Source organism: Pseudoxanthomonas sp., from assembly GCF_036845285.1.
GTDB lineage: Bacteria > Pseudomonadota > Gammaproteobacteria > Xanthomonadales > Xanthomonadaceae > Pseudoxanthomonas_A.
Window position 1 is genome coordinate 457,156 of the sequence record NZ_DAIUEE010000001.1, and the last position, 42,793, is coordinate 499,948.

The window sequence follows — 42,793 nt, forward strand, 5'->3', positions numbered from 1 at the left end:
CCGGCATCGGGCCATTCCGCCTTCGAGGCCGAGAACGTCGACGCGCTGGTGCGTGCGACCGACAGTTTCGCCTGACGAGACGCCTTCAGTACCAGCGATGGGGAACACGATGGACTCACACCGTGAGCAGGCTTCCGCGTTCGATCAGCGCGTGCTCGACCTGTATGACGACTACGTGCACGGCCGCGTCGACAGGCGGGGCTTCCTCGCAGGTGCGGCGCAGTTCGCGGTAGGCGGCACCACGGCGGCGGCGATGCTCGCGGCGCTGGTGCCGCAGTACGCGTTCGCTGCGCAGGTGGCGGCGGATGATCCGCGCATCAGCACGGTCTACCGCACGTTTCCTGCACCGGACGGCCATTGCGAAGGGCGTGGTCTGCTGGCGATGCCGCGCGGAGAAGGGCGTTATCCCGTCGTGCTGGTGGTGCACGAAAACCGCGGCCTGAATCTGTATATCGAGGATGTCGCGCGCCGGTTGGCGGTCGCGGGCTTCATCGCCTTTGCTCCCGACGCGCTGTATCCGCTCGGTGGCTACCCGGGCAATGACGATGCCGGGCGCGAGCTGCAGGCCACGCTGGATCGCGCCAAGGTTATCGCGGATATCGAAGCCGCCGCGCGCTTCGCCCATGCGTTGCCGTGCAGCACCGGAAAGCTGGGCGTGGTCGGCTTCTGCTTCGGTGGTCTGGTGACGAACCTGCTCGCCTCACGATTGCCCGACCTGGTCGACGCGGGCGTGCCTTATTACGGCGGCCAGCCGTCGGCGGACGAGGCGGCGCGCATCAAGGCGCCGCTACTGTTGCATTTCGCCGAGCTTGATGCGCGCGTCAATGCGGGCTGGCCAGCCCACGAGCAGCAGCTGAAGGCCGCCGGCGTCGCGTATACCGCGCAGGTCTATCCCGGCGTGAACCATGGTTTCCACAACGACACCACCCCGCGTTACGACGCGGCGGCTGCGGCGCTGTCGTGGCAGCGGACGCTGGCGTTCTTCCGCGACCATCTCGTCAGGATCCGGTAGCACGTCACAACACCGCGCGCGAGCGTGCGCCCCGCTGTCCGGTCGCCGCACGCGGGTACGAACGAGTCGGGTGGATACCACGCCATGGGTTGCGTGGCGGTGGTCGGACGATTCGGGTGCACGTGGCAATGACGGTGGAAGCAGGGCGGACGGGTGCGGACAGGATCGGACTGGAAGATGTCGACCTCCCGCGATTGGGCATGGCGGCCATGCGCTTCATCAAGGCCATCGAGCGGGGGCAGCACGGCGTGCTGTGGGATGCGGCATCGGATGCGATCCGGACGTCGACGCCACGGGACCTCTTCATCAGCTCGCTGGCGCATCGCCACCACGTATTGGGGCGCGGCCTCGGCCGACGCTGGACAGCGGTCCGTGTCGATCAGCCGGTGAGGGCCGACAGGTTGCCCGGTACCTACGCGCTGCTGGAATTCTCGGTGTCGTTCGGCGAGGGTGCGCGGCATCGCGAGATGGTCACCCTGCGGCGCGAGGAACAGGGCATCTGGCGCCTGGCCGGATACGGCATCCGGGCCGCGTAACGGTTCAGTCGCGCGGCGTGCCATCAAGGGCGTGGTCGATCATCCACAGCCCGGCCCACAGCTTCGCATCCAGTTCGTAGCCTTCGCCGATCTTCTGCGCCAGCCACGCGGCGGCGCGCGTGCGGGGAATCGCATGCACCGTGATGTCCTCGTCGCCGTCCCCGCCACCCTCGCCCACCTTGCGCAGGCCAGTGGCGCGCACGAAGGCGATCTTTTCGCTGCTGCTGCCGGAGGACGTCGGGCCGATCATCAACACTTCCGCGTGGTCGGCGGTCCACCCGGTCTCTTCCTCGAGCTCACGGATCGCGGATGTCTCGATCGACTCGCTGGCATCGATGTCACCCACCAGTCCCGCCGGCATCTCGATCGTTCGCGCCTGCAGCGGCACGCGGAACTGTTCGACGAACAGCACGTCGTCGTCAGGCGTCACCGCGATGATGATCGCCGCCAGGCCGCCCGCATGCGCGCGCTCCACGTATTCCCACGTGCCACGCACCATCATGCGTTGATATTTGCCTTGCCACACCGTTTCGGCGGGCACCCTGCGCTTGTCGTCGTCGCGTTCATCCATGCGCTGATGCTATCCGGTGCAAGTGACGTTTGACAGCCGGTCAATAGCCGGGTCACTCCAGCCCCGCCGCCACGCGCAACCGCCGCCGCGTCATCGGGCCGAAGCGGAGCGCATCCGACAGCGCACCCAGCATGTCGCCGTCGGCCTGGCCACGCTCGTGGCCGGTGGCGATGTCGCCCAGCGGCGCGTCGAGTGCAATGGTCGTGAGTTGACGCCACAGCAGCGCGTGTTCGCGCTGCTCGCGCAGGCGGATGGCCATGGTGGCGGCGCCACGCAGGCGCAGGAAGGTGACTTCGTCCATGCGCCCGAGCAGGGTGTCCAGGTCGCCGAAATGCGCCAGCAGGACCGCGGCGGATTTCGCGCCGATGCCGCTTACGCCGGGAATGTTGTCCACGGCGTCGCCGGTGAGTGCCAGGTAGTCGGCGATCTGGCGTGCTTCCACGCCGTAACGTGACTTCACGCCGGCCATGCCCCAGCGCTGGCCGCGTGCGAAGTCCCACTGCTCGTCATGTTCGTGCAGCAACTGCGACAAATCCTTGTCGGCCGAGACGATGACGCCATGGAAGCCCTGGGGGCGCGCCACATGCAGCGCGCTGCCGATCAGGTCGTCGGCCTCGTACTCGCCATGCGCCAGCACGCTCAGGCCGAGCGCGGCGCACAGCGCCTTGCAGTGGGTGAACTGGCGCCGGAGTTCTTCCGGCGCGGGATCGCGGTTGGCCTTGTAGGCCGGATACAGCCGGTTGCGGAAGCAGCTGTCCAGCGCCTCGTCGAACGCGATGGCGATGTGCGCGGGACGCTCCTTCTCCAGCAACTCGAGCAGGAAGCGCGCGAAGCCGTGCACCGCGTTGGTGGGCCAGCCGTCGGCGTCCTGGAATTCGTCGGGCATCGAATGCCAGGCGCGGAAGACGTACAGGCTGGCATCGACCAGATACAGCGGACGCGGGTGCAGCATCTCAGGCATCGGGCATCCATTCGGTGAGCAGCGTGGCCGGATCCGGGCGCTCCCGTTCGGGGGCTTCCAGCCGGGGCGTGCCGATGTGGATGAAGCCGACGATCTTCTCGCCCGGCGCGAGGCCCAGCGATTGCGCGACCTGTGCGTCGTACGCCATCCAGCCGGTCAGCCACTGCGCACCGAAGCCGAAGGCCTGTGCCGCCTGCAGCAGGGCGAAGCAGACGCTGCCGGCCGTGAGCAGTTGTTCCTGCTCGGGCACCTTGTGGCCCGGTGTCAGGCGAGCGACCACCGTGATGATGTCCGGTGCGCTGGAGAAGCGGCCGCGGTCCTTCTCGACTGCTGCGTCGGGCGCATCCGGGTCGAGTGCGCGGGTACGGGCGGCCAGCTGGTCGCCCAGTGCATGGCGTGCATCGCCGTGGATATGGATGAAGCGGAACGGCACCAGCTTGCCGTGGTCGGGCACGCGCACGGCGGACGCCAGCATGCGGTGCAGCGTGACATGATCGGGGCCGGGTTCGGCCAGTTGCTTCGAAGGCACGGAACGCCGCGCATCCAGCACCTGCAACATACTTTCGGTGTCCATCGAGTCCCCTTATAGTGGGATGCACTGCACAGTATCGGTGCATGAGTTTAATCGCAGCGGATGCGTCATGGTCCGCGCCACGCGAGGACCCGCGTCTGCGGGTGTCGCGGACAACCTGGCCAACCGAAGACGCAATGCCCACGCCTCCACCCCTCCCGACCACCGGCAACCAGCTCGTCGCGCTGTTGCGGGAGGCGATGCAGCCGCCGTTGGACGCGGCGTTCGCCGACGTGGTGGATGGTCTGCGCCAGCCCATGCTGGACCGGTTGGAACGGATGGAGCTGGACCGCGGCCCCTATCTCGACGGGCTGCTGGCATTGAAGGACCGGCGCGAGGCGATCCTGCGCGGGTTCCGCGAGGACATGGCATCGGCGTGGCAGATCGCCGCCGAGGGCGAAGCTTCCGCCGTCCGCTTCGGCGAAGAGCACACGGGCGATGCGGTCGGCCTGGGACTGGTGGAAGAAGACGAACTTGATGTGCGTCTGGCGACCGAACAGTTGGCGGATGCCATCTCGCGCGAGTGGCAGTCCGAGCTGCTGCGCCTCAACGGTTACCTGACGTGGCTCGACATGGGCGTCCGGTTGCAGCCGGACAGTGCGCCCTATTCCCCGGCACGTATCGCGATGGCCGTGTATCGCGGCCTGGCGGGCGCGTCGCTGCCGGGCAACGTGCGTGCCCTGGCCGTGCAGTGCTGCGGACGCGAGTTCGTGGAACTGGTCGGTCCGATCTACGAGTCCATGCACGCGCGGCTGGTGCGTCGGCTGGGCGCGCAGGACAGCACCACTGCGCGGATGCGCCGCGCACAGTCCATCCCCAGCGCGGGCGACGAGGCGACCAGTGAACCCGACTGGATGACGCGCTTCTTCGTGTCCTGGGATCAGGGCGATGCGGATTCGACGACGGCATCGCCGGACGGCACGACCCTGCCGCCGGCGCTGCATCACCTGCTGGAAGAGTCCAGGCAGAAGCGTGCCCGCGACCAGGGCTCGGTGCGCAGCGCCGTGCCGCGCACGTCGTTGTCGCAACGGGAGCTGGTGGTGGCGCTGACCCTCCTGCAGATCGCGGCGCCCGAGGTGCACGCGGAGGTGCTCGCGCGGCCCGACAGGCTGCAGGCGGCGTTCAAGCAGCAGATCTTCCGGCAGGCGGCGCAGCTGGGCGTCGCGCCGGAGGCCGTGGCGATCGCGGATGCGGACGAGAACGTGGTCGACCTCGTCGGCATGCTGTTCGAAGTGATCTTCCGGGAAAGCCACCTCGCGACCGAGCAGGTGCACGTGCTTGGCCGCCTGATGGCGCCCATGGCCAAGGTCGCCCTGCAGGACCGCAAGTTGTTCCTGCAGGCCACGCATTCGGCCCGGCGGCTGCTCAACGTGCTGGTGGAGGCCTGCGACGGCAATCCGGGCGAGAATGACGCCCAGCGCCTGTTGCTGGAGAAGGTCAAGGACACCGTGCAGCGGCTGGTCGCCGATTTCGACGAAAGCCAGTCGGTCTTCCGGGCGGCGCGGACGGACTTCAACGATTTCTACGCGCGCTACCGTGGCGAAGCGGAAAAGGCCGAGCAGGCGCTGGCGGCGGAGCAGCACGCCCGGGATGCGGAAGCGGCGGTCGTGGCCACGTTCGCCGGCGTGCTCGATGCGAAGCTGCAGGCGCATGACGTGCCCGCGCCGATGCGACGGGTGCTGCAGGACGGCTGGCCGGCGTATGCAGCCCGCATGCAATCGCTCAACAAGCCGCAGGCCGCGCCGATGATGCTGGATGGGCTGCTGCAGGCGGTCGATGTCGCGAACGTGCGCGGCGACGTGCGCAACTGGCACGCCGCGATGGACTGGCTGCAGCCCATGTGGATGGCGTCGGGGCAGGGGAAGGATGCCATTGCGCGCCAGCGCGAACAGCTCTTCGCGGCGCTCGTCACGCCACAGGCGGTGACGCCGCCGGCCGCGGAGGTGGCGCCATCCAGTGCGCCACCATTGCTGCCGGGCCTGCTGGATTCGCATGAGTTGCAGGAAGGGTTGCAGCGGCACGATCCGGTGATGACCGACTACTTCCAGCAACTGCGGGAAGGCAGCTGGCTCGACTTCGTCGACAAGGACAACCGCGTGCAGGTCGGCCGCCTGAGCTGGATCAGTCCGGTGTCGCGACGCCTGATGTTCGTCAACCGGGCGGGTGGCCGCATCTGCGTGGCGTCGGTGCAGGAACTGGTGGTGATGGCGCAGTTGGGCCGCGTGCGGATGCACCGCGACGAGGACGCCTTCTACAGCGCCATGCAGGGCGTGGTGGACCGCCTGGTGGTGCCTGCGCGGCCCTGATCCGGACGGGCGGACCGACATGCAAGCGGCGTGCCGCACTGCGGTTGCGTGATGTAACGTGTTGCGCGGCATCAAACTGCCGAGGCCATCACGGTTGCCCGCCAGCCGGATTTCCTACGATGTCGTCGCGGATCTCCGTCCGCATCCCCCACCTTTCTTTCGCCCCCCCGGGCGGGGAACCTTGCGCATGTCGAACGTCCCCAACCTCGCCGACCGCCCCGGGCGCGACACGCGCCTGCTGGAGCAGGCGCGCGACGCCGCGATCCCGCCGCTGGTCGATGCCTTCGCGGTCGCGCTGGGACGTTTCGACGATGCGTTGTTCGACCGTGCCGAGCGTGCCGGTCCTTCCCAGATGGCCTTCCTGGATGCGATGCGCGAACTGCGCCGCCGACGCGAAGACATCATCGGGCGCTTCCGCGCCCAGCTGCAGCGCTCCTGGAAAGCACTGGAAGCCGGCCAGCCCGTGCCGATCGAGCAGGTCTTCCTCGAGTCCGCGGAGGACACCCTCAGCCTGGTGTCCGAGCAGGAACTGGAATCGCGGCTGGCCGTGCGCAACTTCGCCAGCGTCATCCAGCGCGAATGCAAGCCCGTGCTGGCACGGCTGGATCGTCGGCTGGGCTGGATCGCCGGGGACATCGCGCTCGACGCCGACCTCAATCCGATCGGTCCCGAGCACATCGGCGTGGCCGTGCACCTCGCGTTTTCGGGCTGCGACCTGGCGCCCGACGTGCGCCTGGTGGTGATCAAGCTGTGCGAACGCGACTTCGTGCCGGCCATCGCGCGCATCTACGCGGCGCTGGACCAGCGCCTGGTGCAGGTCGGCGTGATGCCCGAGTTGCCGGCGCGCCGTGCGCCCACGCAGGCCGCGGAGCCTGCGTCGGATGGCGCGCAGGAGCTGGATGGCACCGGTGAGGGGGAAGACCCCGGAGCGCCTGCCTGGGCAGCGCGCTTCCTCAATCGCATGGCCGGTGTCAGCCGCGGGTTGCAGGCGAGCCAGCCCGCACCGGTTGCGGGCGGGTTCGGCGATGTGCCGCCCGGCTATGGATCGGCGCCGGGCGCGCAGGGCGTGTTGCTCGAAGCCCTGCATCATCTGCTGCAGGAGTCGCGCCGCGGGCGCGACGCCGCCGGCGCGCCGGACGCGCGTCCGGCCGATCCGCGCCAGCGGGACCTGTCGCAGCGCGAGATGCTCTCCGTGTTGTCGCTGCTGCAGGCGGCGCCCAGCGCCACGCTGCGCGCGGCGATCGGCGACACCGGCGAATCCCTCTCCCAGCGGCTGAAGAACGAGGTGCTCAGCAGCGCCACGCAGTTGGGTGTCGACCCGTCGCAGGCGCGGCTGGCGCCGGTCGACGAGGATGCGATCGACCTCGTCGGCATGCTGTTCGACGTGATGCTGGACGAGCGCGACCTGGAAGGTCGTCCGCGCGAACTGATCGGCCGGCTGGTGGTGCCCTTCGTCAAGGTGGCGCTGCTGGACCGCCGCATGTTCGTGCAGAAGACGCATCCGGCGCGCCGGTTGCTCAACGTGCTCGCCGAGGCCTGCGAAGGTAACAACGGCGAGAGCGCGGCCGAGCGCACCCTGCTGACCAAGGTCGAGGAAGTCGTCGATCGCCTGGTCGCCGAGTTCAACGAGAACCTGGCGATCTTCCTGACCCTGGAGGAAGAGTTCCGCGCATTCCTCGAACAACACCGTCGCCGCATCGAGATCGCCGAGCGCCGCGCCGCCGAGATCCAGCGCGGCCAGGAACGCCTCGAGGCCGCGCGTGCGCGCATGACCTCGGAGCTGGACGAGCGCCTGGCCGGTCGGCGCGTGCCGCAGGCCATCGAGGATTTCCTGCGCCAGCCCTGGGCGCACCACGTCACCATGACGGTGTTGCGCGAGGGCGATGACGGGGCGGGTTTGCGCGAATCGCTCGCGCTCGCCGACGGCGTACTCGAAGAACTCACCGAGGCGCAGCGCCATGTGGTCGGCAAGCCATGGCTGCAGGCCTGGCGCACTGACATGCTGAAGGTGTTCGCCAGCGTCGGCATGAACCAGGACGCCGCGGCCGGCGCCGTCGATGCCTTGCACGACACGCTGCAGGCGGTCGCCGCTGCGCGCCCGGACCTGGAAAAGGCGCTGCCGGAGTTGCCGCAGGTCGTGCTGCCGAAACCCGTCGTCGACGAGGAGACGGCGCCGATCCAGTTGGTGGGCGGCGCCGATACGCTCGATTTCGACCACAGCGACGCGGATCATTTCCGGGGCCTGCCGATCGGCACCTGGCTGGACTTCATCGACAAGGACAACAAGGTGCAGGCGGGCAAGTTGTCGTGGGTCAGCCCGATCTCCTCCCGCCTGCTGTTCGTCAACCGCCGTGGCGTGCGTTTCTGCGTGGCGTCGCCGGAGGAACTCGCCGCGATGGTGCGGCTGGGCCGCCTGCGCACGCACCAGAGCGAAGATGCGTTCGACAGTGCGATGCAGGGCGTGATCGAACGCCTCGAGCCCGTGCCCGCCGCCACGCCTGCCTGACCGGGGCGCCCCGCGCGGCCGCGCCGCGCTCTGTTAGCATCGCCGCTCGGGTGACCTAACGACGAGGGGCGCAATGGCGGTCGAAGTTCGGGTACTGAAGGAAACCGCCGCAGGCGAACGCCGCGTGGCCGCGACACCGGAAACCATCCGCAAGATGCTCGCGGCGGGCGCACGGGTCACCGTCGAACGGGGGGCGGGCGAAGGCGCCGGCTTCATCGACCAGGCCTATGCCGACGCCGGTGCCGAACTGGTCGACGACCGTGGCCGCGACCGTGCCGACCTGCTGCTCTGCGTGCAGCCGCCGTCGCCCGACGCCATCGCGGGGTTCAAGACCGGCGCCACGCTGGTCGGCGTGCTGCAGCCGGCGGGCGACGCGGCACGCGCAGAGGCGCTGCAGGCGAAGGGCATCCAGGCGTTCCCGCTCGAGCGCTTGCCGCGCACCACGCGCGCGCAGGCGATGGACGTGCTGAGTTCGCAGGCGGGCATGGCCGGCTACAAGGCCGTGCTGATCGCCGCGCAGCTGGCACCGCGCTTCTTCCCGATGCTGACCACGGCGGCCGGCACGATCCGTCCGTCGAAAGTGCTGATCGTCGGCGCGGGCGTCGCCGGTCTGCAGGGCGTGGCCACCGCCAAGCGTCTTGGCGCGCAGGTCGAAGGCTTCGACGTGCGCCCGGAAACGCGCGAACAGATCGAATCGCTGGGCGGCAAGTTCCTCGACCTGGGCGTCAGCGCGGCAGGCGAGGGCGGCTACGCACGCCAGCTGACCGACGAGGAACGCGCGCTGCAACAGCAACGACTGGCCGACCACCTGAAAGGCATCGACGTGGTGGTGTGTACCGCTGCGGTGCCCGGTCGCCCGGCGCCGAAGATCGTGTCGGCCGCGATGGTCGAGGGCATGAAGCCAGGCAGCGTGATCGTCGACCTGGCGGCGGAAACCGGCGGCAACTGCGAACTGACGCGTCCCGGCGACACTTACCTGCACGGCGGCGTGACCATCGCCGGCCCGCTGAACCTCGCGAGCCTCGGTGCGGTCCACGCCAGCGAGATGTACGCCCGCAACGTGCTGAATTTCGTCGCGTTGTTCGTCAAGGACGGCGCACTGCAGTTCGACTGGGACGACGAACTGCTGGCGAAGACGGTGTGGCCCGAACGAGCTGCCGCGTGACGCGATGGGCATGGCTTTGGGTGGCGATGCTCGTGATCGGGCAGGCCGTCGCGCAGGAGTCGCCTTACCTCGATCAGGATCCTGCGGCGTCGTATCTCGGCTATCCGCCCGGCGGACGCGTGAAGTTCCGGGCGATGATTCAGGCCGCGCTGCAAAAGAATCCACGCAATGTCTCCGCGCTGGTCCATCGGGCTCACCTCTATGGCGAGATGGGCGATCGTGAGCGGGAACTCCGCGATTACGATGCCGCGCTCAGCGCAAGCGAGCCGGCAAGCCCTCAGCGCCGACATGTCCATTGGTCGCGCGGCTGGTCGCGCTATGACCAGGGCGATATCGAAGGCGCTTTGGCCGACTGGGCCGAGGCAGAGCGCCTGCATGGTGGTCGGCCTGCATGGGTGACGTATACGCGTGCACTTGCGTATTGGACGGCTGGAGACCACGCCACTGCATTGCACTGGTACGCCTTGGCCGCGAGTGCCTACCCGGAGTGGGGCACGGATGCAGGCATGGAGCAGCGGATCAGGTACTGGAGTAGACCTCAGCAAACCCAGATGCGCGCGGTGTACGCGCGCTGGAAGGCCGGCTAAGCGACGCCGGCGCTGCCGGCCTCAGCGTTCCGGCCGTCGATCGCGGTCACGATCGCGATCACGCGGCGGCGGTGCGTTGTCGCGCATCCATGCCTCGCGTTGCCCGGGCGTCATCTTCTTCCATTGTTCGCGCAACGCGTCGCGCTGTTCCGGGCTGAGCGCCTTCATGTAGCCGTACAGCGCACGCGCCTGGCGGCGCTGGTCGGGACTCATGTCTTCGAACCGCTTCATGCCGTGGCGCGCCTGTGCGCGCTGTTCCGGCGTGAGCGACTGCCAGCGCTGTGCGCGCTCCAGCATGCGGGGGCGCTCGTCGGGTTCGCGGTTCCAGCGGTCGCGCACCGGCGCGATCAACGCGTCGCGCTGCTGCGGCGTCAGCGTGTCCCAGTCGGGCAGCGGGGTCGGTGCGGCCTGCGCCAGGACCGGGCCGCTGGCGAGCAGCAGACCGAAGGCAAGGACGCGAAGGGCATGGACCTTCATCGGGTCGACTCCATGGCAAGGGGCTGGGCATCGGCGGACGCCAGCCAGAGGTAGAGATCGGGATCTTCGTCGAACGCGCTGGACACCCCCAGTTCGTCCGCCGACAGATCGCTGTCGGTCGAGGCGACGGCCATCGTCGTCGACGGCGTGCCAGCGTCCGGCGCGCGGGGCAGCCATTGCAGGCCGACACCGACGGCGAGCACCGCCGAGAACGCGGTGGCCGTCAGCCAGCGCCAGGTGTGCCGGCCGCCCGTGGACGGTGCCTGCCGCTGCGCGTCGTGGCGCGCGCTGCGCAGCCGCATCAGCGTCTGCGGCGACATCTGGGCCAGCGCGGCCTGGTGCAGGCGACGGGCCTGCTGGTCCATGCCATGGCCGTCGTCGTGGGCGGGGTTCATCGGAATTCCTCCAGTTGCCGTTGCAGGGCGTCGCGCGCGCGGGACAGGTGGGTCTTCACCGATCCTTCCGAGCAGCCCATCGCGCGTGCCGTATCGGCCACGTCCAGTTCTTCGAGTACGCGCAAGGTAAAGGCCTCGCGTTGCCGGTTGGGCAGGGTGCGCAGGGCCTGTACCAGCCGCGCATAGGCTTCACGCTGGTCATGCGTCTGCGCAGGACCGGCGCCGTGGTCGGGCGCCCAGTCCACCGGGCTTTCTTCACCGCGGTCACCGGTCGGCAGCAGCCAGCGCAGCCGGAACCCGGCGCGGCGCTGCATGTCGATGATGCGCCTGCGCAGGATGCTCCAGAACAGCGGCGACCACTCGGCGGCTGGATGGTCGCGGTAGACGAGCATCTTCATCATCGCGTCCTGCACGGCGTCCAGCGCATCCTCGCGGTGGCGCAGGCCGCTTTCGGCGAAGCGGAACGCGCGCGGCCCGATGTCGGCCAGGAACAGGTCGAGCGTCGCCGCCAGCGGACTGGGCGACGACGCGTCGGATAGCGGACTCGCTGCGGTGCTCACCAACATAGCTTAGCGGCCGGTGCCGTGAATCAGCTGCGACGGTCGATGCGGTCGCCCAGGTCGCCCAGGTCGCCGGCGAAGGCGCCCCCGGTGGCGGAGAGCAGCAGGACGGACAAACCCGGCAGAGACAGGCGCTTCATGATCGGGTCCTCGGGGTGGGGTGCATGCAGGGAAACGTCCCGCACGCACATCGGTTGACGCCATCCCACCGGACCACGGGCGGGTTCAGGTAGGGTTATGATGCGGGGCCGCCGCGGCAGCGCCGCTCGGTAACCAACACAACGTGGATGGGATGGGGGAGCGGATGAGCGACGGGTTCGTGGCGCTGTACATCTTCATGCTGGCGGGCATCGCCGGGCACGTGATCATTTCGCGGGTGCCGGTGATCCTGCATACGCCGCTGATGTCCGGCTCCAACTTCATCCACGGCATCGTGCTGATCGGCGCGATGGTCGTGCTGGGCCACGCCGATACCACGCTGGAAAAGGCCATCGGCTTCATCGCCGTGCTGCTGGGTGCGGGCAACGCTGCCGGCGGCTACGTGGTCACCGAGCGGATGCTGGACATGTTCAAGAGCAGCAAGGCACCGGGAGGCGGCAAGTGAGCGCGCTCACCCTGGTGAAGCTGAGCTATTTCGTCGCAGCCACGCTGTTCCTGCTCGGCCTGCAGCGCATGGCCAGCCCGAAAACCGCGCGCAGCGGCATCCAGTGGGCCGGCGTCGGCATGCTGATCGCCACCGTGGCCACGTTCTTCCTGCCCGGCCTGCACAACATCGGCCTGATGATCGCGGCCATCGTGATCGGCGTCGGACTGAACTGGATCTGGGGCAAGAAGGTGGCGATCACCGACATGCCGCAGATGGTCGCGCTGTTCAACGGCATGGGCGGCGGTTCGGCCGCGGCGATCGGCGCGGTGGAACTGGTGCGCTATTCCGGCGGCGAGGCGTCGGTGCCGTCGACGTTCACGCTGTCGCTGGCGGTGATCGGCGCGCTGATCGGCGCGGTGTCGCTGACCGGTTCGGTGATCGCCTGGGCCAAGCTCGATGGGCGCATGGACAAGCGCTACACGTTCCCGGGCCAGCAATGGTTCAACGCGCTGGTCGCGCTGGCCGCCATCGCAAGCGGTGTGATGGCGCTCACCACGCTGGCGATGCCATGGATCGTCGCGTTCTTCGTGCTGTCGCTGGCGCTGGGCGTGCTGATGACCCTGCCCATCGGCGGTGCGGACATGCCGGTGGTGATCTCGTTGTACAACGCGTTCACCGGCCTGGCGGTCGCCTTTGAAGGCTATGTGCTGGGCAACGAGGCGCTGATCATCGCCGGCACCATGGTCGGTGCGGCCGGCATGCTGCTGACGCGGCTGATGGCCAAGGCGATGAACCGCAGGATCAGCAACGTGTTGTTCTCCAACTTCGGCGGCAGCAGCGCGGCGATGCAGGAGATCGGCGGTTCGATGAAGCCCATCGAGGCGGCCGACGTGGCCGCGATGATGGCCTACGCCGAGCGCGTGGTGATCGTGCCGGGCTACGGCCTGGCGGTCGCGCAGGCGCAGCACAAAATCTGGGAGCTGTCGCAGAAGCTGATGGATCGCGGGGTGAAGGTGAAGTTCGCCATCCACCCGGTCGCGGGCCGCATGCCGGGCCACATGAACGTGCTGCTGGCCGAAGCCGGCGTGCCGTACGACCTGATCGCCGACATGGACGACATCAACCCCGAGTTCGCCAACACCGACGTGTCGCTGGTGATCGGCGCCAACGACGTGGTGAACCCGGTGGCGAAGACCGACCCGGCATCGCCGATCTACGGCATGCCGATCCTCGACGTGGTGAACTCGAAGAACACCATCGTCATCAAACGCGGCAAGGGCACCGGCTTCGCCGGCATCGAGAATGCGCTGTTCTACGCCGACAACACCCGCATGCTGTACGGCGACGGCTCCGAGATGGCGAATGCGCTGGTCAGCGAACTGAAGGCGCTCGACGGCGGGCACTGACGCCGCCGCTCCGCGTCAGCGCGTCCACCAGGCAGCGAGCAGCGGTGCGATCACCAGCGCCGCCGCATCGAGCGGCGTGGTGGTGAGCGAGATCAGCGTCCACGCGTGATGCGCGCCCAGGCGCAGCACCGAATCCCATGGATTGAGCCCGAACGAGAAGCCCATCTGGGTGGCGGCGATCGTCCACAACGCCAGCGCCGAGATCGCGCCCGTGGCCAGCGCGCCGAGCGCGGCGCGTCGCGGCCCCGCGGGCACGCCGCCCAGGCGCAGCACCAGCACCACGTCGAGTGCCGCCAGCAGCGCCATCCAGCCGGCCTGGCGTTGGAGGTAGAGCGCCAGCGCCACCCAGATCACCAGCACGCAGCCACCGGCCAGCACGAGCATCACGGGAACGAGCCAACGGGGGAAACGACGCGGGGCGGGGGGCATGGAGACTCCGGCGGGGCCGCCAAGGATACGGCCTGAACGCGGTCGCCGGGGCGCGGGCGCTACAATAGGCCGCCTTGCAGCGCCCCACGCGCGCCCCCATCTGGTCCGGCATGTACTCCCGCAGCAGCGAACCCGTCCAATTCTCCCGCGACTGCGCCGCCGTGCTGGTGCCGCAGGGCGAACTCGTCACCCTGCCGGCCGGCAGCTACGGCTACATCACCCAGGCCCTCGGCGGCAGCTACACCGTCTTCGTCGAAGGCAACCTGATGCGCATCGCCGGCAAGGATGCGGATGCCATCGGCAAGGAGCCGTCCGAGCCGCTGTCGCTGCCGGAGGACGCCAGCGACGAGGAGGTCGAGGCGCTGGTCTGGAACCAGCTGCGGACCTGCTTCGATCCCGAGATTCCGTTCAACATCGTCGACCTGGGCCTGGTGTACGAAGCCAACCTCAGCACGCGCGACGACGGCCAGCGCGACGTCGAGGTCAAGATGACGCTGACCGCGCCCGGCTGCGGCATGGGCGAGATCCTGGTCGACGACGTGCGCAGCAAGCTCGAGATGATTCCGACCGTCGCCGAAGCCGACGTCGAACTGGTGTTCGACCCGCCGTGGGGCCGCCACATGATGTCCGAAGCCGCCAAGCTAGAAACCGGCATGCTCTGAGCCGTCCGGCTCGTCCCTTGCAGAACCCGTCAGGAAGGAAGAGATGAACGTGATGAACGCCGCCCCGTTGACCTACCGCGTGAACCGCTCCGACAAGGCCCGCACGCCGGCCGAGCGCGACGCCATCCTCGCCAATCCCGGGTTCGGCCTGCACTTCACCGACCACATGGTCGCCATCGCCTGGGACAAGGCGAAAGGCTGGCACGACGCCGAAGTGCGCGCCTACGGTCCGCTCTCGCTCGACCCGGCCGCTTCGGTGCTGCATTACGGCCAGGAGATTTTCGAAGGCATCAAGGCCTACCGCCATGCCGACGGTTCCATCTGGACCTTCCGCCCCGACGCCAACGGCGCGCGCCTGCAGCGCTCGGCCGCGCGCCTGGCGCTGCCGCAGCTGCCGGTCAACGAGTTCGTCGAGTCGCTGCGCCAGCTGGTCGCCGTCGATGGCGACTGGGTGCCGTCGGCCGTGGAGACCAGCCTGTATTTCCGTCCCTTCATGATCGCCACCGAGGCCTTCCTCGGCGTGCGCGCCGCGCACCAGGCCGGTTACTACGTCATCGCCAGCCCGGCAGGCGCGTACTTCGCCAAGGGCGTGGCGCCGGTGGCGATCTGGCTGTCCGAAGACTACGCACGTGCGGCCAAGGGCGGCACCGGCGCGGCCAAGTGCGGCGGCAACTACGCCGCCTCGCTGCTGCCGCAGCAGGAAGCGCAGGCACAGGGCTGCTCGCAGGTGCTGTTCCTCGACCCGGTCGAAGGCAAGTACCTGGAAGAACTGGGCGGCATGAACGTGTTCCTGGTCTACAAGGACGGCCGCATCGTCACCCCGGCACTGTCGGGCAGCATCCTGGAAGGCATCACCCGCTCCAGCATCCTGCAGATCGCGCGCGACCGCGGCCACGCCGTCGAAGAGCGCAAGGTGTCGATCGACGAGTGGAAGCAGGGCGTCGCCTCGGGCGATATCGTCGAAGTCTTCGCCTGCGGCACCGCCGCGGTGATCACGCCGATCGGCCAGCTGAAGGGCAAGGGCTTCGAAGTCGGCGATATCAACGCGCCGGCCGGCGAGGCGACGATGGGCATCCGCAAGGAACTCACCGACATCCAGTACGGCCGCCTGCCGGATCGCCATGGCTGGCTGGTGAAGTTACGCGACTGATCGTCGCCGCATCGCTGTAGAAAAAGCCCGCGGAAACGCGGGTTTTTTTATGCGCCGATCTTGTGTGCATGCGATAAAAAATTATTTCTCATCACATACGAAACACGTAAATGAATCTACGCGACGATGTCTACCGGTGACCATCGCTTCATGCGTGTAGTCCGATGATTACGTTTGCAACGTGTTGCGATGAAGTGTGTCTCTCATCGCTGATTCACCTGCGCACATTCCGATAGCGTCGTCCCTGCGTCGCGCATTGCGCGGCGTGCATCCGGTCGAACGCAACCGCCCGTCCACCCCCTCCCGTATCTGCCCTGCGCCCTCGACCGGGCCATTGCCGCATTGGCGGCTTTTCATTCCATCTTGAGGGAGAGTCTGATGTCTGGATTTGCAAAGCGTGGTTCGCGTATGCGCCTGCTGTGCCTGTCGTCCGCCGTGCTCGTGTCGCTGTATGCGTTGCCGGCGATGGCCGGACGCGTCGACATGGGCGGCTTGCAGGTGGAAGAACCCGGTGGCTACGACCGCTTCATCGTGAAGTACCGCGACGGCAGTACCGAGAGCACAAACGCGACGCAGTTGCAGCGCTCGCTCAGCACCGCCGCGAGCACCGGTGTCGCCAAGCGCGGTGGCCGCGTGCTGGGCCTGGAGAAGCTGCGCCGGCTGGCCGCGGGCGGCGCCGACGTCGTGCGTGCCGACCGCAAGCTGGACCGGGTGGAAGCCGAGTCGCTGATGCGGCAGCTCGCCGCCGATCCCAACGTGGAGTATGTGGAAGTCGACCAGCGCATGTATCCGACGCTGACGCCCAACGATCCGCGCCTGTCCGAGCAATGGGGTTTCGGCACCACCACCTCCGGCATCAACGTGCGTTCGGCCTGGGACAAGTCCACCGGTGCGGGCGTGGTAGTGGCCGTCATCGATACCGGCATCACCAACCATGCCGACCTCAACGCCAACATCCTGCCGGGCTACGACTTCATCAGCGACACGTTCGTCTCGCGCGACGGCAACGGCCGCGATTCCAACCCCAACGACGAAGGCGACTGGAACCCGGTGGCGAACGAGTGCTACAGCGGCTCGCCGGTCAGCAACTCCAGCTGGCATGGCACGCACGTGGCGGGCACGGTCGCGGCGGTGACCAACAACAGCACCGGCGTGGCCGGTACCGCGTTCGGCGCCAAGGTGGTGCCGGTGCGCGTGCTGGGCCGCTGCGGCGGCCTGACCTCGGACATCGCCGACGCGATCACCTGGGCCTCGGGCGGCACGGTCAGCGGCGTGCCGGCGAACGCCAATCCGGCCGAAGTGATCAACATGTCGCTGGGCGGCGGCGGCAGCTGTTCCACCACGTACCAGAATGCGATCAACGGCGCGGTCGGTCGCGGCACCACCGTGGTGGTCGCTGCCGGCAACAGCAATACGAATGTGTCCAGTGCGGTACCGGCGAACTGCCCCAACGTCATCGCCGTGGCGGCGACGACGTCGGCGGGTTCGCGCGCCAGCTTCTCCAACTACGGCACGGGCATCGACATCTCCGCGCCGGGACAGGGCATCCTGTCCACGCTCAACACCGGCACCACCACGCCGGGCAGCGCCAGCTATGCGTCGTACAACGGCACGTCGATGGCGGCGCCACACGTGGCGGGCGTGGTCGCGCTGATGCAGTCGGTGGCACCGTCGCCGCTGACGCCGGCGCAGGTCGAGACCATCATCAAGAACACGGCGCGTCCGTTGCCGGGCACGTGTTCGGGTGGGTGCGGTGCGGGCATCGTCGACGCCAATGCGGCGGTGGTCGCGGCGCAAGGCGGCACGCCGCCGGTCGGTGGCGTACAGACCTACACGAACGGCACCGACGTCAGCATTCCCGACAACAATGCGACGGGCGTGACCAGCACCATCGCGGTGTCGGGGCGGACGGGCAATGCGCCGAGCAATGCGCAGGTAGGGGTGAACATCGTGCACACCTACATCGGCGACCTGATCGTGGACCTGATCGCGCCGGATGGCTCGGTGTACGTGCTGCACAACCGCACCGGCGGCAGCGCCGACAACATCAACCAGACCTACACGGTCAACCTGTCCAGCGAAGCCCTCAACGGCAGCTGGCGTTTGCGCGTGCGTGACCGGGCCAGCCAGGACACCGGCTACATCAACAGCTGGAGTATCACGTTCTGACTAAGGGTCATTTCCCGAGAAAGTGCGCAGGGATGTGCATGAAGAACCCCGGCCTTGGCCGGGGTTCTTCTTTGGGGCCGGCATGAGTAGGGCGTGATACTCACATTCACTGGGGGCAGTTTCTTGCGCAAAACCTGGTCCCTTGGGGCTTGTAAATGCGTTTCCCTTCAATGCGGTGTAGACAGAAGCGGAGACGATCGTGTGACGATCGCTCCTGAAGCAAAGGATGGCGAGACTCGACAGGAGGTTGTGCAATGTCTTGCAAATATTTTCCGCCCGCTTTTTTTATATGTGCGAGCGCACGAATCGCCCTAGTCCTTTGTGGCTATGGACTCATCAAGTGCTCCAAGAGAGCGATTCGGCCGCGGTGGCACCGGTACGAGTGCCTCTTGCTTGTTGGCGTGTTGGCCATTGCGATGCTGTCAGGTTGCCAAGGTGTCGCGAATGCACGTTCCGGTGCCGTCAGAGAGGCTGAGCTTGAGCCGATATACGCCGAGGACCTGCCTGACGCCACTGGGTACATGGAAATGCACCTTGGTGATGCGACGATAGTCCTGAGATCGGATGGCTGTTCCAACCGGATGATGAGCAAGCTGATCTGCAGAAATGTCCGGCTCACGATATCGACCTCGACGTTGCAATCGCAGACTTTGATGCTTCCCGAAGTCTGGATCCCAAAGAAGCTCCCGCCTGGCCCTGTTGCAAGGACAGGCTTCCGTGGATCGTCGAGCTTGGCGTTCGCAGACGGTTGGTACGGCGTCATGCTATCCGACATCAATGTGGACGGTTACGAAGATCTGGTGGTCTGGAGTGGTTCCGATGGTACTTATGGCGATCCTTCTTACACTTATTTTCTGTACGACAAGAATGCCCGGCGTTTGAGCGAGAACGCCATGTTGGCGAAGCTGATGGAGTGGCATTCGCTGTCACGCATCATTGATGGTCGATTGTTTGCCTGGTACCGCAGTGGTCCATGTGATCGTGGCGAGAAGCTGATTGGAATTCGGGGTAACGGAGCTGAGATTCTGGCCAGCAGGGACTACACCACCTGCGGAGAACATGCGCTTGATGGTGAAGGCATATCTGATGATTCATGGATGAAACTGAAGGAGGAGCCAAAGCAATGAGCGATGGATATGGACGAAGCGCTGCCTCCACCATCACGCGCGACCAGGCAGTCCGCTTAATCGTGCGGACCTGTCTTGATTAAGGAGTTACGAACGATCGCCAGATCGCCTACGTGCTGGCGACGGCGGAGCACGAAAGCCAAAATTTCACCAGCCCTGAAGAGAATAGCGGTCGAAAACAAGCGGCAGAGATCGGCTACAAAGGAGGTGAGCGAGCTGGCTACGGAAGTGGCGAAGAGTATTTTGGTCGAGGTTACGCGCATCTTACCCACTGGGAAAATTACGACGACCTGGGCCGAGCACTGGGCATAGGCGACGATCTGCTACGCGATCCTGCGCTTGCATCGGATCCAGACATAGCTTCCCGCGTTCTCGTTGTCGGCATGCGCGACGGTATGTTCACGGGGCGCGCATTGGGCAACTACATTGCCGGTGAACATGTCGACTATCTAAACGCTCGCAGGATCGTGAACGGTACCGACCGAGCAGCTGATGTTGCGGCGCTTGCTCGAGACTGGGAGCCCATGGTTGGCGATCTGGTTACCTCGGTCCGGCGCGATGGCGTCGATCTGGCGCCGGTACAGGAAGCACGCCGGGACGGCATGCCGATTCAGCGCGGCGACGCCAACGCCCGCACCTTCGAATTGCAGCAATACCTTGTCGCCTTGAACATCACCGATGCAGCGGGGCAGCGACTGTCACCTGATGGCGACTTCGGGCGATCTACCCAGCAGGCGGTAAGTACCTACCAGCGCATGGCAGGCATCGAACCCCCAACCGGATCGGTAGACCAGACGCTGTTCGATCGGATCCGCGGCGAACTCCTGCAAGCCGACCCGAGCTTTCGGCTCAAGACCATGATGGATCTGCATGGGCCGTTGAAGGATGGGGTTCTAGGTCCCGCCGACCGTGGTGACTCGGTTGCTGAACTGCAGGAGCAGTTGCACGGACTCGGCTTTCGCGGAAGCAGCGGACGGCCACTAACCATCAGTCGCAACTACGACAAAGCCACACTGGAGGCCGTTCGCCGATTCCAAGACGGCGCGGACATCGCCCCCGCTAATGGGTTGGCCGATGAGCGTACCCGTGATGCGATCAATGCCCGTGCGGTTGAGCAAGGGTTGCAGGAAGCGACCGAGGCGGCGCGCCGCAGGGAGATCCGGGAAGCCCACCGGGAGCAGCCGGAACGGGGGCTGGGCCGGGAAGGGGATCAGCGACAAGGCATATCCCACGACCTGCCGGACCCATCCGGCGAATCGATGGTGAACCGTTACCTAGCGTCCATCCTGTCGGGTGACAGCAAGATGGCTGACCGCATCGCAAGCGAATTCGCACTGTCGAAGGATGGCCATGACCTGGCGCAGATGGGAGAGCGCTTGCTGGCGCAGCAGCACGCCTCGGAGCGGCAACAATCGCAGGATTGGCAGATGGCACGGTAGCCGAGCAGCTGAAGATGCGCTCATTAAGGATGTGAAGGACAAAGCGGTGTCATGGAAGACGTCAAAGCAATGCCGGTGGATATGCCAATGGACGAAATCAAGACCCTGATGATGCTGCGCGCCGAGATGGTCCAGCGCGAGGCGCGCATGACCGCGGCCATTGACGCTCAGGTGCAGTCGCTGCGACAGGAGGTCGTGCAGTTCCGTCGTGAAATTTCCGCGGTCGTGGACGGGGCGGGCAACCGCATCGCGCTGGATGCCAGGGAGGCGGTTTCGCCGCTGGTCGCGCAATACGGTAGTGCGGTATCCGGAGCATCAGCACAACTGAGGAACGCTGGCAGGACGGTATGGATGTGGCTCGCCGCCGCTGGGGCGAGCCTGCTGATGGTACTCATCGTCGGCTGGGCGTTGCTGGGCTACTACCGGCGCGAACTGGCGGCCACGAAAGAAGAGCTTCAGCGCTATGAAGACGCGGTTCCGGTCGTCGAGGCCTTCTACGCTTCAGACGCGGTGGTCTGCGGGGGCGTCATCTGCACCAACGTCGATCCCGGCGGATCGCGTGCCGGTGGCGAAGGACAGTACCGTGCGGCCAGGCAAAGGCCTCAGCGCTGAGAGATAGGTTGAGGTGAGCTTGCGACCGGCACACCGGAACAGTCAGAGGTGATGGAGCATCGGCGTATCCGCCAAGAAGGCGATATCTCCTTCTTCGTCACGAATCTCGCGGAGGGTTCCGCACTGACGGCTTGCACGGGATGGGTTGAAGGTCGCGCGGAACCCGTTGAATTGAGCGGATGCCTCGTTGGTGCGGATCGCCTTGTGCTCACCTTCCATCGCATTCAGAAACACGAATCCGTGAACGCCGCCGCATCTTGAGCCCTGTTCATCCGAACGGAAACGGATATTCGTGTCCGATTTTCACAGTGCCTGCACGTACGCCAACCTCAGCTGACACGTGGATGAAGCGGTCTGCGAAAACGCCGTTATATTCCGGTTCCCCCAGACGAAGGAGGTTCCGAATGTCCCTGACCAAGCACACCCCCGCCATGGCCCGCATGTTCGCCGTGGCGCTCATAGCCACCGCCGGTCTCAGCGGTTGCGCCACCTACGATGACGAGTTCGCCGGCATCAACTCGCGCCTCGACACGCTCGACTCCCGCGTCCAGGGCGCCGCCCAGAGCGCCGAGTCGGCCAACCAGTCGGCACAGCAGGCCAACCAGCGCCTGGATCAGATCGAAGGTCGCGTCCAGCGACTCGAGACGGCGCCGCGCCGCGTTCCGCGCGGCTGATCGCACCGGCGAGCACAGGTCGCCACGCGCGACCTGAGCCGGGACCAGGTGGCCTTCGCAGGCCACCGGTTTCCCTGTCTTCACCCACGTAGGAACCGCCCATCCGTATGCGCGCGCACCCCATGATCCTGGCCGTCCATGGCGTACTGGCATTGACGCTGGCGTTTTCGAGCATCGACCTGGCCAGCGCCAAGGAAACCGTCGCGCAACGTACAGCGGCCGTCGACGAACTGCCGAAAGACCAGGACGTCTCCAGCACGGTGGTCGAGCTGGCCGGCTGGGTGGTCGCGGCCAAGGACAGCCAGGGCTATCCGTTCGCCGTGATCGACAAGGCGTCCGCACAGATTCTCGTGTTCGGCGGCGACGGCCGCCTGCGTGGTGCCGCGCCCGGCCTGTTCGGCTCGGCGGTCGGCGACCACACCTCCCCCGGCATCGCCGGCCTTGCGCTGCGCGAGATTCCGGGCCGTGATCGCACCACCCCTGCCGGCCGCTTCATCGGTGGCTATGGTCCGTCCATCGACGCCGGGCGCGTGCTGTGGGTGGACTACGAGTCCGCCGTCTCCATCCATCCCACTGCGACCGGCGTGCCGGCCGAGAAACGCGTCGAACGTCTCGCCTCCGCCACGCCCGACGACAATCGCATCACACACGGCTGCATCAACGTGTCGCCCACGTTCTACGAGCAGGTCATCCGACCGACGTTCGAGCGGGGCGGCGTGTTCTACATCCTGCCCGACAAGGACTCGATCGCGGAGACCTTCCCGGAGTTCGCGCAGAGCCGCGCGACGACGAAAAGCAACGACGGAAAGCGTGGCAGGTCCGCCCGCAAGTAAGAAGCCGGGATCATCCCGATGCGTCCGGAGTGCCGCAAAGAACAGGCCCGCATCAGCGGGCCTTGTTCGTTGTCGGATCCGGCGGTTGCGAGTTTCTGAATCTACGCGGCGTTCTGCCGCATCTCCGTGCGACTGCACGAGTACACCACCTGCGCCTGGCGCGGCTGGATCCAGTTCTGCACGAAGGCCTTGCCGCGTTGCACGGTGGGTACGGCTACCGGCCGGCCGGGGGTGTCGATGCCGCACGGCAGGAAACGGGCGATGAGTCCACGACCCGAGGGCTCGATGCAGGCGAGCGGGACATCGTCGAAGTAGAGCGTGTGTACCTTGCGGTGCGTATTGATGCCGAAGGGATCCGCCTCGTGCGGACGTTCGCGCCAGCTGAAGGCGGGGGGAGAGGGTGGACATGGTACGACTCCTGACAAGGGCGACAGTGACGCACTTCGCGCGTCGATCCCGCGTCAAAAAAAGCCGCTGACGACCAACCATCCGCGTGGCGTATGCGATCCGTTCAGCGCGTGGCGGAACATCGCCTTGGTCATCCTCGTGGGTTGCCAAGCGCCATCCACGAAAACGGAAACAGGGGGCAGCGTGGGTTTTCATAGAAGCCGGAGTGGGAGTACGGTGTTTCAGAATGCGTCTGTTCCGGAAAAGTACGCTGCCCCCTGTTGTCGCAGTTGAGATGATCCCGTCCGAGCTTGTTGGCGGCAGTCCGTGGGCTTGAAGCCTGAGCATTCGTTCAGGCCGAGCGTCGCGATCGCGGAAATGGCACTAAAATGAGCGATTGCCGCGGCCGCACCTCGGCCAGGTTCAACTCAGGCGTCAGGCCTTTGTCGCCCCATGGGACAGCATTGAAAGCAAAACAACTCCAATTGAAAACGGACTGGCGCTTCGAAGAGAGCGAGCAGCGGCGGCACTATGTCATCGAGCCGTGGCTCGATGGCCGCCGGGTAGGTCGTGCCCATGGCTGGTTCGAACCCGGCGAACGCTTTGTGCTGGAGAAGATCGAGATTGATTCGAGGCAGCGCTCACGCGGTTATGGCAGTACCGTGATTGAGCAATTGCGGCAGAAGGCGCGTGAGAAAGGGTGCCGGGAGCTTGTGATCAACAATGTGCGCGCCAGCAATCACAGGGCCATCGCACTCTACGAGGGCATCGGTGCGAAGGCCGTCCCGATGTCGGCAAGCCTCTACGCGTTTGTCATTTCGCCGCCGTAGGCCTATGAAGCCGGGGTCAGAGCAGGTTTCACGACTGAAGAATTCAGGACGGGAACACTTCCTTCTTCCGTGAACACAAGGCCCGCATCGGCGGGCCTCGTCTTTACGGAGTTTCGTGGCAACTCCTGGGCATCACACCGCCTCGAACCGGTTCGCCGCCACGTTCTTCCTGACCTTCGCCGGATCCCAGATCCGCCCGTTCATGGCGATGTACACGCCGATCGGCAGCGACTGCACCGCGCCGATGGCGCAGCCGATGTTGAACTCCGCGTCCGAGCCGCGGAAGCGGGCCGGGCTGAGGGCGCCGGTCATCACGATGGTCTTGTCCGGGATGGACGCCAGCACGTGGCCGGTCTGCACCATGCTGTCGGTGCCGTGCGTCACCAGCACGTGCTTCGTCGGCTGCGCCGCGATGGTCGCGCGGACCAGCTCACGGTCCTCGTCGGTGATGTGCAGCGAATCCTTGCGCAGGATCGGAATGACGGTGAAGCGGAACGTCACCCCCAGCTCGCGCAGGATCATGCCGATCTGCGGATCGCCGATCTGGTAGTCGGACTTGTCGTCGAAGTAGATCTTGTCGATCGTGCCACCGGTGGTGACGATCAGCAGCTCGTCCATCTCAAAGCTCCTGCCGGCGCTCACGGCGCGCCTGGCGTTGTGTCGGGGGAAGTCAGTTCGTAGGACTCGCCGTAGTGCTCGCAGATCCGTTCCAGCGCGTGCGAGGGCGGGGCCACCACCCGCGGATTATCGCCGCTTTGCCGCGTGAACGTGCAGCGCACGTCGGTGACGTTGCCGGCGTCGTCTCCGCCCGCATCCACCTGCACCATCAGGTCCATGTTGTCGTACTCCAGCGGCAGGTCGTGCGGTGCATCCAGCTCCCACAGGTGGAACTCCCAGCTGCAGCAACTGCTGCGGCCCGATTCCACCAGCCAGCCGTCGATGACCTGCAGTTCGTAATAGCCACCGCTGAAGAAATGCTGGAACGTCCGCTTGGCGGGGTCGACCCGGTAGACATTGCCCTCGCAGTTCGGTCCGGCGCCGCACATGCCGCGGATTTCGATCTCGTGCATGCCGTCGTCGTCCAGATCGATCAGGCCCGCGCCGCCCATGCTGTTGTAGGCCACCTCCTGTGTGACCTCCAGCCGGTCGCACACGCGTTCCGCCTCGCAGGTGAGCGTGGCGACATAGCGGCGCAGATCGGGCGATGCGCACTCCGTCAGCGCGGTCAGCACGGTTCCGTCGCGGTTCTCCGCGCGGACGGGATCCGCAGGTTCGCAGACCGCATCCTGCGCCCATGCACACGGAGCCAGCAGCCCCAGCAGCAGCGCGAACGCGAAGCGCCTCATCCCTTCCTGCCGAACCGCTTGGCGAGCGCCGGCCAACTGGTCGCCACCACGATGCCGATCGACAGCACGATGCCGGCCCACGCGAACGTCGCCTTCGCAGGGTCGGCCCACGCCACCATCACCGCGTGCGAGAACCAGAACAGCGCGAAGACACCGGCCCAGAACGCGGCCGTGCGCCGGCGTGCCATCACGCCGATCATCAGCAGGATGGGCGGCAGCGCGAACACCAGCAGCGCCAACGTATACTGGCGGTCGCCGTAGAACCACAGGGCGTACAGGATGGCCAGCAGTTGCAGCAGGCCGGCAAGGATCAGCCGCGAGCGCTCCATCAGTGCGCCCCCAGCCGGCGGGCGATGTCGGCCACGCGACGGCCGAGTGCGCGCGCGAGCGTGGCTTCCTCCTCGCTGGGTTGCGGATCGTCCTCGCCACCGGCGACATGGCTCGCGCCGTAGGGCGTGCCGCCGGTACGCGTGCTGCTGAGCTGCGGCTCGGTGAAGGGAATACCGACGATCACGCACCCGTGGTGCAGCAGCGGAATCTGCATCGACAGCAGCGTGGATTCCTGGCCGCCGTGCTGGGTGGCGGTGGAGGTGAACACGGCGGCCGGCTTGCCGACCAGCGTACCGCTGGCCCATTCCGCGCCCAGGCCATCGATGAAGTGCTTGACCGGCGCGGCCATGTTGCCGAAGCGGGTAGGGCTGCCGAGGATCAGGCCGGTGCATTCGGCCAGGTCCTGACGGTCCACGTACGGCGCGCCGTCCTCGGGCACCGGCGGCGCGGCCTGCTGGGTCACCGCGGCGACCGGTGGCACCGAGCGCAGGCGCGCGGACATGCCGTCGACTTCGCCCACGCCGCGCGCGATCTGCCGCGCCAGCCGCGCCACGGACCCGCCGCGGCTGTAGTAGAGCACCAGGATCTCGGGCATCGGGACGTCTTCATCGCCAGGGAGAGGCCTAGTATCGGCGATGTCGCGTCCGTGACGCATCGGTTACCCTTCCGCCCATGGAGCCACTGGACTCGTTGAACCGCTGGACAGAGCGTATGCGCGACCGCGCACGCATGGGGACGTTCTTCCGCTTCCTGGCCAAGCGCTTCCTCGACGACCGGCTGTTCCAGGCCGCAGGCTCGCTGGCCTACACCACCCTGTTCGCGCTGGTGCCGCTGGCGATGGTGGTGTTCGGCGTGCTGTCGGCGTTCCCGGTGTTCCAGGAATGGAGCGCGTCGTTGCGCGACTACATCTTCGCCAACTTCCTGCCGGGCGCGGCGGTCAGCCTGAAGGAAAAGCTCGACGGCTTCCTCGCCAACACCGGCAAGCTGACCGCAGTGGGCGTGATCGCCCTGATGGTGTCGCTGCTGATCACGCTCAACAGCATCGAGGCCACGTTCAACCGCATCTGGCGCGTGCGCAGTGCCCGGCCGAAGCTGTCGCGCTTCCTGGTGTACTGGACCGTGCTGACACTGGGTGCGCTGATGGCGGCGGCGTCGCTGGCGCTGTCGGCACGCTTCTACGCCCTGCCGGTGTTCGCGACCAGCGGCGGCAAGTGGCTGCAGACGCTGTCCCTGAGCGTGGCGCCGGTGCTGATCGAACTGGCGGCCATCGTGGTGATCTACCGCGTGGTGCCGCACCGGACCATCAAGTGGCGCTATGCGGTGGCGGGCGCGCTGCTGGCCACCGTGCTGCTGGAACTGGCGAAGTGGGGACTGGGCCTGTACCTGGGCAGCTTCAACACCTACCAGAAGATCTACGGCGCCGTGGCGGCGGCGCCCATCCTGCTGCTGTGGATCTTCCTGTGCTGGGTCGCGGTGCTGCTGGGCGCGTCGCTGGCGTCGGGCATGGCGGCGTTCCGTTACCAGCCTGTTGCGCTGCGGTTGCCGCTGGGCTACGAGATCTACGGCCTGCTGCGCATGCTCGGTCGCTTCGCGCAGGCGCGGGAGAAGGGATGCGGCCTGCACAGCGACCAGATCCTGGCGATGGAGCCGATGCTGACCGATTCGCTGATCCAGCAGATGCTGGGCCAACTGTCCGAGATCAACCTGCTGCGCCGCGACGAGGAAGGCGAATGGCTGCTCGCGCGCGACCTCGACGACCTGACGCTGTGCGACCTGTACGAAGCCTGCCAGCTGCGCGTGCCGGTCGCCGAGGCCCACTTGCCGTTCCACGACGATGCGCTGGGCCGTGACGCGCGCGCCGCGCTGGACGACCTGCGCATGCCCTTGCGCGAACTGCTGAAGCGGCGCGTCAGCGACGTGTTCGCCGAATCAACCAACCAGGAGCCTGCATGAAATCCGTTTCCTCCCTGTCGCTGGCGATGGTGATGTCGTTGGCGGCGTGCAACGCCGGCTCGGCGCCCTCGGAAGCGGCCTCGCCGGCGATCGAGGCGCATGTGCAGGCCGTCGACCCCGCAATCGGAAAGTCCACAGACCGCACCGTCGACCTGCCGGCACTGCAGGTGAAGACGCTGGACGGCGTCGATTACACGCTGGCCGCGCATCGCGGCAAATGGGTGGTGGTGAATTTCTGGGCCACCTGGTGCGCGCCCTGCCTGAAGGAAATGCCCGACCTGTCCGCGCTCGACAAGGACAACGAGCACATCGAGGTGATCGGGCTGGCCTACGAGGAAATCGAAGCGGACGAACTGAAGGCGTTCCTCGCCGAGCGACCGGTCGTGTATCCGATCGCCATCCTCGACGTCTACAACCCGCCCGCCGATTTCGCCACGCCGCGCGGCCTGCCGCTGACCTACCTGATCGCGCCGGATGGCAAGGTCGCCAAGCAGTTCCTCGGCCCGGTCACCGGCAAGGAGATCGAAGCGGCCATCGCCGCGGCCGGTGGCCCGCACGCGAAGGCGTGATGGCGACCGCGCGCTTCCTGGTCAGCGGCAAGGTGCAGGGCGTGTTCTACCGTGCGTCCACCCGCGAACGTGCGCTCGATCTCGGCCTGTCGGGGGCGCGCGACCAACCTGCCGGACGGCCACGTGGAAGTGATCGCCGAGGGCGATGCCGATGCGCTCGATGCGCTGGAAACCTGGCTGAGGCAAGGGCCGCCGTCGGCGCGCGTCGAATCGGTCGCGCGTGAGGCATGGTCCGAGCCGGTGAACCAAGGCTTCGTCACCGGCTGACGCGCCCGTCCACGTAGCGTGCGCCACGCGCACGATCCGACGCGCCGAATTCCGTGCGCACGGCGCACGCTACGCACACGCGAGGGAGCACGGGCGTCACCGTGATGGCTCGCCGGCGTCGTAGAGGCGCAGGGCGCGTGCAGACTGTGCGTCGTCCAGCGGTGGCGGGCGCGCGAAGGCGGGTTGTTCCGGCTCTTTCCAGCCCGGGATTTTGCGCGCGCCCTTCTGCACCTGCTGCGCCGCCAGGCCCGCGAGCACCGGCACGATGCCACCGTTCTTGCCGAGTTGCTCGAGGCTGGTGGGTTCTTTCCAACTGCGGCCGAAGCCGCCGGAGTCGACCTCGATGGGATTCCTGAAGCGGTAGAGGTCGACCACTTCTTCCGGATCGGGCCGGACCGTCAGCGTTTCCAGCGTGGTCGCGGCCGGATCTTCGGCTGGCGGCGCGTCCTGCGCCATCGCGTGCGACGTGGCCAGCCACAGGCTGGCCATCCAGATCCGCCTCATCGATCAGTCGCCGCGCGACGGCTTGATCGGCTTCAGGACGCCGTAGCGTTCCTTGTGCAGTTTTCCCTTCAGCGGCGGCAGGCCGAGAGGCTCCAGCGGCACCCGCGTGTCGGGCAGGCGGTCCAGCAGGTCGCGGATCAGCGTCAGCCTTCCGGTGCGCTGGTCGTTGAAATCGACCAGCGTCCACGGCGCATGCCTGGTGTGCGTGGCCTTGAGCATGGTCTCGCGCGCAGCGGTGTACTCGGCGTACTTCTCGCGTGCCTTCAGGTCGATCGGCGAGAGCTTCCAGCTCTTGAGCGGTTCTTCGGCACGCTCGGCGAAGCGCTCCTCCTGCTGCGCCTGGTCCACGCACAGCCAGTACTTGAACAGCAGGATGCCGTCGTCGGTGATGCCGCGTTCGAACACCGGCGCCTGTTGCAGGAAGCGCGCGTGCTGCGTGTCGGTGCAGTAGCCCATGACCTTCTCGACACCGGCGCGGTTGTACCAGCTGCGGTCGAACAGGACCATTTCGCCCGCGGCCGGCAGGTGCGAGATGTAGCGCTGGAAGTACCACTGCGTCGCTTCGCGCTCGCTCGGCTTCGGCAACGCCACCACGCGGCACTGGCGTGGATTGAGATGCTCGGTGATCGCACCGATCGCGCCGCCCTTGCCGGCGGTGTCGCGGCCCTCCATCACGACGACGATGCGTGCGCCGCAATGCGACGCCCAGCGTGCCATCGCCGCCAGTTCCAGTTGCAGCGGCTTGAGGCGGGCTTCGTAATCCTTGCGCTTGAGGGCTTTCATCGCGTGTCCTGTGCGGCGGGGAAGGGAATCAACGCTTGCGGCGCGGTTGCCCGGCCATGCTGCGGGCGACTTCCAGCAATGCGCCCTGCTGGCGGGTGTTGAGCGCGCGGTACGCAGCCAGCAGGTCGTGCTCGCCCTGGGTGCGGGCCGGGTCCAGGGTCGACGCGAGTTCCGAGAGCAGTGCGCCGGCGGGCACGCCGAACGCGCGGGCCAGTGCGGCGAGCTGGTCGCCGCCGGGCATCTTCTCGCCGGCGAGCCAGGATTTCACCGTCGCCACGCCGGCGCGCGGGATGGCGGCGGCGAGATCGGCGGCGGTCAGGCCGCTGGCCTTGGTCAGCAGGCGCAGGGTGGCATCGAGCGACATCGCGGGCTCTCCTTGCTCATTCCTTCAAACGGGGACGCAGCGTGGCCAGGTTGCAGGGGCGCGTGCGGGCATCGAGCTGGGCGCGGATGATCTTCTCCCAGGCGGTGCGGCAGGCCGAAGTCGAACCCGGCAGGCAGAAGATGAAGGTCTGGTTGGCCAGGCCGGCGAACGCGCGCGACTGCAGCGACGAGGTGCCGATCTCTTCCACGCTGACGTGGCGGAACAGTTCGCCGAAGCCAGGCATTTCCTTGTCGAGCAGCGGGATCAGCGCCTCGGGCGTGGAGTCGCGGCCGGTGAAGCCGGTGCCGCCGGTCACCAGGATGCCATCCACCGCGGGATCGGCGATCCACTGCGAGACCTGCGCGCGCAGGCGGTAGCGGTCGTCAGGCAGCAGGGCGCGGGCGTGCAGGTGGTGGCCTTCCTGCGCGAGCGCATCGGCGAGATAGTCGCCGGAGCGGTCCTCGGCGAGCGTGCGGCTGTCGGACACGGTCAGCACGCAGAGGTGCAACGGGATCAAGGCATCGGCATGGCTCATGCCCGCAGGGTAGCGCAATCGCGGGTCAGTCGAGCGGGGCCGGCGACAGGCCCTTGCGATGCCGGTCAGCCATCCTCCGCGCCATGTCGGCGAAGCCTTCCGCGAACCGCGGCATGTCGAACAGCGGCGCCTGCGTGATCGCCGCCTGCAGGCGCGCCCGCAAGGCCGTGCGGGCGCCGGCATCGCGGCCCAGCCGGATGGCGACGGTGATGAAGGCATCGTCATCGGCCACGTTCATCTCATCCAGGCCGAGATGATGGTTGAGGCTGCCGGCGACGCGCGCGGCGAACGTTTTGCCCGGGCAGGTCAGCACCGGACAGCCCGCCCACAACGCATCGGATGCGGTGGTATGCGCGTTGTAGGGATGCGTATCGAGGAACAGGTCGGCATGCCGGTAGCGCGCCAGGTATTCCGCGTGCGGCAGCTTGCGCATGAACACCAGGCGGGTCGGATCCACGCCGCGCGCCTGCGCTGCCGTGCGCAACCGGTCGTCGGCGCGACCGGGGCCGGACAGCAGCCACAGCACGCTGCCGTCGACCTGCACGAGCACCTCGAACATCCGCGCCATGCTGCGCGGATTCAATTTGTAGCTGTTGTTGAAGCAGGCGTAGACCATCCCGTTATCGGGAAGGCCGCATTCGGTGCGCGAGGGCGGCATGTCGACCGCACGACGCGTGTCCGAAGGCTGGAAGGCACCGGGCAGCCAGGCGACGGCTTCGCTGTAGGACGGCACCAGTGCGTCCGGCAGGGCGAAGCGATCCGCCAGCACGTAGTCGATCCAGGGCGCGCCGGAGGTGCCGGGATAGGCCAGCCAGTTGACCTGCACCGGTGCGGGCCGCATCGCCAGTACCTCCGGCGTGCCGCCGCCGCCCCAGCCACGCAGGTCGTACAGTACGTCGATGCGCTGGTCGCGGATGGCCTGCGCGATGCGCGCATGCGGCTGTCCTGCGAGATCGTGCAGTCGTGTGGCCGCCGTCAGCCGCTGGCGGATGGGGCTGCCGTCGTCGGGCGTGAGCGCGAACAGGTGCGCGGACACCGCTCCTTGTGCCTGCAGCGCTTCGAAGAACGCCACGGTCAGCAGGCCGGTCGGATGCGCGCCGAAGCCGTTGGACAGGAAGCCGAGGCGCGGTGGTGCGTCGTCCTTCGCAGGCGGAGACGGCGGCAGCGGACGGATCGCCGACGCCAGTGCCTGCGCGCGCTGGCGGGCGCAGGCGAGTTGCTCCTCCGCGGTGGCGTCTTCGCTCAGGAACGCGAACGGCTCGACGACGCCGGTCCCGTCGCGTACGGCGCGGCGCACCTGCGTCGACAGCATGTCGAGGTCGCGCCAGTCGCAGAGCTTGCGGCGCCAGTTCAACAGATGGGCGGCGAACATCGGCTCGCCGGGCACCAGTCGGTAGGCATGTTCGTAGGCCTGCGCGGCAGCTTCCGCTTCACCGGCGTCTTCCAGGGCGTGACCCAGCCACAGCGCGATACCGGGATGCTGCGGTACCTGCGCCGCAGCGTCGCTCAATGCCTGGGCGGCTTGCACGTGCCGCCCCGACAGCCAGTGGCTGCGGCCGAGCCGCGCGAGCGCTTCCGGATGGCGCGGACGGAGATTCAGCGCGCGCTCGGCGGCGCGCTGCCCGGCGTCGGCATCGCCGTGGTCGAGTTCCGCGTCCGACAGCATCACCCAGGCGATGAAGTCCTGCGGCTGCTGCCGTACGTGCAGCCGCAACCGCGCGAGTTCGTTCCGTGGATCGTCAGCGATCACCGCGACCGCCCGGTTCAAAGGTGCGCGTGGTGGCGAAGGCGGCGGTGATGATCATGGGCGCAGCCTAGCGACTGCCGGCCATGCGAGACAAGCTTGATGCTGCACGAAGTGGCGTGGCAGCGATGTCAGTCACGAACAAGGCATCGCGATCGCGACTGACGTCGCTCCCACCACCCGCACATGACGATCCGGTCTGGAGCGACTAGAGCGGCAGGCGGAAGCGCAGCGTGCCCTCGTACGGCGTCCAGCCCATCGCGCGGTACAGCGCCTGCGCGGCGGGGTTGTCGTGGTCGGTTTCCAGTTCCAGTCGCAGCGCGCCGTCTTCGCGGGCGAACTCGGCGGCCGCTGCCAGCAGCGCACGGGCGATGCCGTTGCGCCGCGCCTCAGGCAGCACCAGCAGGTCGTTGAGGATCCACACGCGCGATGCGCTGACGGACGAGAACGCGGGATACAGCTGGGTGAAGCCGACGGCCGCATCGTCGACCCAGGCCAGCAGGATGACGGACTCGTCACGCTCCATGCGGGCGCGGATGAAGTCGCGCGCCAGTCCGGGATCGGACGGCTTGCCATAGAACACGCGATACAGGTCGAACAGGTGAGCGACGGTGTCGAGGTGCGTCAGCCCCGTACGACGGACGAAGGTCGTCATGCGGCCTCTGTCAACCGTGCCAGTTCATCGGCCAGATGCTCGCGGCCGAGGCGGTCGATCAGTTCGTCCAGGTCGCCCTGGATGATGTTGGGCAGGTCGTACAGCGTGAGGCCTTCGACGCGATGGTCGGTGATGCGACCCTGCGGAAAGTTGTAGGTGCGGATGCGCTGGCTGCGGTCGCCGCTGCCGACCTGCAGCTTGCGCGTTTCCGCCTGCGCAGCCTGTTGCCTGCTGCGTTCGGCGTCGAGCAACTGCGCCTTCAGGCGCTTCATCGCCTTGTCGCGGTTGGCGTGCTGGCTGCGTTCGGTCTGGCATTCGACCACCACGCCGCTGGGTACATGGGTGATGCGGATCGCCGACTCGGTCTTGTTGACGTGCTGGCCGCCCGCACCGGAAGAACGGAACGTGTCCACCCTCAGGTCCGCGGGATTGATGACGATCTCGTCCACCTCGTCCACGTCCGGAATGATCGCGACCGTCGCCGCCGAGGTGTGGATGCGCCCCTGCGATTCGGTCTCCGGCACGCGCTGCACGCGATGCGTGCCGGATTCGAACTTGAGCTTCGAGTACGCGCCGCGACCGACCACGCGCGCCACCACCTCCTTGTAGCCGCCATGCTCGCCGGGGCTGTCGGATTCGATTTCCACTTTCCAGCCCTGCCGTTCCGCGAATCGCGCGTACATGCGGAACAGGTCGCCGGCGAAGATCGCCGCCTCGTCGCCGCCGGTGCCGGCGCGGACTTCGAGGAACAGGTTGCCTTCGTCGCGGTTGTCCTTGGGCAGCAGCAACAACATCAGTTCATCGTCGAGCTGCGCCAGGCGCTGCTGGGCGGCGGTGATCTCCTCGTCCGCCAGTTCGGCCAGCTCCGGATCGGAGCGCATGGCCTGCGCGGCGGCCAGGTCGGCCTGCGCGCGCTTTTCCTCCGCCATCGCGGTGGCGACCGGCTCCAGTTGGGAGAACTCGCGCGAGAAATTGCGGAAGCGATCGCTGTCGCCGATCACGCCGGGATCGGCGAGCAGGCGTTCGAGTTCTTCCCGGCGTTCGGCCAGCGCTTCGAGCTTACGGCGCAGCGTCGGCGTCATCGTCTTTCTTCAGGTGCGAATAGGGCGGTTGCGCGGGGAACAGCCGATCGGCCGCACGCGCCAGGTCGGCATCGCCGCTCATCGCCGCTTCGCGCAGCGCCGCGGTCGGTGGGTGCAGCAGGCGGTTGGTCAGCGTGTGGGCGAGGAATTCGAGTACCTGCTCCGGTTCGCGACCGTTGGCGAGTTGCTGGCGCGCTTTCGCCAGCACGTCCTCGCGGGTGGACTCGCCGAGCGCGCGCAGGCGCTTGAGCGGCTCCTGCCGCGAGCCGGCCTGCAGGTTCTCCATGAAGCGGCCGACCTGCACGTCGATGATCGCCTGGGCGGCATCGGCGGCTTCGCGGCGGCTGCGGCGGTTGTCCTCGACCGCGCGTTCCAGGTCGTCGACGGTGTAGAGGTAGGCATCGCGCAGGTCGGCCACCGAGGCCTCGATGTCGCGCGGCACCGCCAGGTCGAACAGCAGCATGGGCTTGTGCTTGCGCTTGGCCAGCGCGGCGGCGACCTGCGCATGCAGCACGACGGGTTCGCGCGCGGCAGTGGCGGAGAACACCACGTCGGCTTCGGCCAGGTGGCGTTCCAGTTCGGCCAGCGGCAGCGCATAGCCGCCGTGGCGGCTGGCCAGGTCCTGCGCGTGCGCCAGCGTGCGGTTGGCGATCAGCAGCCGGCGCACCTTGCCTTCGCTCAGGTGCTTGGCCGCCAGTTCGATGGTCTCGCCGGCGCCGACCAGCAGCACGGTGGATTCGCTGAGGCGGGCGAAGGAGTTCTGCGCCAGGCGCACGGCGGTGGAGGCGACCGAAACCGGATTCGCGCCGACGCGGGTATCGGTGCGCGCGCGCTTGGCCACGGCGAAGGTCTGCTGGAACAGGCGGTCCAGGCGGTTGCCGAGCGCGCCGTGTTCGCGCGCGGTGGCCCAGGCGTCCTTCACCTGGCCGAGGATCTGCGGCTCGCCGAGCACCATCGAGTCCAGCCCGGTCGCGACGCGGAACAGGTGGCGCACGGCGTCCGCATCACGATGGCGGTAGAGGTAGCCTTCCAGGCCGTCCGCGTGGGTGGCCAGCCAACTCGCCAGCACGTCGCCATCCTTGGCCACCGCGTAGAGCTCGGTGCGGTTGCAGGTCGACAGCAGGGCGGCCTCGACCACATCGGGCAGCGCCCGCAGCGACGACAGCGCATGCGGCACCGTGCCGACGTCGAACGCCACGCGTTCGCGCAGGTCGACCGGTGCGGTCTGGTGGTTCAATCCGAGGACCCACAACGTCATCGTTCAGGCGCTTGCAGTAAGCTGCTGGCTCATATCAGGGCCGCCATTTTACGGCCGACGTGACGTTCATGCCCGAAATGATTCGCAGCTGGGTTGCCGCGCTGGCCCTTGCGGCCGCATTGCCTTCCGCGAACGCCGCGCCCGCGGCATCAGCGGCCGCCCCACGGGACGACGCGCTGACCACGGTCATGGCAGGCGAATTCGCCCTGCAGGCGGGCCAGTTGCCGGATGCGGCGCGCTGGTACCTCGATGCGGCCAAGCGCGACGATGATGCCGGCCTGGCCGAGCGCGCCACCCGCATCGCCCTGCTGGCCAAGGACGACGCCCGCGCTGCGGAGGCGCTGAAGCTGTGGCGCGCTCGCTCTGCCCGGACCCTGGCCCTGCGCGGCGCCGAGGCCACGCTGGCGATGCGCCAGGGGCAGGCGCGTATCGCACGCCGTGAACTGGCGGCGTTGATGAAGGAATCCGACGACCTGGGGTGGCGTTATGCGCTGACGGCGCTGGGCAGTGGCGGCAAGGACCCGGCGCTGGCGCCGCGGTTGCTGCGCGAGTTGGTGGACGACGGCGCCATCCCCGGCAGGCTGCAGCCCTGGCTGGCCTTCACCGGTCTTGCCCAGCAACTGGATGAACCCGTGTTGGCGGAGCGCATGGTCGGGGACGTGGTGAAGCGTTTCTCCGGCGAGCCGCTGGTGGCGTTGTTGCAGGCCAGTCAACTGATGCACGCGGATCGCAAGCCGGAGGCGCGCGCGGTGCTGGATGGCCTGCTGCCGAAGGCGGCCACCGACGCCGCGCTGCGGCTCAAGCTGGCCGAGGAATACGACCGGCTGGGCGATCCGGCCGCCGCCTCGCATGCGATGGGGCAGGGGCCGCAGGACACGCTGACCTATGGCCTGCGGGCGCAACTGCTGGCCAAGGCCGACGACAAGACCGCGTTGAATGCCCTGTACGAGGAGTTCAAGCAGGCGGGAACGGACCAGCCGACCCAGTACAGCCCGGACCGTCGCCTGCTGCTCGGCCAGATGGCCGAGTTCCTGGAACGGCGTGATGAGGCGCTCACCTGGTATCGCAGCGTGCCTGCCGGCGACCTGCGCGCCGAAGCCCGCTTGCGTGCGCTGAAGACGCTGTTCGACCTGAAGCGCAAGGAAGAGGCCTTCGCCGAAGCCCGCGTGCTGCAGGGCGATGCCAGCGTGGAGGACGGCACGCGTCGCGACGCCTATCTGATGGAAGCCGAACTGCGGCAGCAGGACGAGCAGGACGAAGGGGAACTGGAGGTCTTCGCGCGCGGACTGGCCGCCTATCCCGACGATCTCGCGCTGCTGTATTCGCGTGGACTGGCCTGGGAGCGGCGCGACCGCATCGACCATGCGGAGGCCGATTTCCGCCGCATCCTGGTGATCGAGCCGGACAACGTGGCGGCGCTCAATGCGCTGGGTTACACGCTTGCCGACCGCACCTCGCGCTACCAGGAAGCGCTGGAGCTGATCGATCGCGCCCGTACGGCCGCGCCGGAAGACGCGGCCATCATCGACAGCTACGGATGGGTCCTTTACCGACTGGGCCGGAACGCGGAAGCACTGGTCGAACTGCGCCGCGCATTCGCCCTGCAGAAGGATCCCGAGATCGCCGCCCACGTGGCCGAAGTGCTGTGGGTGATGGGGCAGAAGGACGAGGCGCGCCGCTATTTCGACGAAGCGCGCAAGCTCGACCCCGACAACCGTTCGCTGCTGCGGGCGCTGGAGAAGACAGGCGCATGAAGGTTCCAGGATTCCTGCTGGCAGGGCTTGCGGCCCTGTCGATGGCGGGCTGCGCCACGCGCGGTCCGGCCACGGATTCGCCGGTCCTGAGCGACCCCGAGGCGCTGGCGGCAGCGCAGGCCGGACAGGCCACCCGCGCGGCGTGGCTGGCCTCGCGGCCGGACTGGTCGTTCGCCGGCCGGGTGGCGGTCAATGCGAACGGGAAGGGTGGCAGCGGTCGCATCGACTGGCAGCAGGCCGGGGCGGACTATCTCGTCGCCCTGAGTGCTCCGGTCACGCGCCAGAGCTGGCGTTTGAGCGGAGACCTGCAGACCGGTGCCGGACGGCTCGACGGCCTGGAGGGCGGGCCGCGCGAAGGGCGTGATGCCGACGTCCTGCTGCGGGAAGCCACGGGCTGGGATATTCCAGTCGCCTCCATGGCGTATTGGGCGCGCGGTCTGGCGGACCCGGCGACCGGCACGGATGGCATGGACTACGACGCCACGGGGCGTTTGCGGACGCTGGCCCAGCATGGGTGGCGGGTGGATTACCTGGACTGGTTCCCGGCCGAGGGCGCGCAGCCACCGATGCCGCGTCGCATGGAGGCACGCCGGGAAGGTGCGACGGTGAAGGTCGCCGTCGACCAGTGGCAGCTCGCGCCGCAATGATCCGGTTTCCGGAGACGGAAGGCTGGTCGGCCTGGCCGGCGCCGGCCAAGCTCAATCTGAACCTCCAGATCGTCGGCCGTCGGGCCGATGGCTATCACCTGCTACAGACCGTGTTCCGGCTGCTGGAATGGGGCGACACGGTCCATCTGCGGCCCCGCCCGGACGGCGACGTCGTGCGGGTGGGGGAATCCGTGCCCGGCGTTGTCGCGTCGGACGACCTGGTTGTTCGAGCAGCCAGGTTGCTGAAAAAAGAGGCCAATGTCATCGAAGGTGTCGACATTGGCGTCGAAAAGCACATTCCTGTCGGCGGTGGCTTCGGTGGTGGATCGTCCGACGCCGCCACGGTGCTGGTCGCGCTGGATGGACTGTGGGGGTGCGGTTTCGGCCCGGACCGGCTGGCGTCGCTGGGCTTGCAGCTGGGCGCCGATGTCCCGGTCTTCGTGCGTGGTGAGAATGCCTGGGCCGAAGGAGTGGGCGAGATCCTGACGCCGGTCGTGCTGCCGCCGGCCTGGTATTTGCTGGTCGACCCCGGTGTCCATGTGCCGACTGCGGCCCTTTTCGCATCACCCGATTTGACGCGTGATGCTGCACCCGCGAAAATATCGGACTTCGTTTCGGGATCACTGCTCGGCAACGTGTTCGAGCCGGTCGTGCGTCGCCGGGAGCTTGCCATCGAGGCGGTCTTCCAGGCCCTTTCGCGCATCGGTACGCCACGTTTGACGGGTTCGGGTGGCGGCTGCTTCGTGGAGTTCGCTGATCGGACCTCTGCCGAGGCCGCGCTGGCTTCCCTGCCGTCCGGGCTGCACGCCTGGGTGGTGGAGGGCGCCGCGCGATCGCCACTGTTGCGCGCGCTGGAGTCGTGTCGCGAGACGGAGAAAAACGCCTAGGGGCGTCGCCAAGTGGTTAAGGCACCGGGTTTTGATCCCGGCATTCGTAGGTTCGAATCCTTCCGCCCCTGCCAATTCACGCAGTTCCCAGCCGCGCCTGCCGAGACGACCCATGCAAGACGAACGCAACCTGCTTGTCTTCTCCGGCAACGCCAACAAGCCGCTGGCGAACAGCATCTGCCGCGAGCTGGGGGTGCGTCCGGGCAAGGCCCTGGTGTCGCGCTTCTCCGATGGCGAAGTGCAGGTGGAGATCCAGGAAAACGTCCGCCGGCAGGAAGTCTTCGTCGTGCAGCCGACCTGCGCGCCGAGCGCCGAGAACCTGGTGGAGCTGCTGGTCCTGATCGACGCGCTGAAGCGCGCATCGGCCAGCAGCGTCACCGCCGTGGTGCCTTACTTCGGTTACGCCCGCCAGGATCGCCGCATGCGTTCGTCGCGCGTCCCGATCACGGCGAAGGTGGCGGCGAAGATGTTCGGTGCCGTCAGTGCGGACCGCGTGCTGACCGTCGACCTGCATGCCGACCAGATCCAGGGGTTCTTCGATATCCCGGTCGACAACGTGTATGCCTCCCCGCTGCTGCTGGCCGACATCTGGCGCGCCTACGGCACGGAGAACCTGCTGGTGGTGTCGCCCGACGTCGGTGGCGTGGTGCGTGCCCGTGCGGTGGCCAAGCGCCTGGATGATGCCGACCTGGCGATCATCGACAAGCGTCGCCCGCGTGCCAACGTCGCCACGGTGATGAACATCATCGGCGACGTGGAAGGCAAGGACTGCGTGCTGGTGGACGACATCGTCGACACCGCCGGCACGCTCTGTGCCGCCGCCGCGGCGCTGAAGCAGCACGGCGCCAACAAGGTGGCGGCGTACTGCACCCATCCCGTGCTCTCGGGCCCGGCGGTGGACAATCTGAACAACTCGGTGCTCGACGAGCTCGTCGTCACCGACACCATCCCGCTCTCGCCGCAGGCGCAGGGCTGCAGCAAGATCCGCCAGCTGTCGGTGGCGGAACTGCTGGCGGAAACGATCCGCCGCATCGCCTTCGGCGAGTCGGTCAGTTCGCTGTACGTGGATTGAGTCTTCGCCGCGCGCCGGTCCATCGGGGCGTGGCTTTCCGGGTTCATCTGGTCGCGGATGAACCTTCATCAGATCGCCGAAGGGCGGTCCAACAACCTAGGTAGTGAAGCAAATGGCTAAGACACATGAAATCAAGGTCGAGCGCCGCGCAGACGAGGGTAAGGGTGCGAGCCGCCGCCTCCGTCACGCGGGCACCGTGCCTGCCATCGTCTACGGTGGCGAACTGAAGCCGGTCAGCATCCAGCTGAACCACAACGAAGTCTGGCTGGCCTCCCAGCACGACTGGTTCTACGCATCGATCCTGGACCTCAGCCTCAATGGCGACATCCAGAAGGTGCTGCTGCGTGACATGCAGCGTCATCCGTTCAAGCAGCAGATCATGCACCTGGACTTCCAGCGCGTGAACGAGAACGAGTCCCTGCGCACCGCCGTGCCGCTGCACTTCCTCAACGAAGACAAGTCGCCGGCCGGCAAGTCCGCCGAAGCCGTGGTCACCCACGAGCTGAACGAAGTCGTCGTCGAGTGCCTGCCGAAGGACCTGCCGGAATTCATCGAGATCGACCTGGCCGACCTGGCCATCGGTGCGGTGATCCACCTGTCCGACGTCAAGCTGCCGGCCGGCGTCGTCATCCCCGAGCTGAAGCTGGGCAAGGAACACGACGTCGCCGTCGTGATCGCCAAGCACGGCAAGGAAGAGGCCGAGGAAGCCCCGGCCGAGTCGGCTGAAGTGCCGGCCGCCAAGGTCGCCAAGAAGGACGACAAGTAATCGCGTGAGCCTTCGCCCGCTCCGGCGGGCGAGGGTGCGCGGTGCGTCCCCATGGCAGGCTTGCGCCTCATCGTCGGACTGGGCAATCCCGGTGCCGAACATGCCCGAACCCGGCACAACGCCGGGTTCCATTTTGTCGATGCCCTGGCGGAACGGCAGGGCGAGCGGTTCGGGCTGGACAGCAAGCTGTTCGGCGAGACCGCGAAGGTGGTCGTGGCCGGACAGCCGGTCTGGCTGCTGAAGCCGGCCACGTACATGAACCTCAGCGGCAAGTCGGTGGCGGCCGCGCTGCGCTTCTGGAAGATTGCGCCGGAAGAGGCGTTGCTGGCGCACGACGAACTCGATCTCGCGCCTGGCGCTGCACGCCTGAAGTTCGATGGCGGACACGGGGGGCAGAACGGCCTGCGCGACACCATCCAGCATCTCGGGCATGGCAAGTTCCACCGCCTGCGCATCGGCATCGGCCATCCCGGCCACAAGGATCGCGTGACGGGCTGGGTACTGGGTAAGCCCGGCAAGGACGACGAAATCCTGATCGCGCGTGCGATCGATGATGCGATGGATGTGCTGCCGCTGGCGGTGACGGGCAATTTCATGGACGCGATGACGCGGTTGCATACGCAGAAGCCGTGATTGGTGATTGGTGATTTGCAGGGACGGACCGAGCCCCGAATCACCAATCACGAATCACGAATCACGGATGTAGACATGGGCATCAAATGCGGCATCGTGGGCCTGCCGAACGTCGGCAAGTCCACCCTGTTCAACGCGCTGACCAAGGCGGGCATCGCTGCGGCCAACTTCCCGTTCTGCACCATCGAGCCGAACGTGGGCGTGGTGCCGGTGCCGGACCTGCGCCTCAACCAGCTGGCCGAGATCGTCAAGCCGCAGAAGGTGATCCCGACGGCGGTCGAGTTCGTCGACATCGCCGGCCTGGTGGCGGGCGCCGCCAGCGGTGAAGGCCTCGGCAACAAGTTCCTGGCGCACATCCGCGAAGTGGATGCGATCACCCACGTGGTGCGCTGCTTCGAAAACGACGACGTCATCCACGTCAACAGCCGGATCGATCCGCTGTCGGACATCGACACCATCGACACCGAACTGGCGCTGGCCGACCTGGAGAGCGTCGAGAAGGCGCTGAACCGCGCCGAGCGTTCCGCCAAGGCGGGCGAGAAGGACGCCATCGCCCGCAAACCGGTGCTGCAGAAGCTGCAGGCCGGCCTCAACGACGGCAAGCCCGGTCGCGCGCTGGGCCTGGACGACGAGGAGAAGGTGCTGGTCCGCGACCTGTTCCTGCTGACGCTGAAGCCGGTGATGTACGTGGCCAACGTGCTGGAGGATGGGTTCGAGAACAACCCGCACCTGGATGCCGTGCGCGCCAGGGCCGCGACCGAGGGTGCTCAGGTGGTGCCGGTATCGGCCGCCATCGAGGAGGAGCTGTCGCAGCTGGACGACGCCGACCGCGACGCGTTCCTGGCCGACCTTGGCCTGGACGAGCCGGGCTTGAACCGGGTGATCCGGGCGGCCTACACGTTGCTGGGCCTGCAGACCTACTTCACCGCCGGCGTGAAGGAAGTCCGCGCCTGGACCGTCCGGGCGGGTTCCACCGCCCCCCAGGCGGCGGCCGTGATCCATACGGATTTCGAGAAGGGCTTCATCCGCGCCGAGACCATCGCCTTCGACGACTTCCTCAAGTACAAGGGCGAGTCGGGTGCCCGCGATGCCGGCCGCCTGCGGCTGGAAGGCAAGGAATATCGCGTGCAGGAAGGCGATGTCCTGCATTTCCGCTTCAACGTCTGAGAAAAAAGTGCGCCGGGCGCGTTGACAGACGCGCCGGCACCCGCCAAAATCTCGGGCTGTTTCACCCTGGTTTGATTTGGCCCTCCAGCCCAGTCACTCCGGTGATCCCGGAGGGATACCCAAGCGGCCAACGGGGGCAGACTGTAAATCTGCTGGCTTACGCCTTCGGTGGTTCGAATCCACCTCCCTCCACCAGTTTTCGTTGTTGTTTCGAGTTGCAAGTGGTCTCCCGGTGCGGGAGTAGTTCAATGGTAGAACTGTAGCCTTCCAAGCTACTAGCGCGGGTTCGATTCCCGTCTCCCGCTCCACTGAACGCCAGCGCAGGATCTGCAGCAACCCGGGCAACACAGCCGGTTTCACGCTCACGTAGCTCAGTCGGTAGAGCACCTCCTTGGTAAGGAGGAGGTCGAAGGTTCGATTCCTTTCGTGAGCACCACTTCCATCCATTGATCCACTCGAGAACCAGCAGCCATGGCAAAGGGTAAGTTCGAACGCACCAAGCCCCACGTGAACGTGGGCACGATTG

Annotated in this window: 48 protein-coding genes, 4 tRNA genes and 1 pseudogene (1 of these 53 cut by a window edge); 32 read left to right on the forward strand and 21 right to left on the reverse strand. The window is 67.2% G+C overall.

Annotated elements, in window-relative coordinates:
* From pip to V7060_RS02120, 3 genes are all read left to right on the forward strand, one after another.
* Positions 1-75, forward strand: partial view of a prolyl aminopeptidase gene (pip, locus tag V7060_RS02110; protein WP_334177599.1) — the end only. Its footprint begins 867 nt before the window's first position; only the last 75 of its 942 coding nucleotides appear in the window; its start codon lies beyond the left edge, outside the window; the stop codon is at positions 73-75.
* A gap of 34 nt (positions 76-109) precedes the next feature.
* Entirely contained in the window at positions 110-1,012 is a 903-nt protein-coding gene (locus V7060_RS02115; RefSeq protein ID WP_334177600.1) for a dienelactone hydrolase family protein, read from the forward strand.
* A 200-nt stretch (positions 1,013-1,212) separates the two neighbouring features.
* Complete coding sequence (locus tag V7060_RS02120; RefSeq protein ID WP_334177601.1) at positions 1,213-1,548, forward strand: DUF4019 domain-containing protein; 336 nt, start codon at positions 1,213-1,215, stop codon at positions 1,546-1,548.
* Between the two features lie 4 nt (positions 1,549-1,552).
* On the opposite strand, the gene V7060_RS02125 is transcribed toward V7060_RS02120, so the two are convergent.
* The 3 genes from V7060_RS02125 to V7060_RS02135 are packed head-to-tail and all read right to left on the reverse strand — an operon-like array spanning position 1,553 to position 3,654.
* Positions 1,553-2,119 (reverse strand): NUDIX hydrolase, encoded by a 567-nt coding sequence (locus V7060_RS02125; protein WP_334177602.1) that lies wholly within the window; start codon positions 2,117-2,119, stop codon positions 1,553-1,555.
* Between the two features lie 52 nt (positions 2,120-2,171).
* Positions 2,172-3,080 (reverse strand): 5'-3' exonuclease H3TH domain-containing protein, encoded by a 909-nt coding sequence (locus V7060_RS02130; RefSeq protein ID WP_334177603.1) that lies wholly within the window; start codon positions 3,078-3,080, stop codon positions 2,172-2,174.
* Positions 3,073-3,654: a nitroreductase gene (locus tag V7060_RS02135; RefSeq protein WP_334177604.1), complete on the reverse strand. Its 582-nt coding sequence runs from the start codon at positions 3,652-3,654 to the stop codon at positions 3,073-3,075. Before V7060_RS02135 ends, V7060_RS02130 begins: the two co-directional genes overlap by 8 nt.
* 134 nt (positions 3,655-3,788) lie before the next feature.
* Here V7060_RS02135 and V7060_RS02140 point away from each other — a divergent pair, with 134 nt between their 5' ends.
* The 4 genes from V7060_RS02140 (at position 3,789) to V7060_RS02155 (ending at position 10,215) form a co-directional block, all read left to right on the forward strand.
* Positions 3,789-5,957, forward strand: coding sequence for a DUF1631 family protein (locus V7060_RS02140; RefSeq protein WP_334177605.1), 2,169 nt, complete (start codon positions 3,789-3,791; stop codon positions 5,955-5,957).
* A 187-nt stretch (positions 5,958-6,144) separates the two neighbouring features.
* Complete coding sequence (locus V7060_RS02145) at positions 6,145-8,463, forward strand: DUF1631 domain-containing protein (RefSeq protein WP_334177606.1); 2,319 nt, start codon at positions 6,145-6,147, stop codon at positions 8,461-8,463.
* A gap of 73 nt (positions 8,464-8,536) precedes the next feature.
* A complete protein-coding gene (locus V7060_RS02150) occupies positions 8,537-9,628 on the forward strand; it encodes an NAD(P) transhydrogenase subunit alpha (protein ID WP_334177607.1) in 1,092 nt (363 codons plus the stop codon).
* Positions 9,625-10,215, forward strand: coding sequence for a hypothetical protein (locus V7060_RS02155; protein ID WP_334177608.1), 591 nt, complete (start codon positions 9,625-9,627; stop codon positions 10,213-10,215). The genes V7060_RS02150 and V7060_RS02155 overlap by 4 nt, the downstream gene beginning before the upstream one ends.
* A 21-nt stretch (positions 10,216-10,236) precedes the next feature.
* Here the strand turns inward: V7060_RS02155 and V7060_RS02160 are convergent, their stop codons facing one another.
* Genes V7060_RS02160 through V7060_RS02170 form a run of 3 tightly spaced genes read right to left on the reverse strand, consistent with a single transcriptional unit; the run spans position 10,237 to position 11,653 of the window.
* Positions 10,237-10,692: a DUF3106 domain-containing protein gene (locus tag V7060_RS02160; protein ID WP_334177609.1), complete on the reverse strand. Its 456-nt coding sequence runs from the start codon at positions 10,690-10,692 to the stop codon at positions 10,237-10,239.
* Complete coding sequence (locus V7060_RS02165) at positions 10,689-11,087, reverse strand: hypothetical protein (protein WP_334177610.1); 399 nt, start codon at positions 11,085-11,087, stop codon at positions 10,689-10,691. Before V7060_RS02165 ends, V7060_RS02160 begins: the two co-directional genes overlap by 4 nt.
* Positions 11,084-11,653 (reverse strand): RNA polymerase sigma factor, encoded by a 570-nt coding sequence (locus tag V7060_RS02170; protein WP_334177611.1) that lies wholly within the window; start codon positions 11,651-11,653, stop codon positions 11,084-11,086. Before V7060_RS02170 ends, V7060_RS02165 begins: the two co-directional genes overlap by 4 nt.
* Positions 11,654-11,951: 298 nt before the next feature.
* Between V7060_RS02170 and V7060_RS02175 the strand changes: the two genes are divergently transcribed.
* Positions 11,952-12,251 (forward strand): NAD(P) transhydrogenase subunit alpha, encoded by a 300-nt coding sequence (locus V7060_RS02175; RefSeq protein WP_334177612.1) that lies wholly within the window; start codon positions 11,952-11,954, stop codon positions 12,249-12,251.
* On the forward strand, positions 12,248-13,639 hold the full coding sequence (locus V7060_RS02180) for an NAD(P)(+) transhydrogenase (Re/Si-specific) subunit beta (RefSeq protein ID WP_334177613.1): 1,392 nt from the start codon (positions 12,248-12,250) through the stop codon (positions 13,637-13,639). Before V7060_RS02175 ends, V7060_RS02180 begins: the two co-directional genes overlap by 4 nt.
* Before the next feature lie 15 nt (positions 13,640-13,654).
* On the opposite strand, the gene V7060_RS02185 is transcribed toward V7060_RS02180, so the two are convergent.
* Positions 13,655-14,068 (reverse strand): hypothetical protein, encoded by a 414-nt coding sequence (locus V7060_RS02185; RefSeq protein ID WP_334177614.1) that lies wholly within the window; start codon positions 14,066-14,068, stop codon positions 13,655-13,657.
* A 110-nt stretch (positions 14,069-14,178) separates the two neighbouring features.
* On the opposite strand from V7060_RS02185, the gene sufT reads away from it, so the two are divergent.
* The 6 genes from sufT to V7060_RS02215 all read left to right on the forward strand — a co-directional run bounded on the left by sufT (position 14,179) and on the right by V7060_RS02215 (position 21,227).
* Positions 14,179-14,730, forward strand: a complete 552-nt coding sequence (gene sufT / locus V7060_RS02190) for a putative Fe-S cluster assembly protein SufT (protein WP_334177615.1) — start codon at positions 14,179-14,181, stop codon at positions 14,728-14,730.
* Between the two features lie 52 nt (positions 14,731-14,782).
* Positions 14,783-15,880: a branched-chain amino acid aminotransferase gene (locus tag V7060_RS02195; protein ID WP_334177667.1), complete on the forward strand. Its 1,098-nt coding sequence runs from the start codon at positions 14,783-14,785 to the stop codon at positions 15,878-15,880.
* A 378-nt stretch (positions 15,881-16,258) separates the two neighbouring features.
* The gene (locus V7060_RS02200) at positions 16,259-18,049 is read left to right on the forward strand and encodes a S8 family serine peptidase (RefSeq protein ID WP_334177616.1); all 1,791 of its coding nucleotides are present in this window, start codon (positions 16,259-16,261) and stop codon (positions 18,047-18,049) included.
* Positions 18,050-18,633: 584 nt separating this feature from the next.
* Positions 18,634-19,176 carry a hypothetical protein gene (locus tag V7060_RS02205; protein WP_334177617.1) on the forward strand — a complete coding sequence of 181 codons (543 nt, stop codon included), beginning with the start codon at positions 18,634-18,636 and terminating at the stop codon, positions 19,174-19,176.
* Positions 19,177-19,289: 113 nt separating this feature from the next.
* Positions 19,290-20,615 carry a peptidoglycan-binding protein gene (locus V7060_RS02210; protein ID WP_334177618.1) on the forward strand — a complete coding sequence of 442 codons (1,326 nt, stop codon included), beginning with the start codon at positions 19,290-19,292 and terminating at the stop codon, positions 20,613-20,615.
* Positions 20,616-20,666: 51 nt separating this feature from the next.
* On the forward strand, positions 20,667-21,227 hold the full coding sequence (locus V7060_RS02215) for a hypothetical protein (protein WP_334177619.1): 561 nt from the start codon (positions 20,667-20,669) through the stop codon (positions 21,225-21,227).
* 42 nt (positions 21,228-21,269) lie between these two features.
* On the opposite strand, the gene V7060_RS02220 is transcribed toward V7060_RS02215, so the two are convergent.
* On the reverse strand, positions 21,270-21,461 hold the full coding sequence (locus tag V7060_RS02220) for a hypothetical protein (RefSeq protein ID WP_334177620.1): 192 nt from the start codon (positions 21,459-21,461) through the stop codon (positions 21,270-21,272).
* A 170-nt stretch (positions 21,462-21,631) separates the two neighbouring features.
* On the opposite strand from V7060_RS02220, the gene V7060_RS02225 reads away from it, so the two are divergent.
* Positions 21,632-21,901: a hypothetical protein gene (locus tag V7060_RS02225; RefSeq protein ID WP_334177621.1), complete on the forward strand. Its 270-nt coding sequence runs from the start codon at positions 21,632-21,634 to the stop codon at positions 21,899-21,901.
* A 122-nt stretch (positions 21,902-22,023) separates the two neighbouring features.
* A complete protein-coding gene (locus V7060_RS02230; protein WP_334177622.1) occupies positions 22,024-22,734 on the forward strand; it encodes a hypothetical protein in 711 nt (236 codons plus the stop codon).
* Positions 22,735-22,835: 101 nt separating this feature from the next.
* Here the strand turns inward: V7060_RS02230 and V7060_RS02235 are convergent, their stop codons facing one another.
* Positions 22,836-23,159, reverse strand: coding sequence for a hypothetical protein (locus V7060_RS02235; RefSeq protein WP_334177623.1), 324 nt, complete (start codon positions 23,157-23,159; stop codon positions 22,836-22,838).
* Positions 23,160-23,510: 351 nt separating this feature from the next.
* Here V7060_RS02235 and V7060_RS02240 point away from each other — a divergent pair, with 351 nt between their 5' ends.
* Complete coding sequence (locus V7060_RS02240) at positions 23,511-23,951, forward strand: GNAT family N-acetyltransferase (protein WP_334177624.1); 441 nt, start codon at positions 23,511-23,513, stop codon at positions 23,949-23,951.
* A 132-nt stretch (positions 23,952-24,083) separates the two neighbouring features.
* On the opposite strand, the gene V7060_RS02245 is transcribed toward V7060_RS02240, so the two are convergent.
* Genes V7060_RS02245 through wrbA form a run of 4 tightly spaced genes read right to left on the reverse strand, consistent with a single transcriptional unit; the run spans position 24,084 to position 26,222 of the window.
* Positions 24,084-24,569, reverse strand: a complete 486-nt coding sequence (locus V7060_RS02245; protein ID WP_334177625.1) for an asparaginase domain-containing protein — start codon at positions 24,567-24,569, stop codon at positions 24,084-24,086.
* Between the two features lie 20 nt (positions 24,570-24,589).
* Positions 24,590-25,297 carry a hypothetical protein gene (locus V7060_RS02250; RefSeq protein ID WP_334177626.1) on the reverse strand — a complete coding sequence of 236 codons (708 nt, stop codon included), beginning with the start codon at positions 25,295-25,297 and terminating at the stop codon, positions 24,590-24,592.
* The gene (locus V7060_RS02255; protein ID WP_334177627.1) at positions 25,294-25,626 is read right to left on the reverse strand and encodes a DUF2069 domain-containing protein; all 333 of its coding nucleotides are present in this window, start codon (positions 25,624-25,626) and stop codon (positions 25,294-25,296) included. Before V7060_RS02255 ends, V7060_RS02250 begins: the two co-directional genes overlap by 4 nt.
* On the reverse strand, positions 25,626-26,222 hold the full coding sequence (wrbA, locus tag V7060_RS02260) for an NAD(P)H:quinone oxidoreductase (protein ID WP_334177628.1): 597 nt from the start codon (positions 26,220-26,222) through the stop codon (positions 25,626-25,628). The genes V7060_RS02255 and wrbA overlap by 1 nt, the downstream gene beginning before the upstream one ends.
* A 77-nt stretch (positions 26,223-26,299) precedes the next feature.
* Between wrbA and V7060_RS02265 the strand changes: the two genes are divergently transcribed.
* The 3 genes and pseudogenes from V7060_RS02265 to V7060_RS02275 all read left to right on the forward strand — a co-directional run bounded on the left by V7060_RS02265 (position 26,300) and on the right by V7060_RS02275 (position 28,416).
* Positions 26,300-27,580 (forward strand): YihY family inner membrane protein, encoded by a 1,281-nt coding sequence (locus tag V7060_RS02265; RefSeq protein ID WP_334177629.1) that lies wholly within the window; start codon positions 26,300-26,302, stop codon positions 27,578-27,580.
* The gene (locus V7060_RS02270) at positions 27,577-28,149 is read left to right on the forward strand and encodes a TlpA disulfide reductase family protein (protein ID WP_334177630.1); all 573 of its coding nucleotides are present in this window, start codon (positions 27,577-27,579) and stop codon (positions 28,147-28,149) included. Before V7060_RS02265 ends, V7060_RS02270 begins: the two co-directional genes overlap by 4 nt.
* Positions 28,149-28,416 (forward strand): annotated as a pseudogene (locus tag V7060_RS02275) (acylphosphatase). Before V7060_RS02270 ends, V7060_RS02275 begins: the two are co-directional and overlap by 1 nt.
* A gap of 96 nt (positions 28,417-28,512) precedes the next feature.
* Here the strand turns inward: V7060_RS02275 and V7060_RS02280 are convergent.
* From V7060_RS02280 to hemA, 8 genes are all read right to left on the reverse strand, one after another.
* Positions 28,513-28,920 (reverse strand): hypothetical protein, encoded by a 408-nt coding sequence (locus V7060_RS02280; RefSeq protein ID WP_334177631.1) that lies wholly within the window; start codon positions 28,918-28,920, stop codon positions 28,513-28,515.
* Positions 28,921-28,923: 3 nt separating this feature from the next.
* On the reverse strand, positions 28,924-29,703 hold the full coding sequence (gene ppk2, locus V7060_RS02285; RefSeq protein ID WP_334177632.1) for a polyphosphate kinase 2: 780 nt from the start codon (positions 29,701-29,703) through the stop codon (positions 28,924-28,926).
* A 28-nt stretch (positions 29,704-29,731) separates the two neighbouring features.
* Positions 29,732-30,067 (reverse strand): helix-turn-helix domain-containing protein, encoded by a 336-nt coding sequence (locus V7060_RS02290; protein WP_334177633.1) that lies wholly within the window; start codon positions 30,065-30,067, stop codon positions 29,732-29,734.
* Positions 30,068-30,083: 16 nt separating this feature from the next.
* Positions 30,084-30,602 (reverse strand): molybdenum cofactor biosynthesis protein B, encoded by a 519-nt coding sequence (moaB, locus tag V7060_RS02295; RefSeq protein ID WP_334177634.1) that lies wholly within the window; start codon positions 30,600-30,602, stop codon positions 30,084-30,086.
* Between the two features lie 25 nt (positions 30,603-30,627).
* On the reverse strand, positions 30,628-32,352 hold the full coding sequence (locus V7060_RS02300) for a tetratricopeptide repeat protein (protein WP_334177635.1): 1,725 nt from the start codon (positions 32,350-32,352) through the stop codon (positions 30,628-30,630).
* 202 nt (positions 32,353-32,554) lie between these two features.
* Positions 32,555-33,001 carry a GNAT family N-acetyltransferase gene (locus V7060_RS02305; RefSeq protein ID WP_334177636.1) on the reverse strand — a complete coding sequence of 149 codons (447 nt, stop codon included), beginning with the start codon at positions 32,999-33,001 and terminating at the stop codon, positions 32,555-32,557.
* Entirely contained in the window at positions 32,998-34,083 is a 1,086-nt protein-coding gene (gene prfA, locus V7060_RS02310) for a peptide chain release factor 1 (RefSeq protein ID WP_334177637.1), read from the reverse strand. Before prfA ends, V7060_RS02305 begins: the two co-directional genes overlap by 4 nt.
* A complete protein-coding gene (gene hemA / locus V7060_RS02315) occupies positions 34,061-35,341 on the reverse strand; it encodes a glutamyl-tRNA reductase (RefSeq protein ID WP_334177638.1) in 1,281 nt (426 codons plus the stop codon). The genes prfA and hemA overlap by 23 nt, the downstream gene beginning before the upstream one ends.
* Positions 35,342-35,409: 68 nt before the next feature.
* Here hemA and V7060_RS02320 point away from each other — a divergent pair, with 68 nt between their 5' ends.
* The 11 genes from V7060_RS02320 (at position 35,410) to V7060_RS02370 (ending at position 42,703) form a co-directional block, all read left to right on the forward strand.
* A complete protein-coding gene (locus V7060_RS02320; RefSeq protein ID WP_334177639.1) occupies positions 35,410-37,095 on the forward strand; it encodes a hypothetical protein in 1,686 nt (561 codons plus the stop codon).
* Complete coding sequence (gene lolB, locus V7060_RS02325) at positions 37,092-37,742, forward strand: lipoprotein insertase outer membrane protein LolB (RefSeq protein WP_334177640.1); 651 nt, start codon at positions 37,092-37,094, stop codon at positions 37,740-37,742. The genes V7060_RS02320 and lolB overlap by 4 nt, the downstream gene beginning before the upstream one ends.
* Positions 37,739-38,629 (forward strand): 4-(cytidine 5'-diphospho)-2-C-methyl-D-erythritol kinase, encoded by an 891-nt coding sequence (ispE, locus tag V7060_RS02330; RefSeq protein ID WP_334177641.1) that lies wholly within the window; start codon positions 37,739-37,741, stop codon positions 38,627-38,629. The genes lolB and ispE overlap by 4 nt, the downstream gene beginning before the upstream one ends.
* Positions 38,628-38,703, forward strand: a tRNA-Gln gene (locus tag V7060_RS02335). Before ispE ends, V7060_RS02335 begins: the two co-directional genes overlap by 2 nt.
* A gap of 38 nt (positions 38,704-38,741) precedes the next feature.
* Complete coding sequence (locus tag V7060_RS02340; RefSeq protein WP_055940747.1) at positions 38,742-39,701, forward strand: ribose-phosphate diphosphokinase; 960 nt, start codon at positions 38,742-38,744, stop codon at positions 39,699-39,701.
* 112 nt (positions 39,702-39,813) lie between these two features.
* Positions 39,814-40,467 carry a 50S ribosomal protein L25/general stress protein Ctc gene (locus V7060_RS02345; protein ID WP_334177642.1) on the forward strand — a complete coding sequence of 218 codons (654 nt, stop codon included), beginning with the start codon at positions 39,814-39,816 and terminating at the stop codon, positions 40,465-40,467.
* Between the two features lie 51 nt (positions 40,468-40,518).
* Positions 40,519-41,100 carry an aminoacyl-tRNA hydrolase gene (gene pth / locus V7060_RS02350; RefSeq protein WP_334177643.1) on the forward strand — a complete coding sequence of 194 codons (582 nt, stop codon included), beginning with the start codon at positions 40,519-40,521 and terminating at the stop codon, positions 41,098-41,100.
* A gap of 75 nt (positions 41,101-41,175) precedes the next feature.
* Complete coding sequence (ychF, locus tag V7060_RS02355; RefSeq protein WP_334177644.1) at positions 41,176-42,267, forward strand: redox-regulated ATPase YchF; 1,092 nt, start codon at positions 41,176-41,178, stop codon at positions 42,265-42,267.
* Positions 42,268-42,376: 109 nt separating this feature from the next.
* Positions 42,377-42,462 (forward strand) — tRNA-Tyr (locus V7060_RS02360).
* A gap of 39 nt (positions 42,463-42,501) precedes the next feature.
* A tRNA-Gly gene (locus V7060_RS02365) sits at positions 42,502-42,575 on the forward strand.
* 52 nt (positions 42,576-42,627) lie between these two features.
* A tRNA-Thr gene (locus V7060_RS02370) sits at positions 42,628-42,703 on the forward strand.
* The last annotated feature ends 90 nt before the right edge of the window (positions 42,704-42,793 follow it).

Coding starts and splice junctions, on each gene's coding strand:
- V7060_RS02115 (WP_334177600.1), top strand. CDS start 110: ATGGACTCACACCGTGAGCAGGCTTCCGCGTTCGATCAGCGCGTGCTC.
- V7060_RS02120 (WP_334177601.1), top strand. CDS start 1,213: ATGGCGGCCATGCGCTTCATCAAGGCCATCGAGCGGGGGCAGCACGGC.
- V7060_RS02125 (WP_334177602.1), bottom strand. CDS start 2,119: ATGGATGAACGCGACGACGACAAGCGCAGGGTGCCCGCCGAAACGGTG.
- V7060_RS02130 (WP_334177603.1), bottom strand. CDS start 3,080: ATGCCTGAGATGCTGCACCCGCGTCCGCTGTATCTGGTCGATGCCAGC.
- V7060_RS02135 (WP_334177604.1), bottom strand. CDS start 3,654: ATGGACACCGAAAGTATGTTGCAGGTGCTGGATGCGCGGCGTTCCGTG.
- V7060_RS02140 (WP_334177605.1), top strand. CDS start 3,789: ATGCCCACGCCTCCACCCCTCCCGACCACCGGCAACCAGCTCGTCGCG.
- V7060_RS02145 (WP_334177606.1), top strand. CDS start 6,145: ATGTCGAACGTCCCCAACCTCGCCGACCGCCCCGGGCGCGACACGCGC.
- V7060_RS02150 (WP_334177607.1), top strand. CDS start 8,537: ATGGCGGTCGAAGTTCGGGTACTGAAGGAAACCGCCGCAGGCGAACGC.
- V7060_RS02160 (WP_334177609.1), bottom strand. CDS start 10,692: ATGAAGGTCCATGCCCTTCGCGTCCTTGCCTTCGGTCTGCTGCTCGCC.
- V7060_RS02165 (WP_334177610.1), bottom strand. CDS start 11,087: ATGAACCCCGCCCACGACGACGGCCATGGCATGGACCAGCAGGCCCGT.
- V7060_RS02170 (WP_334177611.1), bottom strand. CDS start 11,653: ATGTTGGTGAGCACCGCAGCGAGTCCGCTATCCGACGCGTCGTCGCCC.
- V7060_RS02175 (WP_334177612.1), top strand. CDS start 11,952: ATGAGCGACGGGTTCGTGGCGCTGTACATCTTCATGCTGGCGGGCATC.
- V7060_RS02185 (WP_334177614.1), bottom strand. CDS start 14,068: ATGCCCCCCGCCCCGCGTCGTTTCCCCCGTTGGCTCGTTCCCGTGATG.
- sufT (WP_334177615.1), top strand. CDS start 14,179: ATGTACTCCCGCAGCAGCGAACCCGTCCAATTCTCCCGCGACTGCGCC.
- V7060_RS02195 (WP_334177667.1), top strand. CDS start 14,783: ATGAACGCCGCCCCGTTGACCTACCGCGTGAACCGCTCCGACAAGGCC.
- V7060_RS02200 (WP_334177616.1), top strand. CDS start 16,259: ATGTCTGGATTTGCAAAGCGTGGTTCGCGTATGCGCCTGCTGTGCCTG.
- V7060_RS02205 (WP_334177617.1), top strand. CDS start 18,634: ATGAGCAAGCTGATCTGCAGAAATGTCCGGCTCACGATATCGACCTCG.
- V7060_RS02215 (WP_334177619.1), top strand. CDS start 20,667: ATGGAAGACGTCAAAGCAATGCCGGTGGATATGCCAATGGACGAAATC.
- V7060_RS02225 (WP_334177621.1), top strand. CDS start 21,632: ATGTCCCTGACCAAGCACACCCCCGCCATGGCCCGCATGTTCGCCGTG.
- V7060_RS02230 (WP_334177622.1), top strand. CDS start 22,024: ATGATCCTGGCCGTCCATGGCGTACTGGCATTGACGCTGGCGTTTTCG.
- V7060_RS02240 (WP_334177624.1), top strand. CDS start 23,511: ATGAGCGATTGCCGCGGCCGCACCTCGGCCAGGTTCAACTCAGGCGTC.
- V7060_RS02245 (WP_334177625.1), bottom strand. CDS start 24,569: ATGGACGAGCTGCTGATCGTCACCACCGGTGGCACGATCGACAAGATC.
- V7060_RS02250 (WP_334177626.1), bottom strand. CDS start 25,297: ATGAGGCGCTTCGCGTTCGCGCTGCTGCTGGGGCTGCTGGCTCCGTGT.
- V7060_RS02255 (WP_334177627.1), bottom strand. CDS start 25,626: ATGGAGCGCTCGCGGCTGATCCTTGCCGGCCTGCTGCAACTGCTGGCC.
- wrbA (WP_334177628.1), bottom strand. CDS start 26,222: ATGCCCGAGATCCTGGTGCTCTACTACAGCCGCGGCGGGTCCGTGGCG.
- V7060_RS02265 (WP_334177629.1), top strand. CDS start 26,300: ATGGAGCCACTGGACTCGTTGAACCGCTGGACAGAGCGTATGCGCGAC.
- V7060_RS02270 (WP_334177630.1), top strand. CDS start 27,577: ATGAAATCCGTTTCCTCCCTGTCGCTGGCGATGGTGATGTCGTTGGCG.
- V7060_RS02280 (WP_334177631.1), bottom strand. CDS start 28,920: ATGAGGCGGATCTGGATGGCCAGCCTGTGGCTGGCCACGTCGCACGCG.
- ppk2 (WP_334177632.1), bottom strand. CDS start 29,703: ATGAAAGCCCTCAAGCGCAAGGATTACGAAGCCCGCCTCAAGCCGCTG.
- V7060_RS02290 (WP_334177633.1), bottom strand. CDS start 30,067: ATGTCGCTCGATGCCACCCTGCGCCTGCTGACCAAGGCCAGCGGCCTG.
- moaB (WP_334177634.1), bottom strand. CDS start 30,602: ATGAGCCATGCCGATGCCTTGATCCCGTTGCACCTCTGCGTGCTGACC.
- V7060_RS02305 (WP_334177636.1), bottom strand. CDS start 33,001: ATGACGACCTTCGTCCGTCGTACGGGGCTGACGCACCTCGACACCGTC.
- prfA (WP_334177637.1), bottom strand. CDS start 34,083: ATGACGCCGACGCTGCGCCGTAAGCTCGAAGCGCTGGCCGAACGCCGG.
- hemA (WP_334177638.1), bottom strand. CDS start 35,341: ATGACGTTGTGGGTCCTCGGATTGAACCACCAGACCGCACCGGTCGAC.
- V7060_RS02320 (WP_334177639.1), top strand. CDS start 35,410: ATGCCCGAAATGATTCGCAGCTGGGTTGCCGCGCTGGCCCTTGCGGCC.
- lolB (WP_334177640.1), top strand. CDS start 37,092: ATGAAGGTTCCAGGATTCCTGCTGGCAGGGCTTGCGGCCCTGTCGATG.
- ispE (WP_334177641.1), top strand. CDS start 37,739: ATGATCCGGTTTCCGGAGACGGAAGGCTGGTCGGCCTGGCCGGCGCCG.
- V7060_RS02340 (WP_055940747.1), top strand. CDS start 38,742: ATGCAAGACGAACGCAACCTGCTTGTCTTCTCCGGCAACGCCAACAAG.
- V7060_RS02345 (WP_334177642.1), top strand. CDS start 39,814: ATGGCTAAGACACATGAAATCAAGGTCGAGCGCCGCGCAGACGAGGGT.
- pth (WP_334177643.1), top strand. CDS start 40,519: ATGGCAGGCTTGCGCCTCATCGTCGGACTGGGCAATCCCGGTGCCGAA.
- ychF (WP_334177644.1), top strand. CDS start 41,176: ATGGGCATCAAATGCGGCATCGTGGGCCTGCCGAACGTCGGCAAGTCC.